The 55,792-nt window shown below is 35.0% G+C and carries 46 protein-coding genes and 1 riboswitch; of the genes, 21 read left to right on the top strand and 25 right to left on the bottom strand.

The genetic code is table 11. From position 1 onward, the window contains the following. Positions 1-81 precede the first annotated feature (81 nt). The 12 genes from B0A68_RS20580 (at position 82) to B0A68_RS20525 (ending at position 9,996) form a co-directional block, all read left to right on the top strand. Entirely contained in the window at positions 82-606 is a 525-nt protein-coding gene (locus B0A68_RS20580; RefSeq protein ID WP_035684785.1) for a hypothetical protein, read from the top strand. Between the two features lie 204 nt (positions 607-810). Next, the gene (locus B0A68_RS20575) at positions 811-1,611 is read left to right on the top strand and encodes a hypothetical protein (protein ID WP_035684787.1); all 801 of its coding nucleotides are present in this window, start codon (positions 811-813) and stop codon (positions 1,609-1,611) included. 382 nt (positions 1,612-1,993) lie between these two features. After that, positions 1,994-2,476 (top strand): M15 family metallopeptidase, encoded by a 483-nt coding sequence (locus B0A68_RS20570; RefSeq protein WP_035684789.1) that lies wholly within the window; start codon positions 1,994-1,996, stop codon positions 2,474-2,476. Positions 2,477-2,482: 6 nt separating this feature from the next. Beyond that, positions 2,483-2,947: a hypothetical protein gene (locus B0A68_RS20565; RefSeq protein ID WP_035684791.1), complete on the top strand. Its 465-nt coding sequence runs from the start codon at positions 2,483-2,485 to the stop codon at positions 2,945-2,947. 4 nt (positions 2,948-2,951) lie between these two features. Next, on the top strand, positions 2,952-3,284 hold the full coding sequence (locus B0A68_RS20560; RefSeq protein WP_035684793.1) for a hypothetical protein: 333 nt from the start codon (positions 2,952-2,954) through the stop codon (positions 3,282-3,284). Positions 3,285-3,442: 158 nt separating this feature from the next. Continuing rightward, positions 3,443-3,730, top strand: coding sequence for a hypothetical protein (locus tag B0A68_RS20555; protein ID WP_035684795.1), 288 nt, complete (start codon positions 3,443-3,445; stop codon positions 3,728-3,730). Further along, positions 3,717-4,019, top strand: coding sequence for a hypothetical protein (locus tag B0A68_RS20550; protein ID WP_035684798.1), 303 nt, complete (start codon positions 3,717-3,719; stop codon positions 4,017-4,019). The genes B0A68_RS20555 and B0A68_RS20550 overlap by 14 nt, the downstream gene beginning before the upstream one ends. 173 nt (positions 4,020-4,192) lie before the next feature. Next, on the top strand, positions 4,193-5,248 hold the full coding sequence (locus tag B0A68_RS20545) for a hypothetical protein (RefSeq protein WP_035684801.1): 1,056 nt from the start codon (positions 4,193-4,195) through the stop codon (positions 5,246-5,248). Between the two features lie 15 nt (positions 5,249-5,263). Further along, positions 5,264-5,893 (top strand): hypothetical protein, encoded by a 630-nt coding sequence (locus B0A68_RS20540; RefSeq protein ID WP_035684804.1) that lies wholly within the window; start codon positions 5,264-5,266, stop codon positions 5,891-5,893. 49 nt (positions 5,894-5,942) lie between these two features. Then, positions 5,943-8,249, top strand: a complete 2,307-nt coding sequence (locus B0A68_RS20535; protein WP_035684807.1) for a fibronectin type III domain-containing protein — start codon at positions 5,943-5,945, stop codon at positions 8,247-8,249. Positions 8,250-8,389: 140 nt separating this feature from the next. Beyond that, complete coding sequence (locus tag B0A68_RS20530) at positions 8,390-8,857, top strand: phage holin family protein (protein WP_240475250.1); 468 nt, start codon at positions 8,390-8,392, stop codon at positions 8,855-8,857. 329 nt (positions 8,858-9,186) lie between these two features. Then, positions 9,187-9,996 carry a mechanosensitive ion channel family protein gene (locus tag B0A68_RS20525; RefSeq protein ID WP_035684811.1) on the top strand — a complete coding sequence of 270 codons (810 nt, stop codon included), beginning with the start codon at positions 9,187-9,189 and terminating at the stop codon, positions 9,994-9,996. Between the two features lie 90 nt (positions 9,997-10,086). On the opposite strand, the gene B0A68_RS20520 is transcribed toward B0A68_RS20525, so the two are convergent. From B0A68_RS20520 to B0A68_RS20505, 4 genes are all read right to left on the bottom strand, one after another. After that, positions 10,087-10,695: a YciE/YciF ferroxidase family protein gene (locus B0A68_RS20520; protein ID WP_035684813.1), complete on the bottom strand. Its 609-nt coding sequence runs from the start codon at positions 10,693-10,695 to the stop codon at positions 10,087-10,089. 145 nt (positions 10,696-10,840) lie between these two features. Then, the gene (locus B0A68_RS20515) at positions 10,841-11,350 is read right to left on the bottom strand and encodes a hypothetical protein (protein ID WP_035684819.1); all 510 of its coding nucleotides are present in this window, start codon (positions 11,348-11,350) and stop codon (positions 10,841-10,843) included. Further along, positions 11,328-11,795, bottom strand: a complete 468-nt coding sequence (locus B0A68_RS20510) for a hypothetical protein (RefSeq protein ID WP_035684822.1) — start codon at positions 11,793-11,795, stop codon at positions 11,328-11,330. Before B0A68_RS20510 ends, B0A68_RS20515 begins: the two co-directional genes overlap by 23 nt. 2 nt (positions 11,796-11,797) lie before the next feature. Beyond that, positions 11,798-12,265, bottom strand: coding sequence for a hypothetical protein (locus B0A68_RS20505; protein ID WP_035684825.1), 468 nt, complete (start codon positions 12,263-12,265; stop codon positions 11,798-11,800). 247 nt (positions 12,266-12,512) lie between these two features. Between B0A68_RS20505 and B0A68_RS20500 the strand changes: the two genes are divergently transcribed. From B0A68_RS20500 to B0A68_RS20465, 8 genes are all read left to right on the top strand, one after another. Continuing rightward, positions 12,513-14,534 (top strand): sensor histidine kinase, encoded by a 2,022-nt coding sequence (locus B0A68_RS20500; RefSeq protein ID WP_035684827.1) that lies wholly within the window; start codon positions 12,513-12,515, stop codon positions 14,532-14,534. Between the two features lie 4 nt (positions 14,535-14,538). Then, complete coding sequence (locus B0A68_RS20495; RefSeq protein WP_035684829.1) at positions 14,539-15,279, top strand: LytR/AlgR family response regulator transcription factor; 741 nt, start codon at positions 14,539-14,541, stop codon at positions 15,277-15,279. Between the two features lie 339 nt (positions 15,280-15,618). After that, positions 15,619-15,948: a DUF4870 domain-containing protein gene (locus tag B0A68_RS20490; protein WP_035684831.1), complete on the top strand. Its 330-nt coding sequence runs from the start codon at positions 15,619-15,621 to the stop codon at positions 15,946-15,948. A 244-nt stretch (positions 15,949-16,192) separates the two neighbouring features. After that, positions 16,193-17,362 (top strand): zinc-dependent alcohol dehydrogenase, encoded by a 1,170-nt coding sequence (locus tag B0A68_RS20485; protein ID WP_035684833.1) that lies wholly within the window; start codon positions 16,193-16,195, stop codon positions 17,360-17,362. 325 nt (positions 17,363-17,687) lie between these two features. Then, positions 17,688-17,921 (top strand): hypothetical protein, encoded by a 234-nt coding sequence (locus tag B0A68_RS20480; protein ID WP_035684834.1) that lies wholly within the window; start codon positions 17,688-17,690, stop codon positions 17,919-17,921. 24 nt (positions 17,922-17,945) lie between these two features. Beyond that, positions 17,946-19,739: a T9SS type A sorting domain-containing protein gene (locus B0A68_RS20475; protein ID WP_035684836.1), complete on the top strand. Its 1,794-nt coding sequence runs from the start codon at positions 17,946-17,948 to the stop codon at positions 19,737-19,739. Between the two features lie 53 nt (positions 19,740-19,792). Next, positions 19,793-21,292: a hypothetical protein gene (locus tag B0A68_RS20470; protein ID WP_035684838.1), complete on the top strand. Its 1,500-nt coding sequence runs from the start codon at positions 19,793-19,795 to the stop codon at positions 21,290-21,292. A 189-nt stretch (positions 21,293-21,481) separates the two neighbouring features. Next, the gene (locus tag B0A68_RS20465) at positions 21,482-23,053 is read left to right on the top strand and encodes an FAD-dependent oxidoreductase (protein WP_035688176.1); all 1,572 of its coding nucleotides are present in this window, start codon (positions 21,482-21,484) and stop codon (positions 23,051-23,053) included. 167 nt (positions 23,054-23,220) lie between these two features. Here the strand turns inward: B0A68_RS20465 and B0A68_RS24800 are convergent, their stop codons facing one another. After that, positions 23,221-23,349, bottom strand: coding sequence for a hypothetical protein (locus tag B0A68_RS24800; protein WP_262486749.1), 129 nt, complete (start codon positions 23,347-23,349; stop codon positions 23,221-23,223). Positions 23,350-23,889: 540 nt separating this feature from the next. Between B0A68_RS24800 and B0A68_RS20455 the strand changes: the two genes are divergently transcribed. Continuing rightward, the gene (locus B0A68_RS20455) at positions 23,890-24,261 is read left to right on the top strand and encodes a SpoIIAA family protein (protein WP_035684841.1); all 372 of its coding nucleotides are present in this window, start codon (positions 23,890-23,892) and stop codon (positions 24,259-24,261) included. Positions 24,262-24,336: 75 nt separating this feature from the next. Here the strand turns inward: B0A68_RS20455 and B0A68_RS20450 are convergent, their stop codons facing one another. From B0A68_RS20450 to B0A68_RS20350, 20 genes are all read right to left on the bottom strand, one after another. After that, positions 24,337-25,560, bottom strand: coding sequence for a sensor histidine kinase (locus B0A68_RS20450; RefSeq protein WP_035684843.1), 1,224 nt, complete (start codon positions 25,558-25,560; stop codon positions 24,337-24,339). Positions 25,561-25,589: 29 nt separating this feature from the next. Further along, positions 25,590-31,949: a HAMP domain-containing protein gene (locus B0A68_RS20445; RefSeq protein ID WP_084679121.1), complete on the bottom strand. Its 6,360-nt coding sequence runs from the start codon at positions 31,947-31,949 to the stop codon at positions 25,590-25,592. Between the two features lie 87 nt (positions 31,950-32,036). Then, positions 32,037-32,468, bottom strand: a complete 432-nt coding sequence (locus B0A68_RS20440) for a response regulator (RefSeq protein ID WP_035684845.1) — start codon at positions 32,466-32,468, stop codon at positions 32,037-32,039. Positions 32,469-32,471: 3 nt separating this feature from the next. After that, the gene (locus B0A68_RS20435; protein WP_035684847.1) at positions 32,472-33,914 is read right to left on the bottom strand and encodes an ATP-binding protein; all 1,443 of its coding nucleotides are present in this window, start codon (positions 33,912-33,914) and stop codon (positions 32,472-32,474) included. Positions 33,915-34,066: 152 nt separating this feature from the next. Further along, the gene (locus tag B0A68_RS20430; RefSeq protein WP_051892631.1) at positions 34,067-34,444 is read right to left on the bottom strand and encodes a response regulator; all 378 of its coding nucleotides are present in this window, start codon (positions 34,442-34,444) and stop codon (positions 34,067-34,069) included. Positions 34,445-34,742: 298 nt separating this feature from the next. Then, positions 34,743-35,690: a DUF4465 domain-containing protein gene (locus B0A68_RS20425; protein WP_051892633.1), complete on the bottom strand. Its 948-nt coding sequence runs from the start codon at positions 35,688-35,690 to the stop codon at positions 34,743-34,745. Between the two features lie 70 nt (positions 35,691-35,760). Further along, positions 35,761-36,978, bottom strand: coding sequence for a hypothetical protein (locus tag B0A68_RS20420; protein ID WP_051892635.1), 1,218 nt, complete (start codon positions 36,976-36,978; stop codon positions 35,761-35,763). Between the two features lie 4 nt (positions 36,979-36,982). Next, a complete protein-coding gene (locus tag B0A68_RS20415; protein WP_051892637.1) occupies positions 36,983-38,221 on the bottom strand; it encodes a PKD domain-containing protein in 1,239 nt (412 codons plus the stop codon). Positions 38,222-38,260: 39 nt separating this feature from the next. Beyond that, positions 38,261-39,544, bottom strand: coding sequence for a PKD domain-containing protein (locus tag B0A68_RS20410; RefSeq protein ID WP_035684850.1), 1,284 nt, complete (start codon positions 39,542-39,544; stop codon positions 38,261-38,263). Positions 39,545-39,548: 4 nt separating this feature from the next. After that, on the bottom strand, positions 39,549-40,694 hold the full coding sequence (locus B0A68_RS20405) for a YncE family protein (RefSeq protein ID WP_035684852.1): 1,146 nt from the start codon (positions 40,692-40,694) through the stop codon (positions 39,549-39,551). Continuing rightward, positions 40,691-42,739, bottom strand: a complete 2,049-nt coding sequence (locus B0A68_RS20400; protein ID WP_035684854.1) for a TonB-dependent receptor — start codon at positions 42,737-42,739, stop codon at positions 40,691-40,693. The genes B0A68_RS20405 and B0A68_RS20400 overlap by 4 nt, the downstream gene beginning before the upstream one ends. Positions 42,740-42,853: 114 nt before the next feature. Then, a riboswitch (cobalamin riboswitch) is annotated at positions 42,854-43,056 on the bottom strand. Positions 43,057-43,847: 791 nt separating this feature from the next. After that, positions 43,848-44,420, bottom strand: a complete 573-nt coding sequence (locus B0A68_RS20390) for a hypothetical protein (protein ID WP_035684860.1) — start codon at positions 44,418-44,420, stop codon at positions 43,848-43,850. A 43-nt stretch (positions 44,421-44,463) separates the two neighbouring features. Next, positions 44,464-44,748, bottom strand: coding sequence for a hypothetical protein (locus B0A68_RS20385; protein WP_123947533.1), 285 nt, complete (start codon positions 44,746-44,748; stop codon positions 44,464-44,466). A gap of 23 nt (positions 44,749-44,771) precedes the next feature. Next, the gene (locus B0A68_RS20380) at positions 44,772-45,056 is read right to left on the bottom strand and encodes a hypothetical protein (RefSeq protein ID WP_035684867.1); all 285 of its coding nucleotides are present in this window, start codon (positions 45,054-45,056) and stop codon (positions 44,772-44,774) included. Positions 45,057-45,369: 313 nt separating this feature from the next. Then, the gene (locus B0A68_RS20375; protein ID WP_035684870.1) at positions 45,370-45,693 is read right to left on the bottom strand and encodes a hypothetical protein; all 324 of its coding nucleotides are present in this window, start codon (positions 45,691-45,693) and stop codon (positions 45,370-45,372) included. 150 nt (positions 45,694-45,843) lie between these two features. Beyond that, positions 45,844-46,221 (bottom strand): hypothetical protein, encoded by a 378-nt coding sequence (locus B0A68_RS20370; protein WP_089069772.1) that lies wholly within the window; start codon positions 46,219-46,221, stop codon positions 45,844-45,846. Between the two features lie 65 nt (positions 46,222-46,286). Further along, positions 46,287-46,685 carry a hypothetical protein gene (locus B0A68_RS20365; protein ID WP_123947532.1) on the bottom strand — a complete coding sequence of 133 codons (399 nt, stop codon included), beginning with the start codon at positions 46,683-46,685 and terminating at the stop codon, positions 46,287-46,289. A 300-nt stretch (positions 46,686-46,985) separates the two neighbouring features. Next, positions 46,986-47,489 carry a hypothetical protein gene (locus B0A68_RS20360; protein ID WP_089069770.1) on the bottom strand — a complete coding sequence of 168 codons (504 nt, stop codon included), beginning with the start codon at positions 47,487-47,489 and terminating at the stop codon, positions 46,986-46,988. A gap of 286 nt (positions 47,490-47,775) precedes the next feature. Further along, positions 47,776-48,099, bottom strand: coding sequence for a hypothetical protein (locus B0A68_RS20355; protein ID WP_089069769.1), 324 nt, complete (start codon positions 48,097-48,099; stop codon positions 47,776-47,778). Positions 48,100-48,101: 2 nt separating this feature from the next. Next, a partial coding sequence (locus B0A68_RS20350) for an RHS repeat domain-containing protein (protein WP_089069768.1) occupies positions 48,102-55,792 on the bottom strand: 7,691 nt, incomplete at its 5' end.

Below are 55,792 nucleotides of genomic sequence, written 5' to 3'. Positions count from 1 at the left end.
GATGCAGAAACTTTAGAGTTGCTTTATATAATGAAAAAAGCAGGATATATAGAAGCTGATGGTTCTTATTAAAGTAAAAAAATGAAAATAAAAGAGATAGGAAATAAAAAAGATATTTTTATTTCAATAGATAATAACATTTCTGGTAAATGGTTTTCAAAAATATCATTTATTATAAATGAGTACGATTTTCAATACAATGAAGAAGAAAATCTTAGTTTTTTATGTGTAGATTTTGAATGTTTTAAAATAGCAATTGATAATGACCCGAAAGTATATAAAGATGACTATTTTTGGCAATTTACTGACGATGAAATAATTAAAAAATGGAATAAATACTTCAATAGTAAAACAATTGAGGAAATGGAAGATCCGAAAATTGAATTATTAGATAAAAAATTTAATGATGCTATGATTCCTTTTGATAGCAGGTTTTTTAATTTATGGGTTTTTATAGGGTATCTAAAAGATGATGTATGGTACTGGAAAGTTTGGGAAGCAAGAAATCCTAAAGAGATCTTAAACTTTAAAATTTCTGCACAAAGTTTGAATGAAGTTTTACTTCAAACACCAATTTATCTTAGAGAAAAAATCTTACTTGATTAATTAAAGACTAATGAACTTAACAGAATCCAAAAATATTTTTCAAGTAGTTTGGTAAAATTTAAAAGCAATGATATCATCAATGGTAAAAGTACTATGGATGATTTAGATCTAAATGATTTTCCTAGAGCTGATAAAGAATAAATATTTTTTTTTACTTTTTATAACAAACAACTATCGCATAATGAATTTAAAATTATAAAAATAATGAAACTATATAAACTAAAAGCAGCTTTTGGAACATTTATAAATAGAATTCAATCTGTAGATTCATCAAATAATTTACCATTTTCAGGAGCAGAATATAATGACCAAAAGGATTTTACAGCAATTATAAGTAAATTACAATTTCGCTTAGCCAGAGATGTTTACGAAAAAAAAATGACAAATGATTTCCTATATGAAGCCATTGATTTCTATAACGGCCCACTAATTGTGAAGTTAAATCAAAGCAAAACTTTACAATTTTTCACAGTTTCTCCAAGGTGTAAAACCTTACTTGACCAACTAAAATTGCCTGAACACAGATTTTACCCAATATTTGTACAAATTGATAATGGAATTGATTTACCATATTATATTCTCCAGATTAATAATAATATGACACCTTACATGGACTATAATAAATCAAGTTTTTATGGGCGAAAATTAAAAACTAAGGAAATATCATTATATAAAAAAGGAGAAATTAAATCAGAAGAAGAATTACTAAATCTGCCAGATCAAAATATTTTTCCATACGACTGTTCGATGTACATCGATCAAGAATTAGATTGGGTTTATATGGCTCCCTTTTTTATGATCTCTGAAAAATCGAAACAATTGTTTGAAGAAAATGGCATAGTAGGTATGGAAATCACACCATTTTATGAGGTTGAATCTGATTATGGCAAACCAAATGATTTAGGTTTTTTAAATGAGTTTGGTGGTAGAGAAATTATCATCAATGGCAAAAGCACTATGGATGGTTTAGATATTAATAATTTTCCCACAGCAGATAAAGAATAAATATCTTCTAGATTCTACACATAAACATCCGTTTTTCTACTCTGAAAAACGGGTGTTTTTTTTGCTATTTATCCAAATTAAAATCCAGAAAACAAAATCACAAAAAATCACAAAACAACCTACTGAAACTACTGATTTACAGCTTCATATTATTTCACAAAGACGCTATTTCGATGTATTTTTACAATGTTCTTAAAACATATATCACTTCTTAAATGTGATCATAAAAAAGAGCTTTTAAGTATTTATTTACCCGTTTTTCTTAGCCGGAAATAAATTATAAAACACAAATAATCTTATCGAATACTAAAAATCCCGATTGTCTTCAAACAATCAGAAAGGCTCTTTATTCTCAAAACCTGAAATCTTAATAAATACAAATATGGATCAAACAACAAAAAAACACATTGATTTACTGCATCCTTCGGTTCGGGAAGAAGTTACCAAAATCATAGAGGAATGCGATCTGGCATTAACCGGACGGGCTAAGGTTCGCATTACGCAAAGTCTCAGAACTTTTCAGGAACAAGAGGATCTTTATGCTTTCGGCCGAACCAAGCCAGGAAAAAAAGTAACGAATGCCAAAGGCGGGCAGTCTATTCATAATTACGGTTTTGCGGTAGACATCTGCCTGATTATAGACGGCAACACTGCTTCTTGGGATACTGCAAAAGATTGGGATAACGACCAAATAGCAGATTGGCAGGAATGTGTAAACATTTTCAAAAAATACAACTGGAACTGGGGAGGCGACTGGAAAACCTTTAAAGATCTTCCGCATTTTGATAAAAGCGGATACAGCGACTGGAAACAGCTCAGCAAATTGAAACGCGACAAAAAAAACTATGTAATCTTATATAAATAAAAACAGATGAAACATTTAAAACAAATGGCTTTTTTAATTGCAATTTCTTTTGCAATAATCTCCTGCACTTCGACAAAAACGGCTCTTTTTGATCATTATTCGTATCAAAAAACAACAGAAATAAAAGTAAATGCAAACCAATTAATGAGCAAAGCTGTTACTCCCTACTCTACTCATAAAGTTGAAGTTGAAAGTTTAATTCTTGAGATTGAAAAATTGACAGAATATGAAAAAAATAAACCCAATAACGAAATCACTTTTGAGATGTGGAAAGTCCTGACGGATAAAGAAAAAAATCTTCTGGCAGGTTTCTTTAAAAATTGGAATGAAAAAGGAATTTTATCTCCCGTTTTTATGGAAGAATCCAAAAAACAAGTTTTAGATGCTTTGGATTTGCTTATTCAATATGAAATTAAAAAAGACAAACAATCAAAAGAGGAACTTTTAGATCTAATTAACCTCAACACCTAGAAAAATGGACAAAGACAAATTTATTGAAGAATTAAAAGAAAAACTAAAAACTATTCTCACAGATAGTTATAAAGATCTTAAGCCAGAATTAGAAAAAGATCTAAATGCTTTTCTGGAAACATCAAAAGAAAAACTGGAACGCTGGATGTTACTTTTTGCTTATGGAGATCTAACGAAAGAAGAATTAGAATGGCTCTTAAAAAGCCAGCTGGATTTAGTGGCATTAGAGGCATTACAAGCTGCAGGAATTTCGAAAATCAAATTGAATGCTCTTAAAAATAACATTATAAAAACGATTTTTAAGGTAATTCTTGATCTGATAATTCCGCTTGTATAACTTACTGAAACTACAGATTCGCAGACCTTAAAATCTTGGTTAAGGGTAACGCTTAGCTTATTTTTACAGTATCAAATAAACATCATCCGGAGGGTATGGCGCGCAGACTCAAAGGGACATTTTCATGTAAATAGTAAACAAAAAAACAGCAGTAAAATATGAAAGATTTTATCATAGAGGAAGACTTGTTAATAATAGATGGAGATTTTGCCATAAAAGATTCAGATCAGCAAAATTTAGAACATCTGCTGTTAAGTCAAAAAGGCAGCTACAAGGAGTTTCCGATACTTGGAGTAGGAATAAAAAAATACATTAACAGCCCGGATGCAACCTCCAGGCTCAGACTAGAAAACGAAATAGACAAACAATTATCGTATGACAACTTTTTTGTAAAAACATTAGATGTCAACGATTTACAAAACATTAAAATCGATGGGAACTATTAAACCACAGGAAAACCAAAACATTTTTGACATCTCTTTGCAGGAGTACGGAAGCATAGAAAAAGTATTCGACCTCTTAGAAGACAACGAGAAGTTTAACATAACAGATGACCTTTCTGTTTACGAAGATTTAAAAATTGGCAGAGAAGCTTTTAAAAAGGACATTGTAGAATATTACAGCTCCAGAAATCTAAAGCCCGCAACCGCACTTACAGAAGAAGAGGAATATTTAATGGACAACTTCTCTGGAATTGACTACATGATTATTGAAGATGATTTTATCATCTATTAATAAACAATCTTAAGAACAATAAAATTGTCTGGTAAAACCATTCAGTTCAATCTGCTCTTTTAGAAATCTATAAAAAACTACCTCTCTGTAGTATTCACAAAAAAAACATAAACAACTATCTATAAGCATATTACACATGTCTTACAGGCTAAACTATATTAAAAAATTAAAATATGGCACGTACAATTGCTGAAATACAGAATGAAATTCTGACAGAAAAAAAGAAGCAAACTTCTCTCGACGGCTTAAAAATGAGCTCAAAGACAGGAATTTGGAATCTTTGGGTGAACATAGTCGCAACCGCGCTTTGGGTTCATGAGAAAATAGTAGAAAAAAATGCTCTGATATCCAGGCCTCATACGCTGAACTGGTATCGCGAGCAGGCTTTAAATTTTCATTACGGTGTACCGTTGACTTCAGATTCTACTAATTCAATTTCGCTGATTTGGAAAGAAGGCTCTTATCAATTTGACACGACAGATCTTGAGGGAGACATCGAACAATACAAAATTATAAAACATTGTGCGGTAAGCGAAATTGACTTAGAAACTGTTATGAATCCGGATAAGGAACCAGAAGAGATTTTTTCTGATTATTTCCATAATAAAGTCGGCGTTGTTTTTATAAAAGTCGCTACCGTAAAAGGCGATAAAATCTCAAGAATCGATGTTCCAAACGAACTTTTTGCTTTTAAGGAATACATTGCCAAAATCAAAGACGCAGGAAATCAGGTTTACATTACTTCTGATGAAGGAGACAGACTGAAATTGAATTTGAATGTTTATATCGATCCTTTGACCATTTATATTGATCCTGCAGATATTGAATATTATCAGTTAAAAAGTTTGAGCAGGCCTTTAACCAGCGAAGAAGAAGAAAAACTTATTAATCACAAATTAAATACCTTAAATGGTTCTCTAATCTTACAACCTGAAGTTTTTCCGGTACAAGATGCTGTAAGAGATCATTTAAGAAACATTGAATTTAATGGTGCTTTTGTCAAAACTTATCTTGTCGATGCTGTTCAGAAAGCACAGGGAGTTAAAATTCCGGTTTTAACTAAGATCCAGACCGTGGAAGCTAAAAACCCAAGCGACAGGCTAGATCCCGAATTTAATGATGTTACCAAAATAGAATACTTTATTCCAAAAGCAGGATATTTTGACATCGATATTCTTGAGGTTGAGGTCAACTACATTCCGTACACATTTTACAGAGATAAACAATAGTCTAATATATAAACGATGAATAAATACACCATTTTAAAATGGGAAAAGCTGTTATTATGGCTCATCCCTCCTATTCTTAGAAAAAAAATACATGTGGACTGGCTTAATGTTCTGCTTACTCCTTTAAAAACCATTTATGAAAAAACGCTGTATAAAATGCAGCATACAGGACAAGTTATTTATCTGGAAAAAGTACTGAATGAAAACTTTAACCCAACTAGAACTTACGATCCTAATTTAAGCACAGAACAGAAACGATTAAAGGAATTAATTTATATAGACGAATCTGTTAAACCTACGCTGCAGTATGTATACCTCCACAAAGAATACTACGAACCAAACGGGACTTTAAGAATGCCGCTGTTGAAAGTGTACAAACGCGACGACTATAAAAACAAAAATAATAAGCCCATTTATTTAGCGCATCGTAAAGATTATACAAAAGTATCCTACGCCAATTTTAGAGTATTTATTCCAGAAAGCTTAATTAAAAATGGGTCTATAGTTGTTGAAAATGGCAAAATTGAAGCTGCGCAAAAAACAGAACCAATAAAAGTAGCCAATATTGAATATCAAAATCTTCTTAATTTTTACAAACTCGCTGGTAAAAGCTACGAAAGCTATTCTTATTCATTAGAAGATTAAATTATAAGAACCTAAAGAAATAAAACAACAGACATTTAAATCAATAAAAATGAAACACGTAAATTTTAGTCATTCAGGAGGATTTCCGCTCGAGCAAGAAACATTAGAAAGACTTCAGACAGCCTACAGATCAGAATTATATGAAGCTTTAAAAAGTCATTTGAGCATTGTTCCAGGCATCAATTATTTGGTAGCTCCAGCATCAAGTGCAAAAACAGGGTGGGCTGTAATCCATCAAAATGGAGAAGGAATTTTATATCCGATTCTAAAATCCAATCCGCAACCATATTTAAAAACAATAAGAACAGGCACCAATTTAATATACGGAACAGGCACTTCTCAGATCGCATATTTTGATTACGAAGCCAAATATATCAATCAAGCTGAGTTTAACGCTGCAGAAGGAGTTGCTCAAAATAATGATGCACAGACTGTATTTTATTACAATTTAGCAGCTTTTGAAATTGTTAAAGATCTCAAAACAATTGAAACAATTTTACAAAGTATTGAAGCCAACATTGATGCTGTAGAAGCTAATATTGATGTGATTGAAGCAAACATTGACGCTGTAGAAGCGAACATTGATGTGATTGAGAATTTTTTAGGAAAAGCACTTGTAGACAGCAGTACAAATTCTGAAACAAGTCTTACCCTAAACTTAGGTGCCAATTGGACCAGCACTTATATTGGCGGAAAGGTACATTTAAACAATATTAATACCACAGATTCTAAATCTTTATTGGTATTAAACAATCAAAATCAAATTACACAAAACAATACACTCATCAATTCGCTGATTGACCGTCTTACCATTTTAGAAAATAAACCTGCAACAGCTGTACCAATAGGGATGATTGCTATTTGGGGCAAACCAGCGCCATTTCCAGAGGGCTGGGAAGAATATGTTCCTCTAAGAGGACGAATTCCTGTTGGAGTTTATAATCCAAGTCCTCAACAGCGAATTGTAGAAATTGGTCAGAGAAATTACTTTCAAGATTTAACTTTTTATAATAATAATGGCGTTATGACATGGCCTTTTGAGACATTAGGAAATGCAGGAGGTAACGTAGCCAAAAGTTTAAGTATTGATGAAATGCCTCAACATAGTCACGACTTGCCAACAGATGGTGGAGGAAGTAACAATATACAATCACTAGCAGGTTCCGCAAATTCAGACGAAGGAATATCTGAGTCAAGCAAAACAGGATTAACTGGAAAAAGTCAATCTTTTTCAATGCTGAATCCATACAGAGTAGTTCATTATATTGAATACACAGGACGCCCTAGCGATACAACAGCACCAACAAAACCAACAAGTTTAGTATTTTCAAATGTTGGTAATAATAGTGCAATATTGAGCTGGACTGCGTCAAGTGATGATTCTGGTGTAACCAATTATATAATATATAGAAATGGTACTCAAATAGAAACAATTGGTAATTTGACTTCTTATTCTGCCACAGGATTATCAGCTAGTACAACTTACAGCTTTTATGTTGTTGCCAAGGATGCGGCAGGAAATTCAACTGCTAGTGATCCTCAAAGTGTTACAACTACAAATGTAATAGTGCCGCAAAAGCCAGAATATCTGAACTGTTATTTATTATCAGAGAAAGAAATAATGATCGAATGGGATTTTGCAGCTAATAGTGGTCCTGCTGCCAAGTATGAATTATACAGAAGAACATCTGGATCAGCACTTTCAAGTTTAATACATGAAACTCCAAATTTATCTTATATTGATAATAATACAGCATATAACACATCCTATTTATACAAAGTTAGAGCTGTTTATACTAATGGTGTTTCTGATTTTACTACTGAATATGCGATCGTTACAGATCCAAGAGATAATTCTTGTTTCGATGTAGAATCTTTAGTGACAATGGCATCCGGCCGATCAAAGAAATTAAAGAATATCGTTGTTGGAGACATACTTCAAGGCTTTTCTTTCCCGAACGAAATCGATGAATCTGAAGGAGATTATATGCTTTGGACTGGAAAATTAGAAGAAGCTGTTAAAGCAGAAGTAACTGTAGTTGGCAAAAGAACAAGTACAGAGCCAAATTACTACGAGATTAAAACTGCAGATACTACAATTAAAGTTACAGCAGAACATCCGTTGTTAATTACTCAAGATAACGAAAATCTACAATGGATAAGTGTAAAAAATGTGACAGAAAATATGTCGTTGATTGATAAAAACGGAAAGCCAAAACCTATCGAATCTGTGGTCTTCAAAGAGGAAACTCTAGAAGTTGCTTTGCTAGATGTAGAATCTGTAGATAATTATATTATTTCAGGAATTGTGGCGCATAATAACAAACCATTAGATCCAGTAGATCCACAGCCTTAGAGCAGCAATAACATTCTAATAATCTTTTGGGGTATTGAACCCCAAAAGATTACTTAAAAAATTAACCTATGAGATAAAAAATTATTTACCGCTGCAGTATTGCTGCAGCTTTTATTAAAAAATTATTAAAATGAACGATGATGCAGAAAATTTCAGAATATTCAGATGCAATAAAATTATTGCTTTATGGAATTTTTATTTACCTAGAAATGGATACAGGAATTGTTAAAGTATTATTTTACCTAATGGTAATGGATACATTCTTAGGTATTATAAAAACCATAGTATTAGATAACGTTTTCAGCTTCAAAAAATTAGCTCTGGGATTTGTATCCAAATTGGCCGTATTGCTCATACCTACAGCACTGGCCTTAATGAGTATTGGACTTAATTACAATTTTAAATGGTTTGTAACCATAGTAATGGACCTGCTTATTGTAAGTGACGGAATTTCGATAATCAGTAATATTATCGCGATAAAAACAAAAAAAGAAATAGAGAATTTTGACGCTGTTACCTTGATCCTCAAATCAGTTCGAAATGGTTTAATCCAACTTTTCAAAAAACTTCTGATTACAATCGACCCTAAATTTCACATAGAAAAATAGAGCTCAAACTACACCATTATTACCACACAACTATCCCAAAACTTTACATTGAAAAACTTCTCGCAGTGTATAAACTGTAAATTTTATAAATTAAGTTTCCGAATTGTATAAAAACAAATTACGGGCTAATATGTAAATTTGAGTAGATCACTTTTTGATTCATTAAAAAGTGATTTTGTAATAATGCACTCCACTTGTATTATCACACTACTTTATCAAAAAACGCAAAAATCTGCACTCGTGCAGATTTTTGCATTATAAAAATTTACGCCGTCTGGAGATTAAAAATCTCTTCGAATACGAGCACTTTAATTTAAAATATAAATATTATGGAAGATTTTTTACACGACATTGTCGTACACATCGAAGGATATTATCAGGGAATTGTAGACATAACTCCAAAGCTGTTACTCGCCATCTTTATTGTATTAATCTCATGGATTATCGCATCGCGGGTTAAAGTATTTTCAGACCGAAGATTAAAACGTAATATGCAAGATCCTTTGCTGGCTGCATTTATTGCTAATCTTATAAAAGCGATATTAGTTGTAATTGGACTTCTCTTCATGTTTCGCGTTATCGGTCTTACCGGAGTTGCGCAAAGTGTTCTTGCGGGAGCGGGTATTTCTGCATTTATTATCGGATTTGCATTAAAAGATATTGGAGAAAATTTCCTTGCCGGAATTTTATTAGCTTTCAAAAGACCTTTTTCTGTGGGAGATATAATAGAAAGCAACGGTGTAAAAGGCAAAGTTGTGGCACTAAATCTTCGTGATACGCAGGTGAAAAGCGACAGCAAAAACATCTATATTCCAAATGCTCTTCTTATAAAAAATACACTTATCAATTTTAACAGCGAAGGTTATCTGCTTCAGGATTTTACAATTGGATTAGAATACGGCTCAGATTACAGAAAAGCCATCGATGTAATTACAAATATCATCAAAGAAGACAGCGATATTGTAGATAAAGGGTATTCTAATTCTGCTGTCGTTGCCGGAATTACAGGAAACACAGTTCAGATTATTGTTAGATACTGGGTAAAAACAGACGTAAGCGTGAGCGACGGAAAACACAGATCTGAAGTGGTAATTAAAGTCACCGAAGCTCTTAAAGAAGAGGGTTTTGTTCTTAAATAAAACTTCATTTATTTTCAAAATTAAACATAAAAAAGCCTGACAAATTTAAAAATCTGTCAGGCTTTTTATTGTATCAAAAATAAATTATTATTATTTTTCGTCTTCTTCAGCCGCATCAAAATTGATGGTATTGTATGCTGCTTCTGTAAGCAGAGTATCGGCTTCTTTTTCTTCTGCCAAAGTTTTTTCAAGAAGTAACACAGCATCATCTTCGCCTAAAGTAGTTGCAAATGCTGCCAATGTACCGTAAGTTGCAATTTCGTAATGCTCAATTTTTTGAGACGCTGCAATAATTCCGGCATCACGTACTGGTCCCGCTTCAGTTTCTTCCATAATGCTTTCACCTTCTTTTATAAGACCTTCCATGGCATCACATTTCTTAGCTGCTGCTTTTTCTCCAATTGTAGTAAACACTTTTTCAAGTCTTGCTACTTGTTCTTGTGTTACTGCCAGGTGATCATTAATTGCAGTAATAAGATTTTCTGATGTTGCATTTTTAGCCATTTTTGGCAATGCTTTTACCAATGCTTTCTCTGCCCAGTAAATATCTTTAAGAGAATCTACAAATAATTCTCTTAATCCTTCTGCCGCGCTGGCTTTTGCTTTTACTTTTGCACCCGTGCTTTTTGTTGCAGCTGTGGTAGTTTTATTTGTTTTAGAAGCAGTTGTACTCTTCGTAGTTTTAGTTGCAGTTTTCATGACTTTTGTTTTTTATAAGTTATAAGTTCAAAAGTATAAACTAATTATACTGTCATATTATATAATTAAAAATCAAGATTATAGAATTTACAGCTTCTTAAAAAAATAAAACTATTATTACAATTTTAATTATTTTTTGCAACTATTATTTAGAAACAGATTGCAAAAGTTTATCAATTTTCACTAAGATAAAATCCTCATAAGCAAATTGTTTTTCTTCACTTTTTTTACCAGAACCAAAACTTTCACTTATAATATAACTCGTTACAAACTGGCTTTTTTGCGCACCAAGAGCATAATACCAGCTTCCCATTTCCGATTGAACAAAAATTACAATTTTATCCAGCTTCATCAGTTCTCTTTTTGCTCTTATGGGACTGCTTTTATAAACCGCATTGGTTTTGGCATCAAAAGTATATCGTATTTTACTTCCTATCTTAATATCATACAGGCTGTGCAAAACAAAATAACCCAATAGTATATATATTGCCCAGAGCATAGCCTCATCAAGAAAGTGACCAAAAAACAATAAAACAATTATACCGCCAATAATGCCCGCCAAAAACCACCGCGACATTGCAAGCGATGGTTTTTTAGGACAAAATGAAAACAAATGCAATTTTTCTTCTACACTATATCGTTCCTGAATGTTCATGTTCTTTGAGTATTTCCTGAATTTCGTTAAGTAAATTTTGCATCGATCGCGTAGTCAATCCCTGCGCTATACCACTACATTGTTCTTTTTCATTTTTTAAATAATAAAGATTCAATGATACATTAATCGTTATAAAATACTGTTTCATTCTAACCAATTCAAAATTGACAATATTGTCAAAAGGAATCTGGACAGGAGGGATCATCAATCCGTTTTTGATAATGATTTCTCTTCGGCTTATATCTATCACAACATGGTTTACAAAAATCGAAATCAGACATAAAACGGTGAGAATCCCAAAGATCCAGATCATTGCAGTATTTTTAAACCATAAGCCGGCAAACGCAAAAGCTGCCATCCCCAAAACTACAATCAAACCAAAACCATGCTGTCTTTTCATAACATATTGGTTTTCAATTTTTGTAAATTTTTGTAATGGTTCCATAATTATTCGAGATTTACACCATCAATAATCATTGACGAGCAAGCGATTGACATATAAGTACTAGTGTAATCTGCAGTCAGCTGATCACTCAATGCATCCAGCGTCGCTTTTGTAAATTCAAATTTTCTTGCTGGTAATTTACCGTTCATATCGACCATTGTAATTTGACCATCTATTCCATTTTTATTTTTCATAAAAGCCTTTAGCAAAGCAATATCCTGTTTCTCAAAATCCAGTGAAAAATAATAATACTTTGATTCTGATTTTTTATCTCCACTATCTGCTGCCACAGACCCAGCTGCTGATTTGGAAAAAGAAACTGTTGCCGATCTTACCAAAGCTGTAATTGTTTTACTGCCGTCTTTTACTGTAATTTCTATTTTTACACGTTTTTCGTCAAGCTGTCCGTAACTTAAACCAGTCCAAAAACAGAACACAATCAACAGTAATGTAAAATTTTTCTTATTCATAATTATAGGGTATTTAAAATATTTATTCAGGACAAGAGTACTACTTAACAGAGTTTGCGACAATCTGCAATTGGCAAATGGCAGCTTTAGATTTTTATTTGGTCTTCATCAACTTATATTGAGAAAACATTCTTTCCTGAGTACTTTTAAAACCTTGTTTATAAACTTTTTATCATCTCTAAATCTGCCTTGCTTTTTTTGGTTAGTCAATATACAATTTGTACTTTGCCTCAATAATTCTATATACATGCACCTAAATTCGAGATTCTTACTGATAAAAAAAGGCCCGTTAAAATTCATTTTTTTACTTTTATTATCATTCTTTTTTACCGCTTTCGCGAATGCACAGCAGCCATCTTCAATCGAAAAATTGGCGGCTTATGGTTATTCTAAACGATTTGCAGATTCTTCTTCCTGCAAAAAAATGGTACTGCAGGCCCTCGAACTGGCAAAAAAGAAAAATATTATAGAAGATGAGGTTATCTGCTATTCGTATCTGGCTTTGACTCAAAGACGTTTGCTGCATTTAAAAGAATTTACACGCTACGCAGATACTGCTTTTTATCTTTCAAAAAAGACCAATAAAATAAGAGCCAAGGCCTTTGCTTCTATGGCAATGGGATCGCTAAAATCTTATATTGATGATAAACCGGAGGCTTTAAATTATCTTTTGGCTTCTTACAAGCTTTTCGCGAAAGCGGGCGCACACGATCACTGCGCAAAAATTGCTTCAGACATATCTTATTTATTCTCTCCCGCTTCGCCAACAAAAGTCGAAAAATATGCCCGCGAAGCTTTGTACCACGCATCTAAAGCCGGCGATGCGGAAAGCCAGCTTTATGCAAGACTCGCATTTGGCAGTCATTTAACGGATAATCTCGAAACAGGAACTGGTGCAAAATGGCTGGAGGCCGTACATTTTTTTAAAGAAACAGCAGCATTTGCAGAAAAACACAGCGCTAATATTGTAAGCAAAAGCAATATCGGAGTTGCTTATATCAACCTGGCCGATTTATATTCTAAAGGTCCAAAACCTATTGATGAAAAAGCTTTCCTGAATAATCTTGAGAAAGCCACAGTCATAGCCAAAAAATACAACATCAAGATTATTTACAGAAGCGCTATCGGGCTTCAGGGTTTTTATTTTACCGAAAAAGGAGATTATACAAAAGCTGAGGTTCTTTTTATTGAAGGAATAAAATACCAGCAAAGCCTTCCCTATACAGATAATTATCTGCTGGCAGCATTTTATGATTGTCTAAAAGATGTGGCCGCTAAACGAAAAGATTTTGAAGCATACCATAATTACGATACCTTATATGCAAAATATAACCAGCTGAAATACAATGAATCTACTCAGAGTTTATTGCAAAATGCCGATGCGAGATATGAATCTTCTAAGAAAATAGAACGTATTAAACAACTGCAGCTTGAAAATGAACTGGTGCAGAAAAATAAATTATTAGGTTACGGAATTGCCGGAGTATTATTGATCGGATTGGTTTTTATGTTTCGTTCTTATTATTATAGACAGCGCTATTACTTAAACAGAGAAGATATCTTAAAACAAGAACAAGCCAACAGCGAACTTAAAGTACAGCTGATGGAAAAAGAAACTATAGAAAATCTGGCTGCAACACTTTCTTTAGAGCGAAGATTACTGCGTTCTCAAATGGATCCGCATTTTATTTTTAACGCTCTTGGAAACATCCAAAGCATGATTTTACAAAAAGATACGATGCCTGCGGTTTCTTATCTTAATAAATTTGCAAAATTAACGCGGCAGGTTTTAGAGCAGTCTCGTAAAGAAACCATTTCGCTTGACGAAGAAATCAGCACTTTAAGAAATTATATCGAATTACAGCAGCTTCGCCTGAATAATGGATTTGATTATACTATAGAATGCGATGAAAGTGTTGAAACAGATCTTTTGATTCCGCCCTTATTGATACAGCCTTTTATAGAAAATGCCGTAGAACATGGCTTAAAGCCAATGGAAAAAGAAATTAGAGGTTTAATCGAAATTCGTTTTACGCAGCAGATTGCCCAAAAAAATCTGGTCTGCACCATAAAAGACAACGGAATCGGACTGGCTGCTTCGAGAAAATTAAAACTCAAAGACCATCACGAATCTTTGTCTACCAAAATTACCGACGAAAGATTAAGCAAAATGAAGCAGGAGAATGAATATGCCGGTTTTGTAGTTTCAGAACGTGACGAAGAGGAAGGATCGGGATGTATCGTTATTTTAAATATTCCAATATTATAATAAAATGTATAAAACTATTATTGTTGAAGACGAACAGCGCATTAGAGAAGCATTATCTATTATGCTAGAAATGACTGCTCCTGATAAAATTCAGATTATTGCTTACGCTGAAAGTGTTGAAGAAGCTGTAAAACTAATTGACCGCCTGAAACCGGATCTTGTTTTTATGGATATTATGCTCAAAGACGGAACCGGATTTGATGTTTTACAGCAAATTGCTTTCAATTCTTTTCATCTTATTTTTACAACTGCTTACGAACAGCATGCAATTAATGCATTTAAATACAGCGCAATAGATTATCTCTTAAAACCTATTGATGCAGAAGAACTCAAAACTGCCATTGAGCGTATTGAACTTTTGAAAGAAAGGGTTTTAGAAAACGTACAGCTTAATGAATTGCAGTTTAATCTTTCTAAAACTCCGGACAGAATTATTCTCCCTACGCAGGAAGCAATGTATGTTGTAAAATTAGATCAAATTATCAGATGCGAAACTTCTGGCTCCTACACCACTTTCTTTCTTATCGACGGAAGAAAAATTATGGTCTCTAAACCGCTCAAAAATTACGAAGAGTTACTGGAACCTCCCGCATTTTTCCGGGTTCATCAATCGCATTTAATCAACGTAAACTGCATTGTAAGTTATTCCCGAGAAGGAATGGTACTGATGAATGATAAGTCTTCGGTGCCAATTTCGAGAGGCAAAAAAGAACATTTCTTTAAACTGATGAAAGATGAGGTTTAGATTTTAAACTTAACTCGCTGGTATAGTTATTTTCAACACTTCAACACATAGAAACATAGCTGCTGTACACTTATAAAAGGCGTTTTACTTGTCTTAACAAACATAGCTATGTGTGAAAATCAAGATTTTTTAAAATTATCTTTTCTAAATATTTTAAAAATCTATCCCGAAGCTTCGGGACTATGTGTTGAATTATTATTTTTTGCTAATTAAAACCAACGGGTTAACCCTAATATCTATCAAAATAATCTAAATACCAAGCCGAAGCTGCAGAAGACAAAGTATGTGTTTTGACTTCTAACTGTTGTATCTATTTTTGACCCAATAAATAACTATAACATGAACAAGAAAACCTTATCTATCTTAAGCTACGTAACTATTATTGGCTGGATTGTAGCTTTTGTAAAAAGCAAAGAATTAACCCCAAAAAGCGACTTGGTAACCTACCACTTAAAACAAGGTTTCGGAATCTTTTTAGTAACTTTTGCTTTAAATATTGTACTGTCTGTGGTAATCATGACCATAACTTCGCTTTATTTCTTAAGCTATATTGGTTATGCTCTTTTAATTTTATGGATTTTTGGTATTATCAATGCCGCCAATGAGCAAAAAAAGCCAATTCCTGTAATCGGAAAAATGTTTGAAGATAAGTTTGATTTTATAAACTAATCCAGAACTCCTTTTTAACCGACGTTTTTTATTTTTTTTGGATGTAGAAAATAATTCTCAATTGTTCTTGGTTTAGTACCGGGAAACAATTGAGAATTTGTTTTTAAAACAAACTGCAACTTCAACAAACATATTTAATTTCAACAGATTACAAATACAATTGTACAATCTTATTTAAAAATCATGTAAGATTTTAATGAATATAAGAGACACATTTACATTTTAATCTTTAAAATTAATTATTATGAAAGCAGCAGTTATACATGGTCCAGGATCTGTAAAATACGATACGGTAGACGATCCGATCTTAAAAGCACCAGACGATATTATTTTAAAAGTAACATCCACAGCAATCTGCGGATCTGATCTGCACATTTATTCGGGAGGATTTCCACAGCCCAGACCAATGGTTTTAGGCCACGAATTTATGGGGATTGTAGAAGAAGTCGGCAGAAATGTTTCGAATCTAAAAGTGGGCGACCGCGTAGTGGTTCCCTTCCCGATTGCCTGCGGTTCTTGTTTTTTCTGCAACAGCGAACTACCGGGTCACTGCGAACACAGTAATCCTGAAAATTACGGTCCCGAAGGCGGTGTAGCCACAGAAAAAGGCGGCGCTTTATTTGGCTATACTGATTTATACGGTGGTTACGACGGCGGACAGGCAGAATATGTTAGGGTTCCTTACGCAAACTTCGGCCCGAGAGTAGTTCCCGATAATCTTACAGACGAGCAGGTTTTATTTTTAACTGATATTTTTCCGACCGGATATTCGGGAGTCGATTGGGGACAAATTAAAGGAGGCGAAAGTGTGGCCATATTTGGTGCTGGTCCTGTTGGTATTATGGCTGCAAAAAGCGCATTTTTGCGAGGCGCAGAACGAGTTATCGTAATTGATACTTTACCCTACAGACTTTCTAAAGCGCAAGAAACGACCAGATGCGAAACCATTTTATGGGAGGACGATGCAAAAGATGTAGTAGCCCAGATTCGTGAATTAACCAATGGCCGTGGAACAGATGTCTGCATAGATGCCGTGGGTTTTGAGCCGGACCGATCTCTTGTAGACAGAGCAAAAGCTGTTATTAATTTTGAAAAAGGATCTGTAAAGGTATTAGAAGCCTGCATGAGTGCGGTAAGACGTGGCGGCATTGTATCTGTTTTGGGTGTTTATCCTGCCCTATACGATAATTTTCCTATTGGACAGTTTTTTGATAAAGGAATCACTATTAGAGGCGGACAGGCTCCTGTTCAAAAACATATCGACAAATTATTGCAATATGTAACCGAAGGAAAAGTGGTTTTGGATGATATTATTACGCATCGCCTGCCCCTTTCTGAAATATCTCATGCTTATGATATATTCAAAAAAAGAACAGACGGCTGTGTAAAAGTCGTTCTTGATCCTTGGAAGTAGTAAATCAAGCAAATCTTGATGCTTATTTTATGACATCAAGATTTGCTTTTTTAACTTGGGTTCTTATAAATATTCTTCACTAGTTTTTGCATAAACTTTACTGCATCTTCTCATTTTTTCAAATTAGATCCCAGTTATTATTTAATGGAAAAATATTCTCCGCATGGGAATTATATAAAAATTAACGCTTTTAATTATAAAATGAATATTTTTTTAATAGATATTTTTGAGATAACCACCTTAAAGACAAATATTCTATCTAAGAAATTACTTAAGAGAATAGTTTTGTTTTTATGATTTATCTCACAGCTTAAACTAACTAAAATTGAAAAAAAAAGATAGAATTCTCAGTCTTGCAATCCTAATTTTATTGACCTGCAACTGTTTTGCAACTCCCCCAGCACCTGGTGATCCTCCCGTTGTGGTATCAATAGATAAGGAAGTCATGATATTATTTGCTGCCGGAATTATATTAGGATTTTATCTCATTTGGAAAAGGACTAAAAAGAAAAATGTAGATTCAAAAATCTTTAAACTCCCTCAGCCAAAGGAACTTTAGTAATAATCCAGAAATAAAAAAATTATGAAAAAAATTTTACTCTTGTTTTCAATAATAATGATTTCTTTTAGTGCTTTCTCTCAAATCTATTTTGGAACAAATAGCGCCATGTATGTAAAAAATCAGGTATTATATGTTGGGACAAATATTAATCTAGCGGCCAATTCAAATTTATATTTAAGAAATAATTCCCAGCTTGTTCAGGGCACTGCAGCACTTTCTACCAATAGCGGAACAGGAACATTATCTGTTTATCAGGAAGGCAGTTCTGATAATTTTGATTATAATTACTGGTGTTCTCCTGTAGGAACTTCATCTGGTGTTGTCGGTAATCAGAATTTCGGCATCACGATGCTCAGCAGACCTACAACCTCTACTGCTTCTACAGCGGCAATAGCTTTGCCAAACGCTGCTTCTGACGGAACATCAAACCCGCTGGCAATTGCCTCAAAATGGATTTATAAATTATCAAATGCAAACAATTATTCTCAATGGGCATTTGTAGGATCTGCCGTTACGATTGCACCTGGCGAAGGCTTTACTATGAAAGGTACAAGCGGTACAGATTTAACAAATCCAGAAGGATCTACAGTCAATAATCCTGGAGGTATTGGTGCGCAGCGATACGATTTTAGAGGAAGACCAAACGACGGAAACATTACGGTAGCCGTAAGTACCAATAATTCTACACTTACAGGAAACCCTTATCCTTCTGCATTAGATTTAAATGCATTTCTGCTTGATGCGACAAATAATGCAGCAACGGGAATTGCTTATTTCTGGGAACAAAAAAAAGATGTTAATTCTCATTTTCTTACTGATTACAGAGCGGGATACGGAAGTTATTCTCCAATTAGTTTAGTGTCAAACGGCCTGTATGTTCCAGCCACATTTAATTCTTACAACAGCAACGGCACTCTAAATTCCGGAGGAGCATCTTCAGGATTAATAATACAGCGCAGATATTCTCCTATTGGACAGGGATTTGTAATTAAAGGAAGAGCAAACGGAAACGTTACTTTAAAAAATTCTTACCGCACATTTTTAAAAGAGGCACCAGGTTCTTCACAATTTGAAAGACCATCAAAAACAGACACAACTTCTCAAAAGAAAGAAGAAACACCTGAAGAAGTTTCTCATTTTAGACTAAACATCATTATCAACAACGAATTTACCCGACAGCTCGCTTTAGCTTTTACACCAGAAGCCACAGATGAGGTAGATTTTGGCATTGATGCTTTAAATACTTCTCCACCTGTACCTAACGACATAAATTTTTCTATCGATAATAAAAACTATATTATTCAGGGAGTAAATTTTGATTCGTCTAAAGAAATTCCATTGGCAATGAAAGCCGCCGAAAGCACTACTTTTAAATTTTACATTCCTGAAATTATCAATTTTGATCCTTCGCAAAATATTTTTATTTATGATGCTGCAGACCAATCGTATCATAATATAAAAGATGGAATGTACGAGGTAACGGTTCCTGCCGGGGTTAATAACGAAAGATTTAAATTAGCTTTTACCAACAAAACACTTGGCGTTAATGACGAAACTATAAATACTTTTCTAATTAGTTTTAACAGTCAAAGCCAGACTCTGACCGCTCATAATCCTAATAACATCAACTTAAAAACTTTTGTATTATATGATATTGTTGGAAGAGCGATTTTGACCAAAAAAAATCTTGGCACCAATTCTACTTATAATTTTTCGACAAGCGGTCTGAACTCAGGAATTTACATTGCCCAGTTTTTAACTGCTGATAATAAAAGGATTTCTCAAAAAGTTTCTATCTCTAATTCCGGAAAATAGCCACTCGCCTGCTTCTACATAAATACAGCTTATCTAACTAAAACCACAAAATTATGCTGAATATTATAAAATTTTACAGAATGTTGATTGTATGCATACTGTTTCTTTCAACATTTTCAGGACATGCACAAATCGGAATTGGTACTGTAACGCCAAGCGCAAGTTCTGCACTAGATATTACTTCTACAACTCAGGGATTATTAACGCCAAGAATGACTACTGCACAAAAAAATGCAATAGTAACTCCTGCCGACGGTTTAATGGTTTATGATACCGATTTAAAATTATTTTATTATTATTCTACGGGTACATCAACATGGAATCCGCTAAATAGTACTTCAAGCGGAAGATTAAATTTTAAACGTATAAAATCTACCGACGTCCTGGCGACTGTGTTAGCGGCAGAACTGGCAGTTGGAGGCAACACTAAATATGTTTTGAATACTAATACTTTGTATGAAATAAATGGAACCGTAGCTTTTAATCTGCCTATAGATTTGAACAACGCCTACGTTACCGGATTGGATGCAAATGAAGATGTAATAAGCTCAGCCGGAACCATTTTTGAGGGAGCGACAGGAGGAAGTGTCAGATTTCTTACTTTGAGAGGCGCAAGAGCTTTTAACGTCACTGGACCTGGAGCAGGCACCTCAACCTCTCTTTTGGTGCAGAATGTAATTGTTGACGGTAATAATAGTGGCACCGTTGGAACTATTTCCGGATTTGGATTATACTTTGGTAATGTGGTTCAGTTTATTCGTAATACCAATGGACTTCAATATTCTAATATTGGTAACTTACTGTTAAACAGCCAGGCATGGTCTATTACTAATGCCGGTACTTTTGAAACTTTTTTTGGCACTTTTGGCTTAATACAAAAAAACAGCGGATACAGCACTGTAGACAGCTCCGATATTGCATTGGATGTAAGCGGAACTCTCGGTACACTAACTGTAGGAACAGGTGTTTTATTGGGTACTGTATTTTCAGGCACAAGTTCAAATCCTTATGTCAGGGGTTATACAGCTTCGGCAACTTATCCGGGTTATAATTTCAGCACAGCCTGGACAGTAGATTCGCCTGGAATACCAAGAGAAGGTGACAGTGATGCTACTGGCGACATTAATCTGGATGCAGCAGTGGGAAGTGGTGTTTCTACTGCATTTACCGGTACAGGAACTTCGAGCAGAATCAAATTAAACGGAACTACTACGTCCAGCAGTTTATTTCGTTTTACCAGAGATGGTAATAATAGAATTACTTACAGAGGTAATAAAACGAGATATTTTCAGGTTACTGCTTCCGTTTCTTACCAAGGCACCGCTACAGATTTGACATTAATTTTATATTTTGCCAGAAATGGAGTTGTATTAACGGATACAAAAGTATACGGACGGCCAACTAGTGGTTTTTTATCCTCCGGGGGAATTTTAGCCTTGCCAATTGTGGGTACAATACAATTAAAGAAAGATGATTATATCGAGATATGGGGAGAGCGATACGATGGAACGGGAAATATATCAACGGTTTCTTTAAACCTGACTGCTAAATAAAAATACTGCCTTTAATACATTCATAAACAACATAATAATTACTGGCAATCCTATAATGTTTACTATTAAACCTATAAGCTTTACACTTATAGGTTTTTTAATTTTGAGAGATTCGATTTACAGATTCATCCATGAATAAAGGTTTTATGTTTCTGGTAAATGAGTGTTATAAAATTAAAAAATTGCAATATGGAAAATAAAATAAATGACGGAGCCATTACTTCTGGAGATAATGTTTCGTTCTGGATTGATTCTACTTCAATCCTCTCTTATAAAACTCCAGATTCTGATATACAAACTGAAGTTCTGATTATTGGAGGCGGTATCGCCGGACTTACTACAGCTTATAAATTACTTCAGGCAGGAAAAAAAGTAGTTTTGGTGGAAGATGGTTTTATTGGAAGCGGGGAATCAGGAAGAACCACAGCTCATTTAAGTAATGCTTTAGATGACCGTTATTATTATCTCGAAAGTACTTTTGGCAAAGAAACCGCTGCACTTGCTGCAGAAAGCCATACTGCTGCAATTAACGAAATCGAAAATATCATCAGCCAAAACAATATAGACTGTTCTTTTAAAAGAGTCAACGGTTACTTATTCCTGCATCCGAGTGATAAAGAAGAAAATTTAGATAAGGAATATGAAGCTTCACAAAGAGCTGGCTTAGATACTTTATTATTAGATAAAACACCTACGATCATCAACGATGAACCGCTAAGATGTCTTATGTTTAAAAATCAGGCACAATTTCATATTCTACAGTATCTTAAAGGACTTGCAGATGCTGTAATCGCTCTTGGAGGAACAATTTATACCGAAGCACATGCCGAAAATATTTCTAAAGAAGGTGCTGAGGTAAACGGATTTAAATTTACCGCGGCGCATATTGTTGTAGCCACCAACTCACCAATTAATGATGTTGTTACCATGCATACCAAACAGCATGCTTACAGAACTTATGTGATTGCCGGAAAAATTAAAAAGGATACATTGCCTTATGCCTTATGGTGGGATACCGGAGATGCAGATTCTAAATGGGTTTCTCAGCCGTATCATTATGTACGCCTCGAAAAATTTGACGACGAATATGATCTGTTAATTTCTGGCGGCGAAGATCATAAAACAGGACAGTCTGATGAAGAAAACAAAACTGAATCTGAAAGATATGACAGACTTGAAGCCTGGACAAGACAGTATTTTCCACTACTTGACGAAATATCCTATCGATGGTCTGGTCAGGTTATGGAGCCTGTAGATGCTTTGGGCTTTATGGGAAAAAATCCCGGAGATGAAAATATCTATATCATTACGGGAGACTCTGGAAACGGAATGACACATTCTACAATCGGAGCTCTGATTATTACCGATCTTATAAAAGGTACTAAAAATAAATGGGAGGAAATTTACAGTCCGTCCAGACTGACGCTCAAATCTGCAGGGGATTTCATTAAAGAAACTGGAAATATGGCAGCTCAATATTTGGACTGGATTACCGCTTCGGACTTAAAAAACACCGCAGATCTGCCTGCAGGCGAAGGCGGTATTATCTCTATAGGACTTAGAAAAGCAGCAGTTTACCGCGATTATGACAACACTCTAAAAGCATTTTCTGCAGTATGCCCGCATTTAGGCTGTATTGTAAACTGGAACGCAGACGAAAAATCGTTCGACTGCCCTTGTCATGGTTCTCGATTTGCGAATGACGGAACTGTAATAAACGGCCCGGCACAATCTGATCTCGCAAAAATACAGGTCAAATAACATTATAATAAAAATTCCTGTCTTAAAAAAAAAACAACAATTATTTAAAAATTAAGATACTACCACATTTACAATTGATTTAAAATCCATTAAATAAAATCATAAAAAAAGCCTGCTTGAATAAAAACACAAGCAGGCTTTTGCAATATAATAAAGGAAGAAAATAATTAGTAAGCGTTTACCAGATACATATAATCGATAACGGCAATTAATCCGAAGATAACGTGTGCTATAAATAATTGAGTATAATAGCCTTTGTCTGTTGCTTTTCTGTCTAAACCTGACAGTTTAAACATAATAATCCAACTGATAATTCCTATTATTCCACTAGCAGCACCAAGCAGGATACCACTTAAAATAGTAAGTGGAACAATTTTATATTTCCACAGAAAATAATAACATAAGACAAAAATAAATCCGATAAGGTAATGGATCACCCAGCCTAAAATTTCTCTGGCACGATCTGATACTGTAATATCAAGTCTTCCTAATACATATTTAAGAAGTAAAGGCTCTTTGTATAATTATTTAAAACTTACCGAAACAATATAACTGAAAACTGTCATTGCAGATGTAGCAAAGAAAGTAACCATTATTAATTGAAAAATGATATGCATCTTATTAAAGTTTTAGGTGAATAATATCAAATATATTAATAAGATTAAAATACGAGTTACACGATTGGTTTTCAATATTATAATATTCAAATCTTCTTTTAATTTTAAAAAAAATATCAAGCCATTGACCGTATTATAATTCTGTAACAATCAAAAACTTAGACATAATAGAAAACAAGTTAGTATGCTTAAATTTATGTTCAACTAAAATTAAAAATTATGATACGTTTAATAGATAATACACCCAATAATGTTGCTGCGTTTAAAGCAATCGGCGAAGTAACCAAAGAGGATTACCAAAATGTAGTAGTTCCAGAAGTAGAGCGTGTTATTGAGCAAATCGGACATATTAATTTTCTTCTTTATCTTGATACTGATGTCGAAAATTTTACAGCCGGAGCCTGGATGCAGGATGCTTTGTTGGGATTGAAAAATATTGCAAAATGGAACAGAGCTGCAATTGTAACCGACTCTGATAAAGCTATAACTTTTACAAACGGTTTCAGTTATTTTGTTCCGGGAGAATTTAAAGGTTTTAAAAAAGAACAGTATGACCAAGCTTTAACATGGACTTCTGAAGAATCACTTTAAGTAAATTTTAAATTAATAGCTGGATCTTAAGCGATGCAGCTATTAATCTAAGCTTCTAACTATTATTAATTTCTTTTAATAAGGCACATAAATATTAAACGTAACCCCTTTCATGGGCTCGCCTGCCGCATCTACATATCCGTTATGATTTTCTACTATTTTCTTAACAATAGCTAAACCAATTCCGGTTCCTTCATACACATCTTTGCTGTGCAGTTTCTGAAAAACACCAAATATTTTCTCATTATGCTGCGGTTCAAATCCTATTCCGTTATCAGAAAAACTAATATGGCAGTAATTAACTTCTCTGGATAAATTTTCGAACTGTATTTCAGATCCATAAACCAAACGACTTTTAATAGTAATGACCAGCGGTAAATCGGCTTGAGAAAATTTAATCGCATTATGTACTAAATTTTCCATCAACTGTATAAACTGAAAACGGATAAGTCTTGCTGTATCATGAAAATCTGTCGTGATTGTTGCTTGTTTTTCCTGCAGATTTTCGTCGAGCGCTTCTTTTACATCGTTGATGATTTTATTAAGATCTGTTGTCTCAAATTTTCGATCTACGAGATTTGCACGGGAGAATGTGAGAAGACTGTTGATGAGGTCCCGCATTCTATTGGTTGCATAAAGAATTCGATTAAACTTCAGTCTGCCGCTTTCTGATAAATTTTCATATTCTGTAGAAAGTATCAAATTGCTAAAAGTCTGAATTTTTCTCAAAGGTTCCTGAAGGTCATGACTTGATATATAGGTAAATGCATCCAGTTCTTTATTTTTCTTTCGGAGCTCTTCGGCATGTTTTTCTATCGACTCATTCTGAAGCGCTAGTTCTGCATTGGCTTTCAGAATTATTTCGTTGAGCGCATGCGTTTCTTCTTCCTTTTTTCTTAATTCCTGGTTTTTTCTAAAAAGCTCTGTAAAAACCATAACTTTTGCCTGCAATATCTCTGGAGATAAAGGCTTTATCATATAATCTACTGCACCAGACTGATACCCTTTAAATATATATTCTGTGGTATCCATATTGGCGGTCAGAAATATAATAGGCACATTTTTTAGTTTTTCGCTTTCGCGGATTAACTCCGCTGTTTCAAAACCGTCCATGAGGGGCATCTGGACATCCATAAGGATAATGGCAAAATCCTGATTCTTTAAAAGAATTCGTAACGCATCTTTTCCTGACGTTGCTTCGACAAATTGATAGCCGCGATCAGCCAGGATAACTTGCAAAGAAAGTAGGTTTTCTTTCTTGTCATCTACTAATAAGATTTTTATTGCGTTGTCTTCCATTATTTTAAATTGAATATAAAAGTAAAAAATTATTTAAGCCACACGCGCATTAAAGAAGATAATTGTTCAACATTAACTGGTTTTGTCATATAATCTGAGGCACCCGATTCTATGCAGCGCTGTCTGTCTCCTTTCATGGCTTTTGCGGTTACGGCAATAATTGTTAAATCTTTATGTTTTACGTCTTTCCTAATGCGCTTCATGGTTTCGTAACCGTCCATTTCCGGCATCATAATATCCATTAGAACAATATCAATGGCTTTATCTTCGTTCAAAATATCAATCGCTTCCTGACCGCTTTCTGCACTAATAACATTTAATCCGTATCGCTCCAGAGCTGTGGTTAAGGCAAATAAATTTCTCACATCATCATCTACCAGCAATACTTTTTTGCCTGGAAGAACATCTTCTTTTAGATAATACGTTTCTATGTTTTCTCTCATAGCATCTGGGAGTTCTTTATGAACGCGATGCATAAACAAAGCCGTCTGATCAATTAATTCATAAATAGAATTGGCACTTTTTGTGATAATGCTGTAGGCAAATCTGCTTAGTTTTGTCTTTTGTTTCTTCGTAACATCTCCTGCAGAATGCACAATAATTGCAGTTTCCTGACCGGCAAGGCTGTTTTCTAAATCTGTAATAAGATCAAACCCATCTGCATCTGGCAGTTTTAAGTCTAATATTATACAATCAAAAGAATGTTCTCTAATAAGCGCAACAGCATCTGCAGCAGTTTTGGCACTGTATACTGTGATATCGTCTCCATCGACAGCTTTTAATATTCGATCTAATTCTGTAGAATTATCATCGACAACAAGCAGTTTTTTTACTTTTCTATTTTTAAAGTCATGAATATCCTTAAACAAGAAAGAAAGGGAATCATTTTTTACTGGTTTAACAAAAAAGTTTCTTGCACCACGTTTAAGACCTTTATTTCGTTCGTCTTCTCCAGAAATAATATAAACCGGAATATGACGCAGGTTAAAATCTGTTTTTAATCGGTCTAAGATTTTCCATCCGCTCGTGTCCGGCATGTTGAGGTCCATCGTAATCGCATGCGGATTAAACTGATTTATAAAATCAATCACATCATTTCCTTTTGTGGTTACAATTGCTTTAATGCCGTTAAGATGTGCTTGTTCCAGCATAATTTTGGCAAAAGTCAAATTATCTTCTGCAATCAGCAGGACTTTGTCATCTGGTTTAATATCGGTTCTGTCGTCTCCTACCTCATCGACAAAAAACAAATCAATATCTGATCTGTTGAATTTCTCAGAAGGAAGCGATTTTATACGTCCTTTACTATCAGATTCCTCAGTTACTTCAATATTCTCAATTTCAGAAACATGAATGTATTTTAGGGGAAGAAATAAAGTAAATTTACTTCCAACATTAGTTTCACTTTCCAGCTCAATGCTTCCGCCTAATAAGTCAGAAAGACCTCGGCTGATCGATAATCCCAAACCAGTTCCTCCGTATTTACGGCTTGTAGAACCTTCTGCCTGCTGGAAAGCTTCAAAAATAATATTTTGCTTTTCTCTCGAAATACCAATACCCGAATCTGAAATTTCAAAAGCAACAACTGCTTCTGCATTATCCAGACTTGCATTTGTAGTTTTCCAATTGTTATTGGCTTTGTATATTTTAAGTTGTACTTCTCCTTTTTCTGTAAATTTGAATGAATTCGATAAAAGATTCTTTAAAATCTGATTTAGCCTTTGCGAATCGGTTTCGATAAACTCCGGAAGATCATGATCCATATTTATTTTAAAGCGAAGGTGTTTGGCTTCTGAAATCGGGTTAAAAGTAGACTCCACAAATCGGCTGATTTCTGCAAAACTAATTGGGTTATAATCAACAGAAATATATCCAGATTCAATTTTAGATAAATCCAAAATATCATTAATCAGCTGAATAAGGTCATCTCCGCATGAGTTGATCGTCTTAGCAAACTGAATTTGTTTTTCGGATAAATTTCCATCTCTGTTCGCAATTAATTCATTCGCCAAAATCTGCAAACTGTTCAACGGCGTTCTAAGCTCGTGCGACATATTGGCCAGGAACTCCGATTTATATTTGGATGTTAAAGTAAGCTGGTCTGCTTTTTCTTCTAATGCTTTTCTCGCAACCTCAACCTCTTGGTTCTTCAACTCTACTTCCTCTTTCTGATTCGCTAATAAGAATGCTTTTTCTTCCAGCTCTTCGTTCGTATTTTTTAATACTTCCTGCTGGCTTTTTAACTCTCCTGCCAACGATTGAGATTGTACCAAAAGTTCTTCTGTTCTCGAATTTGATTCGATCGTATTCAATACAATACCAATACTTTCTGTCAATCCTTCCAAGAAATCTAAGTGCGTCTGGCTAAAGGTATCCAGCGAAGCCAATTCGATAACAGCTTTTAATCTTCCTTCAAATAAAACCGGAAGAATAATTACGTCCTGCGGCTTGGCATCTCCCAAACCAGAATTAATTCTGATATAATCTTTTGGAACATTACTTAGAATAATTCGTTCTTTTTCTATTGCAACCTGACCAATAAGTCCTTCTCCCATTGCATATTGCGTAGGCGAATTTTTTCTTTTAATGTAGGCATAAGAAGCAATCAGATTCAGTTTAGAATCCATAAAATCTTCATCTTCCTGCAAAATATAAAATAATCCATGTTGAGCGGTTACAACCGTTGCCAACTCCGAAAGGATTTTTTTGGTAACCGAATTTAATTCTTTCTGCCCTTGAAGCATCTGGGTAAATTTGGCCAAATTCGATTTCAGCCAGTCTTGTTCCTGATTACGCAAAGTTGTTGCTTTCAGATTCGAAATCATCTGGTTGATCGTATCTTTTAATGCCTCAACCTCTCCTTTTGCCTCAACACCAATAGTTCGGGTTAAATCTCCCTGTGTTACTGCAGAAGCAACCTCAGAAATTGCACGTACCTGAGTGGTTAAGTTTTCTGCCAGCTGATTTACGTTTTCGGTTAAGTTTTTCCAGGTTCCTGAGGCTCCCGGTACATTTGCCTGACCGCCTAGTTTTCCTTCTGCTCCAACCTCACGCGCCACAGTTGTCACCTGATCCGAAAATGTTGCCAGTGTATCAATCATTTCGTTGATGGTATCTGTAAGTTGTGCAACTTCTCCTTTGGCATCAATCGATAGTTTTTGTTTTAGATTTCCTTTTGCTACTGATGTTACAACTTTTGCAATTCCACGAACCTGACCTGTTAAGTTAGAAGCCATTACGTTTACAGAATCTGTTAAATCTTTCCACGTTCCTGCAACACCTTTTACTTCAGATTGTCCTCCCAGTTTTCCTTCGGTACCTACTTCACGAGCCACACGGGTTACTTCAGAAGCAAATGAATTCAGCTGTTCCACCATCGTATTGAAGGTATTTTTCAAATCCAGGATTTCTCCTTTTACGTCTACGGTAATTTGTTTTGAAAGGTCACCATTGGCAACCGCTTTGGTTACATCGGCAATATTACGCACCTGATCCGTTAAGTTCGATGCCATTTGATTCACCGAATCCGTTAAATCTTTCCAAGTCCCTGCAACTCCCGGTACAAACGCTTGTCCTCCCAGTTTTCCATCGGTTCCTACCTCACGCGCCACACGAGTTACCTCTGATGCAAAGGCACGAAGCTGATCCACCATGGTATTTACAGTTTCTTTTAGTTGAAGAATCTCTCCACGAACGTCGGCAGTAATTTTTTTCGACATATCTCCATTGGCAACGGCAATTGTTACCTCGGCAATATTACGTACCTGAGTTGTTAAGTTACCCGCCATCTGATTCACCGAATCCGTTAAATCTTTCCACGTTCCTGCAACTCCTGGTACATTTGCCTGTCCTCCCAGTTTTCCTTCGGTACCAACCTCACGCGCCACACGAGTTACCTCAGAGGCAAATTCACGAAGCTGATCCACCATTGTATTCAGCGTTTCTTTTAATTGAAGAATTTCTCCGCGAACGTCAACGGTAATTTTTCGGGACATATCTCCATTTGCAACGGCAATCGCCACATCGGCAATATTACGTACCTGAGCGGTTAAGTTCCCCGCCATCTGATTCACAGAATCTGTTAAATCTTTCCATGTTCCTGCAACTCCCGGTACGTTGGCCTGTCCTCCCAGTTTTCCTTCGGTACCAACTTCTCTTGATACCCTGGTTACCTCTGAAGCAAAACTTCGAAGCTGATCCACCATGGTATTAATTGTATTTTTAAGCTCTAAGATTTCTCCTTTTGTATCTACGGTAATCTGGAGCGATAAATCTCCTTTTGCTACCGCTGTTGTTACTTCGGCAATATTACGCACTTGTCCGGTAAGATTCGATGCCATCTGGTTTACCGAATCGGTCAAATCTTTCCATGTTCCTCCAACACCTTCTACCTGCGCCTGTCCTCCCAGTTTTCCTTCGGTACCAACCTCACGCGCCACACGAGTTACCTCAGATGCAAATGAGTTCAGCTGGCCCACCATTGTATTAATGGTGTTTTTTAATTCTAAGATTTCTCCTTTGGTATCAACCGTAATCTGGCGTGATAAATCGCCTTTTGCTACGGCAGTTGTTACCTCAGCAATGTTACGCACCTGACCTGTTAAGTTGGATGCCATTTGATTCACCGAATCGGTTAAATCTTTCCAGGTTCCACCAACTCCTTTTACTTTTGCCTGACCTCCTAGTTTTCCTTCTGTTCCTACCTCAAGCGCCACACGGGTTACCTCAGATGAAAATGAGTTCAGCTGATCGACCATCGTGTTGATCGTTTTCTTCAGCTCTAAGATTTCTCCTTCGGCTACGGCTGTAATTTTTTTAGAAAGGTCACCATTTGCTACCGCGGTTGTTACCTCAGCAATGTTACGCACCTGACCTGTTAAGTTGGATGCCATCTGATTCACCGAATCTGTTAAATCTTTCCAGGTTCCACCAACACCTTTTACTTTGGCCTGACCTCCCAGTTTTCCTTCTGAACCTACCTCACGTGCCACACGAGTTACCTCGGCACCAAAGGAGTTCAGCTGATCCACCATGGTATTAATTGTATTTTTAAGTTCGAGGATTTCTCCCGCAACGTTTACTGTAATTTTTTTAGATAAATCTCCTTTTGCAACGGCTGTCGTTACCTCGGCAATGTTACGTACCTGACCTGTTAAGTTACTCGCCATTTGGTTTACCGAATCTGTCAAATCTTTCCATACACCACCAACACCTCGCACTTTTGCCTGACCTCCCAGTTTTCCTTCAGATCCTACCTCTACCGCCACACGAGTTACCTCAGAAGAAAACGAGTTCAGCTGATCGACCATGGTGTTTATGGTATCTTTCAGCTCCAGAATTTCTCCTTTTACGTCTACGGTAATTTTTTTAGACAAATCTCCTTTTGCTACCGCGGTTGTTACATCGGCAATATTACGCACCTGACCTGTTAAGTTGGATGCCATCTGATTCACCGAATCTGTTAAATCTTTCCATGTCCCACCAACTCCTTTTACCTGTGCCTGTCCTCCTAATTTCCCTTCGGTTCCTACCTCACGTGCCACACGGGTTACCTCAGAGGAGAATGAGTTCAGCTGATCCACCATGGTATTGATGGTATTCTTTAATTCTAAGATTTCTCCTTTTACGTCAACGGTAATTTTTTTAGATAAATCTCCTTTTGCCACCGCGGTTGTTACGTCTGCAATGTTACGCACCTGACCCGTTAAGTTAGATGCCATTTTATTTACCGAGTCGGTCAAATCTTTCCAAACCCCTCCAACACCTCTTACTTTTGCCTGACCTCCCAGTTTACCTTCTGTACCTACCTCACGTGCCACACGCGTCACCTCCATCGAGAAAAGGTTAAGCTGTTTTACCATTCCGTTTACCTCTTTTGCAATTCTTAAGAATTCTCCCTGAAGCGGGTTTCCTTCAATAGAAAGCGGCATTTCCTGAGATAAGTTTCCTTTTGCTACCGACGTAATTACGTGTGCAATCTCAATCGTTGGATGCACCAGATCTGAAATAAGGGTGTTTACAGAATCTACGCAGGAACTCCAGGAACCTCTTGCTCCATCCAGAGAAACTCTATTGGTTAGCTTTCCTTGTTTTCCAATGCTTTTACCTACTTTCTGAAATTCAAAAACCATACGTTCGTTGAGGTCTATGATTTCGTTCAAAGTTTCGCAGATTGATCTTTTAGTTCCATCCTGATCCGTTGGGAAACGTTGTGTGAAATTACCATTTTTAACCTTTAATAAAATCTTCAAAAACTCAGGATCTGTCAAAATAGATTCTTCCGAACCATCATTTTTCCCTTTTGATTTTGAAGGTTTATCTGCAATAACCGGAAGTACGATCACCGCTTCCTGAGATTTTTCAGTATTAACTTCTTTAATTTTTTTCATATTCCCAATTCTTTTGTCGAATGATTTAAAAATAATCTGATGCACTAACTCACGCAATTCCATTTCACTTAAGTGAAAAATATACTGTTACGTATTTTCGTCGAGTAATATTTTCCTTAAATGAAATTGTACAAAGGCTTCCATAGAATCTGAGCGTTTTGTATTTTCTGTATAATTTAAAGGTTTTATAATATATCCGGAAATACCCAGTTTTTCTGCTTCTGAGCGATCCTGCCCTTCTGAAGAAGTAGTCATTACAAAAACTTTCAGGTCTTTAAGATTTTCATCTTCTCTTAAAACTTTGAGAAATTCAACACCATTCATCCTGGGCATATTGATATCCAAGAGAATAACATCGGGCCTCAAGCCTACGTTAGGATCTCTTAGAATTCTTAAAGCTTCGATACCGTTGTAAGCAGTATGAAGTTCGTAGTCGCTTTTTAGCTTTTTTAGAGATCGTTGGACACTTATAATGTCCAGTTCATCATCTTCTACTAATAATATTGTGGGCTTTTTCATAACTTAATTATTTCTCCAGGTAAAAAGGAATTCTGCTCCTTTTCCCAGTTCAGATTTCACAGAAATATATTCCTGCTGGTCATCAATTATTTTTTTTACGATTGCTAAACCTACTCCGGTGCTCTCTTCTTCATTTTTTTCCCGGAGGGTTTGAAATATTTCAAATATCTTTTTATGATATTCCGGCGCAATTCCGATTCCGTTATCTTTTACAGAAAATTCATGAAAGGTTGTAAAAGTGAGACAGCTTATTTTAATTTGTCCGCCTTCTGGTTGTGTATATTTTACTGCATTACTAATCAGATTGGTAAAAACCTGCTCTAATTTAATTCTTTCTGTATATAAATTTGGAAGTTTACCAATTTCCAGCTTAAAATTTCTCGGAACTATAGAAGCTGCAATTTCATTTACCAGTATATTGGCATCAATATGTTCTGGTGCTACTTTTACATTTAACCTTGCATACGCCAGTAAACCATTGATAAGGGCCTCCATTCGTTTGGTTTTCTGCGGAATAATTTTTAGATATCTTTTAAGCTCCGGAGATAATTCCTCATGGTGATCTTCCTCAATCCAGCTGACTACATTATGAATACCGCGAATCGGGGCTTTTAAATCGTGAGAAACTACATAAGCAAACTTGTTAAGTTCTGCATTTCTGTTTTTGAGTTCGTGTATGTTTTTATCCAGTTTTCCCGACATACTGTTTAGTGAGGTAGAAAGGGCTGTCAATTCATCGTTGCGGGTATCTTCTACTATTGTAAAATTTCCTTTCGAAATATTCTCTGCAAGTCTTACCATGGCGGTAATCCTTTTATTGGTAACAAAAATGATATAAACAGTGCTTGAAACACCTACAATTACGGTTAATATCAGAAAGATAAATGAAAAGGTTCGGGTTCTTTTTAAAGAGTCGAGTAACATATCTGTATGATGTTTCCTCATCTTATATTCTATTTTATCAAATCTGGAGAATTTTTTAGAAATAGCATCGTTTATTTTCTTTCCGACGTGTTTCTTCAGTGAATTTTCAAAAAGATTCCGATAAGTTTCGGGAAATTCCTTTCTTGATTTTATTAATTTTTCAGAATAAACCAGCCAATTATTATGCTGTTTGTTTATAGAATCTAAAATAGTTCGTTGTGTGCTCTTTAGGTTAATTCGTTTTTCCTGTTCTTTTATTAAAAACGGCACTCTCTTAAGTCCTTTATAATAAGAATCTAAAAATGTCTGATCGTCTGTAAGCAGATATCCTCTAAAGGCACTCTGCATCTCGATTATAGCTTTATGTGTCCTATTAGAGTTTCTAATAATTTCTTCAGATCTGGCAAGAAACTGCGAATTAAGCTGTACTTTCTTTGACAGCATATAATTGGTGTAAGAATCTGCAACAGACAGCAAAATTACCAGCGTAAATGCAAGAAGAATTTGAGTAGATAATTTCATTCACTTAGATTTAAAGATGCCTATCTCTCTAATAAAGGATGTTTAAGGTGAAATAAAAATAGTAAAAAAATAAAATCTTTACCAAATTATTTTTAAGTAAAAATAATCTACACTGTCTGTAAGTAAAGATAACATTTGATCGTTTTAAGCAGTTAAACATAACTACTCAAAATTCTCTTTAAATCATTGAAATTATTTGGCTTTGATATAAAATCTTCTGCACCGGATCTCTTGGCTTCTTTTATAATATCTTCTAATTGTGAAGTGGAAAAAATAATTATCGGAATCTCTTTTAATCTGACTTCTTTTTTTATTTCTGTCAAAAACTCAAGACCGGACATAATAGGCATATTCAAATCCAGAAAAATAACATCTGGTTCAATTTCATGCTGTACTAATTTACGAAGTGCTTCTACAGGATTATTTATCGCTGTATATGCAGCAGAAGAAATGGCTTCTACTGCTTCCATGAATAACTCACAATCGTCTGTGTCGTCATCAATCTGCAGTATTTTTTTATAAGTCATCATGTTTATTTTCTTAATTTAATAATCCGAGCTAGTTATTTCTTACTTGCTTTTACTATCAGGACATTTTGTAAGTTTCTTTAATAAACATTCTAATGAAATAGAAAAATGTAATTATTGAATAAACGCTGTTAAAACAACGGTGCGTATTATAATTTGTCTCATATCAAATGTACTACTTTTTTTATTAATAAACATTTGAATTGTAACAAAAAAAGTGATTATATTTTTGCTTTTTATGCGTTTTAGTTATAATTCTGTAATAAAAGAGCCACTTTAAAATGGCTCTTTTATCTATTTTTTACTCTACTCTTTTTACAGAAAGCTTATCTAAACAGAAATAAGCTGCAGTGTTCATTCCGTAAATCGGATCAGAATCTGTTGAAGCCATCTGAAAAACAAGGTATTTAACGTCTCCTAAACTTGACAGTTTAGGTGCTGAAACATTTATCCATCCTGTAGGCATAACCAAAGATGGTCCTGTATAATCTGCCAGAGATTGTGTTACGGGATTTGTAAGTACTCCATTTTCATCAACACCATAAATTAATAATTCAAAATGGTCGCCTGAAATAAAAGGCTGTGCAAATCCATCTCCATACAAACAACCGTAATAAGGCCATGGATGTATATTGATTTTTAGTCCCTCTACTTTATACAATCCTGTGTTTCCAATTTTAATCCAGTTAGAAAACCCAGATTCTGTAAAAGCACTTCCCTGCGGTGCTACAGGATCTAAATAACTAGACCAATAGGCTACAATAAAAGGATCCCCAGAAGTTCCGGGTGTTCCGGGTGTGGTTGTAGAAGAAGTTCCGAAACCACTTCCGGCCATCGTTCCCCATTGATGAGGCACCCAGCCGTCTGATCCTCCAGGACCAGAACCAGAACCATAATCTGTAATATCGTTAACGTTAGACACAATAAAGCCATCCCAGTAATTATAACCTACAGATGTTGCAGTATGTGAGAATGTAAAAATATCTACACTCAAATTTGTGTTAGAAACATAGGTGTTTTCCCAGTACTTTCCTCCTGTCGTTGTTGTACCGCTGCTCAATAAAGCGTTGGTAAGGTTTAGAGTTGTCGTGGTTCCTACTGAAGGATCTGTAACAGCAATTTTTGCCGTTTTTGCTGTGTTCTTTAGTCCTGAAACTGAACTTTCACTACTTAAAACATCATCATCGCTGCTGCAGGAAGAAAATCCTATCATCAAACCTAATGTCAAAAAATAAACTACTTTTTTCATGATTTATAAAATTTAGGGTTAATATTCATATTCAAACATTGAACTATTTGGTCCTTCAAGTATTAAAAAACTATTTCTTTGGAAAATTCAAATCAGAAACCTCCTGAAAAACACCCAACATTAAATCGTTGGCTCCTAAAGCTGTAAATGTTGACACATATACTTTTACAAAGTCAACTCCCGGTAAATGAACTTTATTTCCGTCTTTATCTACTGCCCAGCTAATGTCTATTGAAGGATCTTTAATACCGCCGTAACCCCACTCAAAGGTTCCAACATTATAAGTTGTACCTGCACCGTCGCTTACATCTTTTACGGGTATAGTAACTTTTGTTCCTTTTAGAGTGTAAGTATCTCCTACCCATGCCGGGTAATAATTACTTCGTCTGCGGGTATAGGTTTTGGTAATTTTGCCAGATCCATTTTTATTGTCTGTCCATGGCAGGTATGCTGTATCGTACTGCCAAGTTGCAGTTCCTGCTACCGGACTTGCATTTGGATCAGGCTTATGATAGGTTATTTCATAATTTTTAACTGTGGTCGATTTATGATATTCGCTTCCTGCTATTTCATACCATTCATTTGCATCTGCAATTCCGTTTTTATTCGCATCATAAGCTACGGCTATACTAACCGGAGAATATTTGGTTGCCGTAGTTCCCTCAGCCATTAAAACAGTAAAGTCGCGCTTACCATAGGCATTGATAACAGTATGGTCAAATGTAGTAACTATGTATCCTCCAAATGTTCCGAGATAAACATCATCACCTGCTTTTATACTTTCCTGAGTTTGCTGTAAAGATTCTTCTTTTGTAGTATAACTTTGTATGCTAGAACTAGGTGCAGGCAAAAAATCAACCAGCGTTAATGCTTTTGCTGTATACGTTTTACCAGTTTCTGAAACGGTAACTTTGGTCGAAGCTTGTTTTACAATTTTTCCTAATGTTACTGTAAAATCAACTGTATAACTGGCTGCTGCCGAATTTATAAAAGCTAATGTTTTGCTGTCGCCAATTATAGAATCTTTTATGACGCCATCTTTGCCCGTTACTTTGGTTGTCCATTTATACTGGGCAAGCGCATCATTTCCGTTTTTAATAGTTATTTCTGGATTTATAGCGGCTACATTATATCTTTCGGTTGTAAAGTCTGATGCTAATTGAATGGAAATTGAAGCTTCCTGAACTGGCTGTATGGATGGCTCTTCTGTTTTTGAATCGTCATTGCTGCAGGAATTAAAAGAAACAAAAGCGATTAGAGATAAACTATACTTTAAATACTTTTTCATGATCTTAATTATTTGCTTTTTTTAGATTGTATTTTTTTAATATATGAAGGTCTCCCGCTCCTGCAAACACAGTCGCCATTGAAGATTGCTGCTGACAAAGTCCCATTGGTTCGCTCACACAATTGACTACTTTTATAAAATCGATTCCCGGAAGATTGGCTTTATTTCCGTTTTTATCAATTGCCCAGTCAATATCGATATCAGGATTTATTGCATTCACATATCCCCATTCCGGAGGAGTAGAATACCATAATGTTGTTTGGTTTGCACGTGCGGTTTTAAAATCTACATTGAGTTTTAAACCTTCATAACTAACTGTAGTTTGAGCAGCCCATAAAGGATAAAATTCTTTTCTGCCTCTAGGTCTTGCCAGATAATAAGTTTCTCCCTGATTGTTTTCGCAATAAACGTGTTCATAATCTAGAAAAAGAGCACTTGATGTAACCAAAGGCTCACCGGCTGCTTTTTTATGGTAAGTCACTTTAAAATTCTTAATGGTATTCGATTTATCGTGCTGACTTCCTTTAATTTCATACCATTCGTCTGCATCTGGTTTTCCGTTTTTATTTTTATCGTAAGCCACAAAAATCAATCCCGGCGCCGGCGGATTCGGTTTTGATGCCGTTGGATTGGATACGTCTCCTCCATAAACTCTAAAATCACTTGTTCCTTTTACATTGACAACTGTATGGTCGAATCCTACAACAATAGAACCTCCAAAACCTCCTAAGTCTAATAAATAACCAACATTGGTTTCACTTATTCTTCCTAATGCTGTTTTTACGACATTTTCTTTAGAAAAACCATCTTTATACAAATCATTAGAAAACATTCCGGGTGCCGGATCAAAATCAAAAATGCGTGTGATATACGGATTATAAGCTGTCGTTTCATTTATAACGTTAACGATCGTTTTTTTGCTTCCTTTTTTGTTCTCTGCAGTCACATTCAATGTAAATTCGTAAGAGCCTGCATAAATAGCTGTAAAACTTAAATCTTTTGTGTTTCCAACAATAGAATCTGTTACTTGGTTAACTGGATTTTTGCTCATAATCCATTCGTATTTTGCAGTCGTTCCAGCATCAGAAGCTGTAATATCTAAAACAGTAAAGGTTGGTGTTTCATATTTTTCCTGAAGGGTAATATTAATTGCATTTTCATCAGTTTTGTCATTATCACTGCTGCATCCGATAAATGCGAATGTAAATGCCAGTAATAAAAAATGGGTAACATTTTTTTTCATAATTTGGATATAATAATTTGATTTGATACTATTTAAAAATTATCTCGTAGGAATATTTTCTCCTGAAAGATGTAAATCTGAAGCTCCCAAAATTTCTGTAGAAGTTTCTCCAAGCCATCCTGCCTGCTGATTTAATCCGTTGTACACTTTTACAAAATCAACAGCGGGAAGATGAATTTTATTTCCGTTTTTATCTATGGCCCAGTCAATATCTATGGCCGAATCGTCGTCGTTGTTTGGCGCATTATCTGCATAACCGTATAAGAAGGCGTATTGCACATAATAACTTCCTGTACCGCTTTCATCTATTGCATTATCTGGCAGTCTTGTTCCTTTAAAAGTAATGGATGCTTGATCTTTAAGCCATTTTGGCCAATATTCTAAGGAATGATTGTAGGCATTATTTTGTGCCAGATAACCGTCTTTTCCCTGATTGTCTTTCCAATATATATATTCCATATCTGTAAAAACTACGGTTCCTGTTCCTCCTCCCGGAACTGGAATTTTGTTTGGATCTGGTCTGAAATAGGTGATTTCATAATTATGAATTGTCTTTTCCATTTTGTGGCCGCCGCCTTCTATTTCGTACCATTCATCGTCTGGAAGTCCATTTTTATTTTTATCATACGAAACCATAATAATACCGGCTTCACTGCTTCCACCGCGCATTCCCGCATCTTGATTTGGATTGGCCTGCGCCCAAAAAGCATTTCCTAAAACTCTAAAATCGCGTCGGCCTTTTATATTGACAATACTGTGGTCAAAGCCAAAAACTATATAACCGCCAAATGCTCCAAGCGAAGTGAGAGTTCCTTCTTTCTTTGCGAGATATGAATTGGCTCTTGCCAGTATTCTTTCTTCTGTATCGCCATCATTAGCAGGCGGAAGATCATTTATAAATTGTCCCGGAGCTGGCTTAAATTCGAATACTTTAGCGATATAATTTTTTAATTCTTTCGTTTCGGCAGTTACAGAAACAGTAACTTTTTCTGTCTGAGTTGTTCCTTTATCTGTAATAACCAAATTGAATTCATATGTTCCTTCTGCAGCTGCAGCAAACAATGCTTCTTTTGATGTTGCATTGGCTAAAGAATAATTTTCTGAAGAAACACTTCCAATTGTCCAATTGTAAACTGCATCTGCACTTGCGGTGATTTTTGGACTTAACGTAAGAATCGTAAATCGTTGTGTTTTATAAGTGTAATTTTCTGTTTCTCCTCCGCCAGACTGCGTATCATTATCTCCGCCAGAACAATTCGTCAGCACAATTACGAAGAAAGCAAACAATAGCGATCTAAAATATTTTAAAAATCGTTGATCCATATATTTAGTTTTTAGTTATAAAAGCGATATGAGCGGGAATATTTCCTGCTGTAGTTTTCCATTTTAATTTTCCGTCGGGGGTAAAACAATAGATGTAACCTGTTACTACATAGTTTTGGGCATCTGTAATATAAATTTCTTTGGTTTCAGGATTTACCTGAAGTCCGTACGGGATCATTATTTTTTTATCGGTCCCGTCTGTAATGATTTTGTCACTGATTACTTTTTTGGTTTTTGTATCAAAGATTCCGTAAGTAATTTTATTACTGTTGGTGAGATAACTCCACTGGACACTGTAGAAATAAAGCAGATCTTCTACCATACACATTCCCAAAACCGGAAGATCGAGCTGCATTTTTTTCTCGTCGGTATTGGTGTCAATCACAAAAAGGTTTGACGGCGTGTTGTAATAATCTCCTCTTGAACTTACATAAATATCTCCCCGACTGTCAATCTGCATACCGTACAAATTAATGCCGACGTCTATTTTCTTTATTTCTGTAAAGGTTTCGAGATCGATTACAGACACCGTACGATCGTAATTAGGAACTCGATAACCACCAGAATTTGCAACATATAATTTACCGTTATGAATCACCATTTGTTCCGGCTGATAACCAACATTTACTTTTCTTTTTATTTCTAAAGATGTAGTATCAATTTCTGCAACAAAGCCAATTTCTGCGTTTGGATCAATTGCTACAGGACCAGCATAAGAACTCACATAAGCTTTGTCTTTGTAAAAAGTGACGTAACGACAATTTGGAATGTCAATTTTTTTAATGCGTTTTGCGGTCCATTTTTCTAAAACTTCTACTTTGTTGGAGACATTTATTACGGCGTAAACCTTGTTACCGTATATTTGAATGTCGTTCCCAACATCGCCCAGTTCCTTTACAACCGTAGGATTTCGTTCTGAATAGACATCTGTTGTATAATTTCCGGTTCTGTAATTGAATATGTCGATACTGGCTCTGTTCATTCCCATATTACCTTCATTCAGAAGATAAAAACCTTCAATCTTGCCGTCACTTCGCGGTGCGGCAACACTTACATCCGACGAAAGAAATATCGTTTCGTCTTCCCGGCAAGAAACCAGAGAAACGATAATAGATACTCCTAATAGAATTTTTATAATGGTCTTTTTCATAATTCAATACTGATTATAAATTTGAATGTTCTGCCCGGCATCGGATAATTGTAAATGACTTCGTAATTCTGATTGAATGCATTATTGACTTCTACAGATCCATTCAATTTGAATGTATTGAATGTGAAAGACTTCTGAACTGCCAAATCATGTGTGTACCAAGGCTGTACTTCATTTACTTTGATATTATTGACGTTTCCGTTGTAGCGTTTTCCAACGTATATAAAACTGTAATTGAAGTTCCAGAATTCATAACCTGCGTTTAGAATTCCAGAACCGCTGTGCCAAGGTGTATATGGAATCTGATCTCCATAAGAAGAAAGTTCTAAGCCTGCAAATTTTGTAAAATCCTGACTTTGAGAATACGTATAAGTCAGATTTGCAGAAAGATTTATTTTGTCAATGTTTTTTCCCATGTTCACCACCGTTTCCACTCCTTTTCCTTTTACCTGTCCCATATTGGTCATCATCCAGCGGAACAAATTTCCTGTCGGTGCGGCTACAATTTTATCTTTGGTATTGGTATAATAGGCGTCTGCCTGAATCGAAAATTTATCAAAAAAGTATTTTCCTGCTGGAATATTATAGGTAAAACCAACATCGTACTGGTTCATATATTCGGGTCTTAAAGTACTTGAACCAACCATTGTATAATACAGATCATTAAACGTCGGCATTCTGAAAATTCGTTTGGCAAATGCTCTTAAATTGAAATCGTATTTTTTAAATGGTGTATAACCCAAGAATAAAGCAGGTGTAAATTCGGTTTTGTTGGGTGCTTTTGCATTGTACTTTACCTCTTCGATAACGCGGGTTGCGAGTACATTTCCTAAAACTTTAAAACCTTCATATCGGTAGGAACTGGCAAGAGAAACAAGAGCTGTATAACGCTGCGGGAAAGAAAATTGAGTCTGAATTCCTCTTCTTGTGGCATTTAATTTATTGTATTGAAAATCGGTAGACAGCGAAACATCCCAAGTGGGTAAAATACTGTACATATTAACGGCTGAAAAATAAGTTTCCTGCTGAAAATAACTATCGTCAGACTGTGCGCCTTCCGTTACGGTTTCATCCAAAACTGTGGTGGTATCTCTGGCAATATAATGTGTGTAATCGTAAGCGAACTTTCCTTTGAGCTGCAATTTATATTTTTCTGAAACGTCTTTGACTAGATTAGCCTGCGCGAAAAAATTCTTATCAAACTGTCTGAATCCGTCCGAAAACTTATTTTCTACAATGGCTCCTGGTGCTCCTCTCTCAGAATCATAATAATAGACTTTAGCATCCCAACTACCTTTATTTAGTTGCCCGTAAACGCCAGATTCAAATCTTAAAGCTTCAATATCGCTGTTCCATCGGGTTGAGGTTGTGTCGTAGGCCGTGCTTCCGTCTTGATTTTTTCTTTTGTATCTGAATTTATACTGGCCATTCGATTTAATATATTCAGAACTTACGCTCATGCTTACTTTGTCGCTCAATTTTTGTTCCCATCTAAAAGAAGGATCGTGATAATTGATGGACATGGTTTTGTAACGAACGAGTAAATTTGTTTTTTTGGAACCTGAAAAAACTGGACGTTTTGTTTTCATATAAATGGCAGACGCGGAAGCAAAATCTTTAGCCGATTGAAAAATTTCGCTCTTCTGACCGTTATACATTGTCAGGGATTCCATGTCGTCTAAAGAATATTTTCCGAGATCTGTCACTCCGTTTTGAGCGTTTCCGAGTTGTATTCCGTCATAAAAAACACCCACATGATGCGTTCCCATATTGCGAACATCAACGGTTTTAAGTCCGCCGACACCTCCGTAATCTTTGATTTGCGTTCCTGCAAAATACCGAAGCGCATCTGCTACATTATGACTTGCCAGATTTTGGAGCAGAACGCCCGAAAGACTTTGAACGGGAATTACTTCCTGATAGGGTTTTCCTTTTAGAATGACTTCTTTTAAAACACGCGAACTATCAGTCGCTGCTTGAGAATGAAGCAGAAAAGGAACAAATACTAAAAAAGCAGCTAAAAAAGTTTTCTTTAAATTATACATCACGATTTAATTAAATAAACTTTCTGTGATGCTGTAATTATAAAAACATAGAACTAAGCCCGCTATACAATAGCAGGTTACCTTCTTTGTCATCAACTTCATACCACGAAAGTTTTAAACTATATGATCGTGGCAGGTCTCCTGACTTGTTCTATCTTTAAACGGCCTTCTCATTCGCCGGGGCGAACAATGGCATTAGTAAATGTTTAAAGACTTTGTGTAGAACTTACAGTAGCGGGTCTGTTCAGGATTTACACCTGATTCCCTTTTAACTATTTTTTCTGAAGAAAAAACAGACCAAAATCTGTCGCAAAGATATAACTATCTTTATGAATAAATAAGTATTATTTGATACAATTGCATTTATTACATTTAAATCCAGCTTATGATACTAATAATTTAACAAATTGCTCAAAACAGCAAAACCTCTTACAAGCCTAATAATAAGGATCGAGAAGTTTTTATCTACAAATTTGTTCGTAGTAAGAGAAGAATAGATAAATAAATGTACTTATATACAAAAGTGTAAAAACCAGAATCGAAAACAGTATTTTTTTGAAATCAACTTTCAGTATAAATTTCAATAACAGGATTTTAACCAAAACTAATATCGCATATTCTACAATCAAAGTATTTATAAAAAGATTGAGCTGTTGATACACTTCATCACAATTTATTTTTGGAGCAGTTCCGACTAAAAGCAACTGAAGCAACAGACTGATAAAGAGAAAAATAGTTATGAGAATAACAATTTTCCAATGATTTGGACTGTATTTTTTTATCATTATTTTAGTTTTAAATGTTCTTTGCTCTGTAAATTATTCTATAAACTTACTAAAATACAAGAATGTTCTAAAGAGAAATATTAAACTGAGAATAAGCATAATAAAACAAAAAATTATATAATTTTTATCTTTATAAATGCTGCGAAATAGAAGAAAAAAACATCCAAAAATAATGCTTAGAGCCGTGTATAACATTTGCAGAAAACCCACTACGTCTTCGTCAATTATTATTATATCTCCTTCGTTAACTTTATAAGGATAGATTAAAAAGCTTGAGCAAAAAATCAAGACTCCTATAAAAAAAAATATGCGGATTACTATTTTCATATTTGGTTTCCTTCGCGGTCTGTTATATTTGGTTTATACAGTTCATGCCATCTTTTTACAAAAGAATTAATGTTGGACATGTCTTTTTTTATCAATTCGCGCAATTTATTTATTTGCTTTTCAAAACTACTTTGGGTTTTATAACTGCCTATTTTATATTCGGGCAAAAAAAGCATGTAAAATAACGGCGGGCCTTTGTAGTCATCATTTCTTAATCGCATTTGAGTAAGGTTGTGAGGCGGTAAATGAAAATTTATTCCGTCGCAGTCTTGCAATTCTGAAATTGAATTTAATCTTTGATGAGGTTCAAAAATGTTCAAGTATATTTTTATCCATTTATCTCCTTTTACAATACTGGCAGTAATAATATGCAGCTTATTTTGATTTGTCAATTTGCATAATTCGTATGAATATCCGCCAATGCCAGCATCATATTCACCAAACCAAGACGTCTTAGATGGAGACTTAACATAGCCATTCTTTTCGAGTTCGGGAATGCCATAATCTTTGAAAATAGTATTTCTTATAGCTAGAAGTTCTTTTTCTGATGTTTTATAATTAGCAGGCATTTGATTTTTTTTGAAATGGAAATCAGTTTGAAACAGTTTCGTTTTATAATTCTACTGTTTTTACGATATTAATCATGGCTAACATTTTATTTTTTCTTACTCTTAAACAGATATTCCAAATGTTTTTACAACCCGAAATCAGAATAGGGTCTTCATCAATAAAATCCTCCATAATTAATCTTTTCTTATCTTTTTCTGAGAAGCTATCTATAGGTTTCACGTCTAATGTATTTAACCATACACGCATTGCTTCGTGTTCGCTGGCTGCAGAAACCTGAGAAATATAGCATCCTCCATCGTATTGCATTATAAAACTATATAGGTGCATATTATTTTGCATTGATTACTTCTTTAGTTTTTCTTAATATTTAAATTTTCTTTTACTCTGTAATAAATATACTTCTTGTTAGTTTTTAAATCAATAGAATATATTGTATCGTTTAGAATTTTCTGGATTTTTTCAGAATATCCTAAATAATAAAATATAGAATCGCTGGAGATGCTCCATTTTAAATCTGGATTAACTGTATAATCTCCAATCAACTGTCTTTCTCCTTTATTTAAAGAATATTGTTTTACATTTCCGTTTTTATCAAAGCTAAAAGTAATCGGAATATTTTGCTCTTTATTTATCATTTTATAATTCCAGTATTGAATACTGTCTCTGCAAATAAGATACCGCATCTTGTCTGAATCATTAGAACAAGAGCAAAAGATGGTAAGGCATACAATTAGGATTATATTATGTGCTGCTGTCTTTAATTGATGATAGATACCATTTATCATTAAAAATTTTAAAAATAATATGCTTTTATTCACAATATTAGTTTTTACGATTAAAATTATCCTTATGAAATGAAATTGATCTTATCTTTCGATTTTTCTTTAAGTAATTAAAATCTATTCTTTGTCAATTGTATTTTCGGGTGTAAAGTTCAGGAGTACAAATTCAATAAAACATCCAATAAAGATTTAATATTATAGAAAATAAAATAACAGATAAAAACTCTTTTACTTTATAATTTATTAAAAACTGTTTGTCTATTTTATCAAAGTATAAGAAACATAATCCTATCAAACTTCCAATTAAAGTTAACGAAAGACACGGAATTAATACACCTTCGAATTTTACAAAAATAAATTCCCAATAATGATTTTTGATTTTATCTTCTAATTGCTCTTTGCTGGCAAGACTAAAGAAAGTGGCTAGAAATCCAATAATTAATTGGAAAAGATGTATTATCGTTTGAATGTTCAAAAAAGTTTTTTTCATAAAATTACTTCGCAGATTTAGTGCTATTTAACTATTGCAAAATACATTTTTCTAAATAATCCAATAAATACATGTAGAGAAAAAAGCATGTTTTTTAAATTTTTGGCTGTATTCTTTTAATGTGGTTTTGCTATCAACTCTAAGAAAATCCTAATAGTTTTTGTTTAATTCTGTAATAAAGAGATTCGGATCTTTCACGTAATATTTAATAAGTATTGAATCGCCAACGTTCTTGTTTTTTCTTTCGGACATTCCATCGCTTCCGATATATGCTTTGTCATTAATTTTAAATTTCACTCTAATTGTGCTGCCTTTGTAAACGAACATTTTAGTGATAATTCCTTTTGTTATTTTATAATCTGATTTAACGAGATTGTATTCTCTTACACGATCCTCCATACCATTTCTAATAAAAAAAACAAAAAATAGTATGATTCCGGCAAATACTAGAAATAATTTAAATTTTCCGAGTATTGTCCATTTAATATCATTTGTCTGCACAGCTGAACTTATATTCTTTTTCTTCATTTTGCTTTACGCATGACTTGAAAGCGTGTCTTTATTATTATTGCAAAAATAAGACATACTATTATTTACTCACACAGTTCGCTTATGGATTTTAATTGGTCTAGCTCAAAAGTAAATACGATATAACATTTATCACTTTCTTTAGTAGGATGACCATCTTCACAATTTGAATTTGACAAATAAAGTAACTCTTTATTTAGTGAATTCCCCTCAACAAGATCAGATTCTCCAAATATTTTAACCACATCAGATTCCGAAGAATTATTGATCATTCTATTTTTAGATATTGTGGATTTTGCTAATTCTATCTTTCTATAACCTTTACATCCATATTTGTCATCAATCCATTTATAAAATGGTTTATGATTGCTTTCTTTTGAGCAGCTTACTAAAAAGAATAGGATTAAAGTTTTTAATATAAATAAAATCTTTGACTTGGTTTCATAGGACTCTTTTCTCTCCATTTGATAAATACCTTTTATTAGTTGTACCATCTCTGACTAAGCAACTTTATCTATTGTTTTTTTTCTAAGCTATTTGTACATAATTTGTTCTCGAGCAAAATGTCCGGCCCACTGGAAGATATTATGAATTTATAAATAAGATACTTGCCTAAGCATTTAATAATCTGTTCATACTTAACGAGCAATAAATTCATGGTTTTCCAATCATCTGTTAACTCTTGATATACCACCCATATAATTTATGGCATTGTAAAGTCATTAGAGTGTGCAGCTCCATATTGTTTATCAAAGGAATCTTTACTAATATTTATCTAAATCATCGAATTCAATATTTGTGATTTTCGAACTCACAAGTAATTCGTATAATTTATTAGTAATCACTGTAATTGCAGTATCTCCAATACAAAAAATATCCGATCCATCCCAAGTTTCTTGTTCTACTTTTATAGATCCATATATTCTATCTCCATCTTCATCGTAATCTGAAATAATACCAGCTCTTCCTGTAATTTGAAAACCAAAATATTTTAAGTCCGTATTTTCAATAATTATAGGATAACAATTCCAACCTGTTATATTGTTTTCTTCTAGATTTTTTTTAAATCTTTCTGAAACAGCAAAATTCCAAGGATCTTGCAAACCAACTAAATCAAAAAAAATCCGGCCTTGATCTACTCGAAATACATTATTTTCTTTGAAAAATGAAGGATCATCAAAAGTTCCAAAAATTTCATATTTAACTTTTGCATCAATCCTTACTGCGCCTTTTTTATTACCGCGTATTAATGTTTTTAATAATTCCATTATTCAAATATTTTTCTATTCTTTTTGCTTCCTTTTGCAATTGTTATATTGTAGGTGTATTTGTTGTTCACAAGCAAGATGCTCGCGTCAGCGTAAGAATATATTTTGAATGTCTTGATTTCTAACTCTTCTATAAACAGATAAAACTTTTCCTCCTTATTGTACCAGTTTTTGCTTTTACGTAATATTAATACTTAGAATCTACCAATGTAACACGCACTGCCATTATATTTGGAGTATCATTTCAATCTATGAGCGTTTCATATGATTGAGCACAAATTCAAATTCAATAAAACATCCAATAAAGATTTAATATTATTGAAAATAAAATAACATATAAAAACTCTCTTACCTTATAACTTATTAAAAACTGTTTATCTATTTTATCAAAGTATAAGAAACATAATCCTATTACCCCCCCGATTAAAGTTAATGAAAGGCACGGAATTAATACACCTTCAAATTTTACAAGAATAAATTCCCAATAATGATTTTTTATTTTATCCTCTAATTGCTCTTTGCTGGCAAGACTAAAGAAAGTGGCTAGAAATCCAATAATTAATTGGAGAATATGTATTATCGTTTGAATATTCAAAAAAGTTTTTTTCATAATTATTCTTCTAAAATTGGTCCATTAGAGCTAGCAGTTGAATTTCTAACAGTGCTAGTACCATCGGATGTACTTAATTCGTTATTGTTAATATTTGTAAAAGGATAAGTTCCCCCTGTTTGTGAAAGCCAACTTTTATTTTTGCTTATATTTAAATTAATATTTGCTTCTTGTAAACTTTTAATCCATTTAAAGACGCTTGAAGATCTCGAGGATCCATGGACCGTCATAGGATCTAAAGAATAATCAGCTCCAATACCAAATTTATCTGTTCCTTTTATAGGAAGAGATCCAGTTATAAAATCACCAAAAAAACCATCATCATAAGCAAATTGATAAGTATTCGGTTGACTTGGTGTAGTAAACTCATCTCCTTCATCTGCAGACAAATGTACAACTGTATTCACCTTATAGCCTGCACTGATTAAATAAGCTGCAATCCCTGCTCCATAAGCAGCGCCTTCACTATGTGTAACCATATTAAATTCTTCTCCTTCCTTTAACCCATCCGTCAATGCCGCTAAATTATTTTTTGCATATTCATAACCACTATTATATCTATCCTGTCCAGACATATCACCTCCAAAAGAAGATGACCCATCAATATAATCTGAATCCCTTACTTTCGAATAATCTTTAAAAAATCTTTGAGCGGCTAATCCGAAACCTGTTCCCCAATATCCTTTCCCAGGTGTATCAGAACCAATAACCGAGCCTCTCCAACCTGACTGCCAGTGACCGTTAATAAACAAGACCCTTTTTCCATCTGGATCTACTGAATTAATTGGATTATTAAAACAATATGCATACGATGACATATTTATATATTTTTCGGCTAACGGATCAACATTTAACCACAAACTAGTTTTCATATCTAAATACCTTGCCCCATAATAACTTAAATTTGTTTCGCGATCCAGTTCTTTACCATTAAACAGATAGGGACTGGAAAAACTAGATGAATGCTCTTCAAACAAAACCTCTCCAAAAGCAATATACTCAACATGTTGTGAAACAGAACCATTTTTGTTGGTAATATAGGAAGTACTTCCCAAATGATCTGAATGGAAATAAAATATATCTTTCTCCGGCATTCCTATTCCAGTAAAACCTTCTCCAGGTTTTACTGTTGCTGGTTCTATCGGCGGTCCGAATTGTACAGGAGGTCCAGGCACATCTCCCGGTGCATTAAAAATTGGATTTCTCGGCCAGCCTTCCGGCGGTTCCTGATTTTCTTCTACCGGCTTAATTACTTCGCTTGGGTATGGATTCCCTGTAAATTCTGGTGTTGCATAAATCCCCTGCTGTGTCGGAGGTCCAGGAGGTACTCCAAGACTTCTAATATAAGTGTCCATTGCTTTCTGCTGTTCGGCAGTAAGTTTAGTATAATTTACACCTCCTGCCGTGATGCCTAATGGCTGTGCAAAAGTCCCGTTACCCAGTTTACTTACAATTCGTCCTGCCCCTTCAAAGTAATGTTTGGTAAACTTCCCTTTGCTGATTACAAAATACGGACTTACATATCCGGTATAATCGTCTGTGTGAACAATCGTAGCTGCGGTTTCTCCATTGATGGCCACATTCTGCGAATCTCCTGAACTCTTAATGACTCTTTCTCCTCCTGCATCGTAGGTAAATTGATGAATTCTTCCATTTTCATTGATTCCCATTAAACGGTTGTCTTCGTCCCAGGTCATTTTTCTGAAACTTTTTTCTTCTGTGTAACTAGTCGGGTTTCCGTTGCCGTCGTAAATATATTCTCTCGGCTCAGCTTTTCCTGACTCAGTAATTTTATTCGGCGCATTAGGATGTAAGGCGTTATCGTAATTGTAATCTAAAACATAACCTTTCTGCTCGTTATTTACAGTATGTACCAAATCTTTCTTGGTAATATTGTGCATCTTGTTATAGCTCATATTCAGCTCATAACCGGCTTTGGTAAACTCACCCTGATAGGTTGCTTTTGCCGATTTTAATCGGTAAAAATCATCGTATTGGTATTCGTGAGATGCTGTTCCTCCTAGTGTATTATTTACAATCGGTGCTGTATTTTTTATATTTAATACGTTCCCCACCAAATCGTAACCGTAAGCGTTATTCATGACTTGTCTTGAACCGCTCTTAACCTGCTGTTGCTGCAATCTTCGCATAACAGGATCGTAGGTATAATTGGTTTCGGTATCGTTTCCGTATTTCAAATATTTACGCTGTTCAAATTCGTCATAACTTAACTGCTTGATGTAATCGTATGTATGACTTTCTTTTTTTCCCTGCATGCTTTGTAACTTACCAGCACGGTTATAGGTATAATCTACAACTTCGCCGTCTGGATAAGTCATTTTCTGGATTCTGTTCCAGGTATCGTATTCATACTTTGAAATATAAGTCTGCACATCTGTAGGTGTAATGCGCAGTGTACGGATTTCTTTTTCAATCTCCCCTAATTTTCCGTAGAAAAACTCCTGTCCGCCGCTGGCATCCTGTACAAACCACAATCTGCCTCTTCGCGCGGCGGTTCCATCAGCTTTACCATAATTGTACTGTACATTATTCTGTGGGTTTTTAGGATATTTGATGCTTTCCAATCGGTTGTAATTGTACACATACTCTATCGCACCGCCGTTGGGAACTGTGTTTTTAATATCCTGTGTGATGCGGGTGGTTAAGTTTCCTGCCAAGTCATACTGCATGGTGCTTGTTCCTGCATCTGGATGCATAAACTCAACACGCCTTCCCAGCCAGTCATAGGTGCTTTTGGTTATATGATCCATAGCATCAGTCACTTTGACCATCTCTCCCAATGCATTAGTTTCAAACTTCGTCAGCAGATCATTCTGCATACTGGCTATATTCTGACCGCTTGCATCGGTATAAGTCTGGCTTGTTTTGTTTAATGCATCGGTCTGTGTAGTACGCAAAACTGGCAGACCATCATAATTTTCTAATGCAAAAATTGTGGTGTTGGTACTTCCATCCGGCAGTGTAACTTTTACTACACGCCCCATTTCATCATACTCGGTTTCTGTAGGGGTTACGCTTGATAATGCGGTGCTGAAATTATTATCAATTGTAGTAGTCGTAGTAGGATAGTAGCTGGTAATTGGTCTTCCTAATCCATCATAAATTATCTTTCCAGAAACAATATGAGTTTCCTTGTCGGCACTTCCTGCCTGGGTAAACAAACTGGCTGTTTTTTTAACTTGCAGCGCTCTGCCAAATCCATCTGTATAAGTATAAGTTTCAATATCTTTATCTAATTCAGGATCATAGTTGCTGGTTTTGGCATACGGCACTTTTGCATCTGGGAAATATTCGTAAGCAATGGTATAGGGTTTCCCCGAAGCAATTTCATAAGGCGCTTTAATGCTTGATGGACGACCTTTAGAATCTATTGTATAAATTGAACTTTGTTCATTCCGATCTGTCGTTTTAGTTGTAATTCCGAAACGATAGTCAAATTCCATTTTATTTTGATATCCAAAAGCATCTTTAATCTCTGTCATGTACTGATGATTTTCTGCATCAAATACATATTCCAAAGTCATACGCTGTCCTTTGTAGTTTACAGGTCCTGTAATTTTCTGCAGGTTTCCGTAAGTATCATAGGCAATATCCGTAACAGCAATCTTATCTGCAGAAGCATAATTTTTAATCTGGGTAACTTGTGCCGTTGTGGTATTAATAGTAGCTGCTCTTTTACGTTTTAATCCTTCGGCAGTAAACACTTCCATTTGTTTTGGTATACCGCCGTAATAAGGCGTAGTACTTTGGTAATAACTGATTTTAGCGGTTACTTTGTCATCAGCAGAACCGTTTCCTAAATCTTCGTATTGAATGATATTTCCATTGGCATCATAGGTATTAAAGGTATTGGTTTCCAGATAATCGTTACCGCCTTCATATATTTTTTGATTGGCATGAATTAATCCAACAAAAATGCGTTTGCCATCATAAGCCGGCGAAACTAAATCTGAAACCGGAACACTTGTCTGTGCTGCCACATCAACAAAGCTGTATTCATTCTCAGACTCCTCACGCATTTTGTAATTTTTGTCTAAAGTATAACTGCGTTTTACCAGATTTTTTCTGAAATAATCCTGATTGTAAAATTCCTGAACCGTTGTCATGAAAACTGTATTATCAGCCGCATCAATCTGCTGCTGGGTTACTTTTCCAAAACCGTAAAATTCTCTCTCACGGCGGTCTTGGTAACCGTCTTCGTATTTGAATTTGGCAATGGAATGATCAATGCCGTCGCCCGCATGTCCGTCAAAAACATCAACAGACTGCAGTACCCATTTAGATGATGGATTCTCATAACTTGGCTTGGTTAGTTCGTAATCGACAACATAACCGCTTCCTGCTCCGTTTTTAACGCTTTTTAATTTATTGGTTCTTTTGATATTGGATAAACGCACTATCAAATGATCTTCATCATCAGAAAGAACATAATCCATATTTCCATCGCCGTCCATATCATTAAAAGTAGCTTCGGTGCGACTGGTGCTGAATCCTGTTGAACCTCCAAGACTAGGAGTAATTCTAATCCCGATTATATAGATCGGAATATCAAGACTAAAACCAACACTCAGTCCGTAGCTGGTACTGTTATTTTCGTTCATTCTTGAAAATTTAGGATACTCTATAAGAGCCATAAAACTACCTCCCATATTGAGTGCTACCATCATCTTGCCTCCTGTGTATTGTACTTTGTCAGCCAGGCCGTCTGAGTTTACATCCATCATCAGTGTATTCGAATTATCTGTTGATTTTCCGAAATTAAATCCGCCGGTAAATGAACCTGATTTATACGACATTCCACTTGATGGACTTATTGCCCAATTCTCAGAAGAGCCGGTTGCAAGTCCTTCAAAATTCCATTTTTCTTCTGGTAAAAATCCGTATCCTGAGTTTAAAGCTACTTCTCCGGTTTTCTTAATCCTGTCTGCAAGTCCATCTCCATTAATATCCATATGCATGTACTGTGATTCATCTTCATTAGATCCCAAATTACCCGCCAATGACATACTTACAGAAATACCTGTTGCTTCTTTTTCTGATACTAATTTATTTGTAATACATCCATTGCTGTCTTTAACAGGAATACTTTTCTGCACGGTTTTGGTAAAAGCATGCGAATAACTTCCATCAGAACTAAGTCCGTTTGATTTACTTTCGCCGTGGCTGTAATTGTAGATTTCAGCCGTTTTAGCACTTATACCTCCTGTTGGAGAGGTAAACTGGACTTCTTTTCCACGCACATAATCAGGGAAGCGGTCACCGTTAAAATCAGCCATCGTCTGCGTAACATAACTTTTTCCCTTTCCTTCACTGCCTCCCGGTCCAAGCGGCCCTACTTTTAGTCCTGCTGAAAAACTGCTGCTTTCATTCTCGCTTAAAATCGTAAGAGCCATAGTACCTCCCCCGTCTAAACTTGGAAGACTTGCATCAAAATAAGAGGCAATATCATCTTCTCCAAGGCGGGACGTTCCCATAAATTTACTATCAATAAAAGTGGTTTCTTCTAAACCAATCATATTGTTTTTATTATAGATACTCTGCATCGTTACAAAGTAGACTTTTGCAATATCATATCCTTGTTGCTCTGTCTCTGATTGATTGTCAGGATCTAGATTTGGTTCTGCGTTATAAACATCAGAAGTTTTTAGTTGAGCTACACTGATCAAGTCAGAAGCAAAAGTTCCTGTATTATTGATCACAAATCCGCCCCATTCTCTGTGTCCTAATCCAAGCTGCAATTCGTCCGAATAAAAATTAGAATAAACAGCATATTTGTCTGTATCTGCTGTCCATAAACTACCGTCATCGTTATTTACAGTCAAATAAACCGGCATTTGAAACAGCGCCGTACACTGCTGGGTTACCGCATCACTTTCTAAGGCAGGAATATTGATTTCCAGATCAATCGGCTGGTCTTGCAATACTTTGGCAAATAAAGGTGCCGGCTCTATAATACTAAGATCATCTGTCAAAACACCATTGACCATTTTGTAGCGTTTACGACCTACTAATTGATTGTTCTGCTTGGCTGTAATGATTATTGGACCATTTAATTTTGATCTTAGATTGTTAAATCCTGCAGGAAGCAGATCTAGATCAGCAGCCGCGAGGTTAAGTGTTAAAACTCCGTCAATATTTGAAGTTTTTCTTTCGATAATATAATCTCCTTTACGCTTTTTGTATCGCTGTAAAAACACATCTGCTTTTTTATTCTCAGATACTGCAGGCGCTATGGCAGGCATGTTTATCGAAGGATTAAAAGAAATCGTATTCCAATTGATATTGGTCGCGCTCTCTAAAACAAAACGAACCTGAGCGGCGGCAGTATTATTTACAGCGCCAATACTGCTTAAATCAAAACTTACCGCTTCATTTGCGTTAAATTGTTTCTGGTAAAGTATATTTTCTACCGATCCTTCGTCCAGATATTTTCTATAAATTTTTAAGACAACATGATCTGAAGTTATTGGTTTAATAAGATTTCCTGCAAAAGTAAAACTGCCGTTTGGTACTAACAAACCAGAATTGGTGCTGCTTAAAAAGTCTTTTTCAGCATCATAATTTTTCAGTGAATATAAGTTTGCATCTGCTGCATTATCTGCTATCGGAAGAAAAGATCCTGTATTGTCATCAATGGTTGTATAAGAAATTTTTGGATTCCATAAAACCTGATCAAAACTACCATCCATAACAGAGCTTACTCTAAAAAAGAGCTTTTCTCCTTTGGTCACCGTTAATACATCTTCTTTGGTTTTACTTATATAATCAGTAGCGGTGATGGCTTGTTTCCATACTAAACTATTTCCTTTCTGAAAAAATAACTGTACACCATCTGCCTTATCTTTTCCGTCGTTGGTTAAATATTCTGTTCTTTCTTTTGAAATATCCTCCTGCAATTGATAAGTATGAGATACCTTAATCTGCCCAGTCACTGGTGCTTCCCACATACGAACGGCATCATGCAGTGGATTTTTTACCTGCATTTCTTCAAAAGTCATTGCCGGAGCTGGATAACTTAGTGTCAGTTCTCCGTCTCCCGAAACTGGGGAAGGAGTTCCAGTGCTTCCCAGCTTAAATGTAGGCACTCCATCAACTATGCGGTTATAATATACCTTTCCATTATTGGCAAAATCGACTAATCCGTCGCCGTTAAAGTCCATAAAATAACTTTTGGTATTGCTCTTAGAATATTGTTTATCAAAACCAACATTGGCACTGATTTTTGAATATCCTAAAGTAAGACCTACTCCCCAGTTAAAAGTTTTGCTTGAAGAATTTCCAATATTATTTAATGAAATTTCCTGAATTTCTCCAAAAGAATTAGATCCTTGATTCGAAAGATTTTTTCTGTAATATACATTATCTCCTTTTCTAAAGACTTTATCCGGAAGCTGATCTCCATCTAAATCTTCCAGAGTTACAATAGTTTCAGAGGATCCCCAGCTGTTTCCTCCGTGTGCACCTACCGTATTTTCTTTAAAATTTCCGGCTTGAGTTGCTAGTCCAACGGCAACTCTATAATTTATTCCTCCAGATTTACCATTCGAGCTTCCGCCAAGGGTATGTTTACCCGACACATCTATATTGGGTGCAATATTATTTTTTAAATTATCATCCTGTACCTCCCATTTTATTTCTTCTCCAAAAGGAACATATTTCCCAGAAGCATCAC

This window comes from Flavobacterium reichenbachii (genome assembly GCF_002217435.1).
In the GTDB taxonomy this organism is placed as follows: domain Bacteria; phylum Bacteroidota; class Bacteroidia; order Flavobacteriales; family Flavobacteriaceae; genus Flavobacterium; species Flavobacterium reichenbachii.
Note: the sequence above shows the minus strand (reverse complement) of the source record. Positions and strands in the feature narration are given on the sequence as shown.

Excerpts from the sequence above, each read along its gene's own strand:
- B0A68_RS20580 (WP_035684785.1), top strand. The coding sequence starts at position 82 with ATGAAAATAAAAGAGATAGGAAATAAAAAAGATATTTTTATTTCAATA.
- B0A68_RS20575 (WP_035684787.1), top strand. The coding sequence starts at position 811 with ATGAAACTATATAAACTAAAAGCAGCTTTTGGAACATTTATAAATAGA.
- B0A68_RS20570 (WP_035684789.1), top strand. The coding sequence starts at position 1,994 with ATGGATCAAACAACAAAAAAACACATTGATTTACTGCATCCTTCGGTT.
- B0A68_RS20565 (WP_035684791.1), top strand. The coding sequence starts at position 2,483 with ATGAAACATTTAAAACAAATGGCTTTTTTAATTGCAATTTCTTTTGCA.
- B0A68_RS20560 (WP_035684793.1), top strand. The coding sequence starts at position 2,952 with ATGGACAAAGACAAATTTATTGAAGAATTAAAAGAAAAACTAAAAACT.
- B0A68_RS20555 (WP_035684795.1), top strand. The coding sequence starts at position 3,443 with ATGAAAGATTTTATCATAGAGGAAGACTTGTTAATAATAGATGGAGAT.
- B0A68_RS20550 (WP_035684798.1), top strand. The coding sequence starts at position 3,717 with ATGGGAACTATTAAACCACAGGAAAACCAAAACATTTTTGACATCTCT.
- B0A68_RS20545 (WP_035684801.1), top strand. The coding sequence starts at position 4,193 with ATGGCACGTACAATTGCTGAAATACAGAATGAAATTCTGACAGAAAAA.
- B0A68_RS20540 (WP_035684804.1), top strand. The coding sequence starts at position 5,264 with ATGAATAAATACACCATTTTAAAATGGGAAAAGCTGTTATTATGGCTC.
- B0A68_RS20535 (WP_035684807.1), top strand. The coding sequence starts at position 5,943 with ATGAAACACGTAAATTTTAGTCATTCAGGAGGATTTCCGCTCGAGCAA.
- B0A68_RS20530 (WP_240475250.1), top strand. The coding sequence starts at position 8,390 with ATGCAGAAAATTTCAGAATATTCAGATGCAATAAAATTATTGCTTTAT.
- B0A68_RS20525 (WP_035684811.1), top strand. The coding sequence starts at position 9,187 with ATGGAAGATTTTTTACACGACATTGTCGTACACATCGAAGGATATTAT.
- B0A68_RS20520 (WP_035684813.1), bottom strand. The coding sequence starts at position 10,695 with ATGAAAACTGCAACTAAAACTACGAAGAGTACAACTGCTTCTAAAACA.
- B0A68_RS20515 (WP_035684819.1), bottom strand. The coding sequence starts at position 11,350 with ATGAACATTCAGGAACGATATAGTGTAGAAGAAAAATTGCATTTGTTT.
- B0A68_RS20510 (WP_035684822.1), bottom strand. The coding sequence starts at position 11,795 with ATGGAACCATTACAAAAATTTACAAAAATTGAAAACCAATATGTTATG.
- B0A68_RS20505 (WP_035684825.1), bottom strand. The coding sequence starts at position 12,265 with ATGAATAAGAAAAATTTTACATTACTGTTGATTGTGTTCTGTTTTTGG.
- B0A68_RS20500 (WP_035684827.1), top strand. The coding sequence starts at position 12,513 with ATGCACCTAAATTCGAGATTCTTACTGATAAAAAAAGGCCCGTTAAAA.
- B0A68_RS20495 (WP_035684829.1), top strand. The coding sequence starts at position 14,539 with ATGTATAAAACTATTATTGTTGAAGACGAACAGCGCATTAGAGAAGCA.
- B0A68_RS20490 (WP_035684831.1), top strand. The coding sequence starts at position 15,619 with ATGAACAAGAAAACCTTATCTATCTTAAGCTACGTAACTATTATTGGC.
- B0A68_RS20485 (WP_035684833.1), top strand. The coding sequence starts at position 16,193 with ATGAAAGCAGCAGTTATACATGGTCCAGGATCTGTAAAATACGATACG.
- B0A68_RS20475 (WP_035684836.1), top strand. The coding sequence starts at position 17,946 with ATGAAAAAAATTTTACTCTTGTTTTCAATAATAATGATTTCTTTTAGT.
- B0A68_RS20470 (WP_035684838.1), top strand. The coding sequence starts at position 19,793 with ATGCTGAATATTATAAAATTTTACAGAATGTTGATTGTATGCATACTG.
- B0A68_RS20465 (WP_035688176.1), top strand. The coding sequence starts at position 21,482 with ATGGAAAATAAAATAAATGACGGAGCCATTACTTCTGGAGATAATGTT.
- B0A68_RS24800 (WP_262486749.1), bottom strand. The coding sequence starts at position 23,349 with ATGTTTAAACTGTCAGGTTTAGACAGAAAAGCAACAGACAAAGGCTAT.
- B0A68_RS20455 (WP_035684841.1), top strand. The coding sequence starts at position 23,890 with ATGATACGTTTAATAGATAATACACCCAATAATGTTGCTGCGTTTAAA.
- B0A68_RS20450 (WP_035684843.1), bottom strand. The coding sequence starts at position 25,560 with ATGGAAGACAACGCAATAAAAATCTTATTAGTAGATGACAAGAAAGAA.
- B0A68_RS20445 (WP_084679121.1), bottom strand. The coding sequence starts at position 31,949 with ATGAAAAAAATTAAAGAAGTTAATACTGAAAAATCTCAGGAAGCGGTG.
- B0A68_RS20440 (WP_035684845.1), bottom strand. The coding sequence starts at position 32,468 with ATGAAAAAGCCCACAATATTATTAGTAGAAGATGATGAACTGGACATT.
- B0A68_RS20435 (WP_035684847.1), bottom strand. The coding sequence starts at position 33,914 with ATGAAATTATCTACTCAAATTCTTCTTGCATTTACGCTGGTAATTTTG.
- B0A68_RS20430 (WP_051892631.1), bottom strand. The coding sequence starts at position 34,444 with ATGATGACTTATAAAAAAATACTGCAGATTGATGACGACACAGACGAT.
- B0A68_RS20425 (WP_051892633.1), bottom strand. The coding sequence starts at position 35,690 with ATGAAAAAAGTAGTTTATTTTTTGACATTAGGTTTGATGATAGGATTT.
- B0A68_RS20420 (WP_051892635.1), bottom strand. The coding sequence starts at position 36,978 with ATGAAAAAGTATTTAAAGTATAGTTTATCTCTAATCGCTTTTGTTTCT.
- B0A68_RS20415 (WP_051892637.1), bottom strand. The coding sequence starts at position 38,221 with ATGAAAAAAAATGTTACCCATTTTTTATTACTGGCATTTACATTCGCA.
- B0A68_RS20410 (WP_035684850.1), bottom strand. The coding sequence starts at position 39,544 with ATGGATCAACGATTTTTAAAATATTTTAGATCGCTATTGTTTGCTTTC.
- B0A68_RS20405 (WP_035684852.1), bottom strand. The coding sequence starts at position 40,694 with ATGAAAAAGACCATTATAAAAATTCTATTAGGAGTATCTATTATCGTT.
- B0A68_RS20400 (WP_035684854.1), bottom strand. The coding sequence starts at position 42,739 with ATGTATAATTTAAAGAAAACTTTTTTAGCTGCTTTTTTAGTATTTGTT.
- B0A68_RS20390 (WP_035684860.1), bottom strand. The coding sequence starts at position 44,420 with ATGCCTGCTAATTATAAAACATCAGAAAAAGAACTTCTAGCTATAAGA.
- B0A68_RS20385 (WP_123947533.1), bottom strand. The coding sequence starts at position 44,748 with ATGCACCTATATAGTTTTATAATGCAATACGATGGAGGATGCTATATT.
- B0A68_RS20380 (WP_035684867.1), bottom strand. The coding sequence starts at position 45,056 with ATGATAAATAAAGAGCAAAATATTCCGATTACTTTTAGCTTTGATAAA.
- B0A68_RS20375 (WP_035684870.1), bottom strand. The coding sequence starts at position 45,693 with ATGAAAAAAACTTTTTTGAACATTCAAACGATAATACATCTTTTCCAA.
- B0A68_RS20370 (WP_089069772.1), bottom strand. The coding sequence starts at position 46,221 with ATGAAGAAAAAGAATATAAGTTCAGCTGTGCAGACAAATGATATTAAA.
- B0A68_RS20365 (WP_123947532.1), bottom strand. The coding sequence starts at position 46,685 with ATGGAGAGAAAAGAGTCCTATGAAACCAAGTCAAAGATTTTATTTATA.
- B0A68_RS20360 (WP_089069770.1), bottom strand. The coding sequence starts at position 47,489 with ATGGAATTATTAAAAACATTAATACGCGGTAATAAAAAAGGCGCAGTA.
- B0A68_RS20355 (WP_089069769.1), bottom strand. The coding sequence starts at position 48,099 with ATGAAAAAAACTTTTTTGAATATTCAAACGATAATACATATTCTCCAA.